Here is a 56,139-nt window from a genome sequence, read left to right on the forward strand (position 1 = left end):
GCCCCGGCCCCGGCCCCGGCCGCGCACGCGCGCCGGCGGCCGGCGGGGTGCCTCATCCCGGGCGACCCCGAACCGGGCCCACCACGCTGGGGCCCGCGCTCGGCAACCCCCGCGCTCGGCAAACCCCCCGCTCGGCAACCCGTGGCAATCCCGCGCTGGGGGACTCCGTGCTGGGCGATCCCGTGCTGGGCGATCCCGTGCTGGGGGACTCCGTGCTGGGGGATCCCGTGCTGGGGGGACCCGCGCCGGGCGACCACGCGCTCGGCAGCAACGTGCGACAAGCTGCAGCAAGACGCGACAATGGGACCTGTGGGCCCACATCCAGCCGTCGCCGATGTTCGCAGGGCGGTGCGTGAGGCGCTGGCCGACGTCCAGGAGGGCGCGCTGGTGCTGGCCGCGTGCAGCGGCGGTGCCGACTCCCTGGCCCTGGCCGCCGCGCTCGGTTTCGCCGCCCCGCGGATGGGCCTGCGCGCCGGCCTGCTCACCGTGGACCACCAGCTCCAGCCGGGATCCGCCGACCGGGCACGGACGGTGGCGTCCCTGGCGCCCGGGCTCGGCCTGGACCCCGCCGAGGTCCTCACCGTCACGGTCGGCGCCGCGGGCGGCCCGGAGGCGGCGGCCAGGGACGCCAGATACGCCGCACTGGCCGCGGCGGCCGACCGGCTGGCCGCGGCGGCGGTCCTGCTCGGCCACACCAGGGACGACCAGGCGGAGACGGTGCTCCTCGGGCTGGCCAGAGGCAGCGGACCCCGATCCCTTTCCGGCATGGCCGCCACGGCCGGCCGATACCGCCGCCCGTTCCTGACGATCCCCAGAGCCACCACCGTGGCCGCCTGCCAGGCCCTCGGCCTGGCGCCCTGGGACGACCCGCACAACGAGGACCCGCGCTACACGAGGGTCAGGGTGCGAAGAAGGGTCCTGCCCGTCCTGGAGGAGGAGCTCGGCCCAGGAGTGGCGGAGGCGCTCGCGAGGACCGCCGCCATGGCCCGGGAGGACGCCGACGCACTCGATCGATGGGCGGAATCGGCGTACCAGGATTGCGCTCTTAGCGATATCGGCGGGTCGGTGACGCTGGCAGTACCCGAGGTGGAAAAACTGCCCGACGCCGTCAGGCGGCGGGTGTTGCGGCGCGCGGCCATCGAGGCGGGGGCGCCGTCCGGTGCTCTGTCCGCGACCCACGTGCTGGCGGCGGACCGGCTGATCACGCGCTGGCGGGGGCAGAAGGCCGTGGACCTCCCCGGGGGTCTGTCCGTCATCCGCCGGTATGACACCCTGATACTCGCCATCAGTCCCATCCCGTAAGGAACCACAGGTGGACGCTGCCGACATGGGCCACGACCTGGAAAAGGTGCTCATCCCCGAGGAGGAGTTGCAGGCCAAGATCAAAGAGCTGGCCGGCCGGATAGACAGGGACTACGCGGGCAAGGACGTGCTGCTCGTGGGTGTGTTGAAGGGCGCCGTCATGGTGATGGCGGACCTGGCCAGGGCGTTGCACGTGCCCGTGCAGATGGACTGGATGGCGGTGTCGTCGTACGGTGCGGGCACCAAGTCGTCCGGCGTCGTACGCGTGCTGAAAGACCTCGACACCGACATCTTGCACCGCCACGTGCTGATCGTCGAGGACATCATCGACTCGGGGTTGACCCTGCACTGGCTGCTGGAAAACCTGAAGTCGCGCAATCCCGCCTCGCTGGAGGTCTGCACCGCGTTGCGCAAGCCGGACGCGGTGAAGGTGCCGATCGACGTGAAATACGTGGGCTTCGACATTCCGAGTGAGTTCGTCATCGGTTATGGCCTCGACTACGCGGAGCGATACCGGAACCTTCCGTTCATCGGCACTCTCGCCCCACACGTTTATATGTAGCAATCCCGGCCACGGCCGGGAACATCGCCCAACGTGACGTACGTTGATAAGGCAAGGCCGGTGTAGCGGGCGGGTGCATCCTGCGCGCGTCGCCGGTGTACCTTCAGACTCCGGGAGGGTGACCCCGTGTCCCCTTCGGGTAGTCAGAAGTCGCGGCGTCGGATGCCGCGGCCCCGGGCCAGCCCGGGGTTCCAGGCCATGGTCAGGAAGGGACGGGCCCGCAAGGGGTTCCGCATCGGATGGATCTCAAGCGATTTACACGTGGGCCACTGCTGTGGATCCTGGGCATCGTCGTGCTGCTCCTTCTCGTCACCCAGCTCTGGAGTGGTGGGGGCAATTACAAGCCGGCCGACACGTCCACGGTTCTCCAGCAGATTCGCGCCGGAAACGTCAGCAGCGCCAGGGTGATCGACAAGGACAATCGGATCGAGGTGACCCTGACCAACCCGGTCGTGGTCAAGCCGGGTGACCCCCCGGCCAAGCTCATCGAGTCCGACTGGGTCACCGGTTACGGCAGCAAGCTGACCGACGAGCTCCAGACTCAGGTCGAGGCGGGCAAGACCAAGAGCTTCACCACCGAGGTGCCGCAGGAAAACTTCCTGGTCAGCATCCTGGTGAGCTTCCTCCCCATCGTCTTCATCGTGCTGATCTTCCTGTTCATCATGAACCAGATGCAGGGCGGCGGCTCGAGGGTGATGAACTTCGGCAAGTCCAAGGCCAAGCTCATCACCAAGGACACCCCCAAGACCACGTTCGCCGATGTCGCGGGTGCCGACGAGGCCATCGAGGAGCTCCAGGAGATCAAGGAGTTCCTGCAGGCCCCGGCCAAGTTCCAGGCGATCGGCGCCAAGATCCCCAAGGGCGTGCTGCTCTACGGCCCGCCCGGCACCGGAAAGACCCTGCTGGCCCGCGCCGTCGCGGGCGAGGCCGGCGTGCCGTTCTACTCGATCTCCGGTTCCGACTTCGTCGAGATGTTCGTCGGTGTCGGCGCCTCTCGTGTGCGTGACCTGTTCGAGCAGGCGAAGGCCAACGCCCCCGCGATCATCTTCATCGACGAGATCGACGCCGTCGGCCGCCACCGCGGCGCCGGCCTGGGCGGCGGTCACGACGAGCGCGAGCAGACGCTCAACCAGCTGCTCGTCGAGATGGACGGATTCGACGTCAAGGGCGGCGTGATCCTCATCGCGGCGACCAACCGGCCGGACATCCTCGACCCGGCGCTGCTGCGCCCGGGCCGTTTCGACCGGCAGGTCACCGTGGACCGGCCGGACCTCGAGGGCCGCAAGGGCATCCTCAGGGTCCACGGCCGCGGCAAGCCGTTCTCCCCGGACGTCGACCTCGACGTCATCGCGCGCCGCACCCCCGGGTTCACCGGCGCCGACCTGGCCAACGTGATCAACGAGGCGGCCCTGCTCACCGCGCGGGCCGACCAGAAGCTGATCACGATGGAGATCCTCGAGGAAGCGATCGACCGTGTCATGGCAGGGCCCGAGCGTAAGACGCGGGTCATGTCCGACAAGGAGAAGAAGATGATCGCCTATCACGAGGGCGGTCACGCGCTGGTGGCGCACGCGCTACCCAACTCCGATCCGGTTCACAAAATCACGATCTTGTCCCGCGGTCGCGCGCTCGGCTACACGATGACGCTGCCCATGGAGGACAAGTTCCTGGCCACCAGGTCGGAGATGATGGACCAGCTCGCGATGCTGCTCGGCGGCCGCGCGGCGGAGGAGCTCGTCTTCCACGAGCCCACCACCGGCGCCTCCAACGACATCGAGAAGGCCACGGCCGTCGCCCGCCGCATGGTGGTCGAATACGGCATGAGCGAGCAGCTCGGCGCCCGTAAGTTCGGCACCGGCAACGCCGAGGTGTTCCTGGGCCGCGAGATGGGCCACGAGCGCGACTACTCCGAGAAGATCGCCTCCACGATCGACGAGGAGGTCCGCCGGATGATCGAGACGGCGCACGACCAGGCGTGGGACATTCTGGTCGAATACCGCGACGTGCTCGACAACCTGGTGCTGGAGCTCATGGAGAAGGAGACCCTCTCCCGTGACATGGTGCTCCAGATCTTCGCCCCGGTGGTCATAAGGGAGCACCGCCCGTCCTACGCGGGCTACGGCAAGCGGCTCCCCTCCGACCGCCCGCCGATCCTGACCCCGAAGGAGCAGTCCGCCAACGGCTCGCTCACGTCGGGCCACCAGGACGCCCTTCCCTCCGGGGACAGTGCGTGACGCATTACGACGTCGACCTGGGGCGAATCGAGAAGGCCGTCCGCGAGATCCTCTACGCCATCGGCGAGGATCCCGACCGCGACGGCCTCATCGAGACGCCCGCCCGGGTCGCGAGGGCCATGGCCGAGCAGTATTCAGGGCTCGGCCAGACGCCGGAAGACGTCCTGACCAAGGTCTTCGACGTCGATCACGATGAGATGATCCTGGTCAGGGACATCGAGGTCTATTCGTCCTGTGAGCACCACCTGGTCCCGTTCCACGGGGTGGCCCACGTGGGCTACATCCCCAACGAGCGCGGCCAGGTGACGGGCCTGTCCAAGCTGGCCCGCCTGGTCGACGTCTTCGCCCGCCGGCCGCAGGTGCAGGAGCGCATGACGTCCCAGATCGCCGACGCCCTGATGCGGGTGCTGGAGCCGCGCGGGGTGATCGTGGTGGTCGAGGCCGAGCATCTGTGCATGACGATGCGCGGCGTACGTAAACCGGGTGCCAAGACCGTCACCTCGGCCGTCCGCGGTAGTTTCCGTACGAGCGACAAGACGCGCTCCGAAGCGATGGCGTTGATCCTCGGCCGATGAGGTCCGAACCGGGTACCCACGATGTCTGCATGTGTGGGGGAGCGCCTAGGCTTGGCCCATGACTAGCGTGCCCATCAACGCGCCAGGAGGTGCGCAGCGGTGCCTCGTCATGGGTGTGGTCAATGTGACCCCCGATTCGTTCTCCGACGGCGGCCAGTGGTTCGACGTGGAGACCGCCGTACGACACGGCCTTGACCTGGTGCGGGAGGGTGCCGACATGGTCGACGTGGGCGGCGAGTCCACCCGTCCCGGAGCGACCAGGGTGTCGCTGGAGGAGGAGCTGGCCAGGGTCGTCCCGGTGATCAGGGCGCTCGCCGCCGAGGGCGTGACGGTCAGCGTCGACACGATGCGCGCCGAGGTCGCCAGGGCGGCCGTGGAGGCCGGGGCGCGACTGGTCAACGACGTGAGCGGCGGCCTCGCCGACCCCGAGATGCCGCGCGTGGTGGCCGCGACCGGCGTGACCTACGTGGTCATGCACTGGCGCGGCCACAGTCATGACATGTACAGCCGCGCGGTCTACGCCGACGTGGTGACCGAGGTGCGTGAGGAGCTGAGCAAGCGCGTGGACCTGGTCCTGGCCGAGGGGGTGTCGCACGAGCAGATCGTGCTCGACCCCGGCCTCGGCTTCGCCAAGCACGCCAAGCACAGTTGGGCGGTGCTGGCCGGGCTTCCGCGACTGACCGAGATGGGCTACCCGCTGCTCGTGGGGGCGTCGCGCAAGGGATTCCTGGGACGGCTGCTGGCAGGCCCCGACGGCACACCCCGGCCGTTCAGCCGCAGCGACGACGCGACCGTGGCGGTGACCGCGCTGGCCGCGCACGCCGGCGCGTGGTGCGTACGCGTCCACCAGGTGGGACCCAATGCCGATGCCGTCCGCGTGGCCGCCGCATGGAAGAGAGCCGGAGCCAATACATGAGCGTCGAAACTGCCGCCATCGAGACGGTCAACCAGGAGTTCTACTCCGCCATCGAGAGCGCCGACCTCGACAAGATGACCGAGGTCTGGGCGGAGGACACGGCCGACGACCAGGTGAGCTGCGTCCACCCGGGCTGGACCCTGCTGTCGGGCAGGTCGGAGGTGCTGCGGTCGTGGGCGCTGATCATGGCGAACACGACCTACATCCAGTTCGTGCTGACCGACGTCAACACGACCGTGCTGGGCGACGTGGCCGTGCTCACCTGTGTGGAGAACATCCTCACCGCGGGTGAGGAAGGTGAGTCCAGCTTCGCCGCGGGCAAGGTGGTGGCCAGCAACGTCTACATCCGCACCGGGCAGGGCTGGCGGCTGTGGATGCACCACGGTTCGCCGGTGCTGCAGGGGGATGATGACGACGACGAGGAGGACGGCGAGCTTGAGCACTGATCGCATCGCTCTCAAGGGCCTGCGCGCCCGGGGGAGACACGGTGTGCTCGCTGCCGAGCGGGAGCTCGGACAGGAGTTCGTGATCGACGCGACGCTGTTCCTCGACACCGCGCCCGCCGCGGCCGGTGACGATCTCACCAAGACGGTCCACTACGGGGAGCTGGCCGAGGCCCTGGCCGGGGTCGTGCGGGGTGAGCCCGTCGAGCTGATCGAGACGCTCGCGCAGCGGCTGGCCGACGTGTGCCTGGCCAGCGAGCTGGTCAGCAAGGTCGAGGTGAGTGTGCACAAGCCGGCGGCGCCGATCCCGCTGCCGTTCGACGACGTGGTCGTGACGATCGAGCGGAGCCGCGCATGAAGGTCGTCCTCGCTCTCGGCAGCAACCTGGGGGACAGGTTCCAGACGTTGCAGGGCGCCGTGGACACCTTGTTCGACGCCCCCGGGCTCAACTTCGTCAAGGCGTCGCCGGTCTACGAGACGGATCCGGTCGGCGGTCCCGGGGGGCAGGAGCCGTACCTCAACGCGGTCGTGGTGGCCGAGACCATCCTGGAGCCGCACGCGCTGCTGGAGCGGGCGCTGAGCGTCGAGAACGCCTTCGGGCGGGTCCGCGCCGAGCGCTGGGGGGCGCGTACGCTCGACGTCGACCTGATCGTCGTGGGCGAGACCGTCTGCGCGGACGCGGAGCTGACGCTGCCGCATCCGCGCGTTCACGAGCGCGCGTTCGTGCTCGTGCCCTGGTCGCAGGCCGATCCCGAGGCCGCGATCCCCGGCCGCGGCCGGGTGTCCGACCTGCTCGAAGGGCTCGACACGCGAGGTGTACGCCTGCGCGCGGACCTGACCCTGGAGATGCCGGATTGAAGCCTACGAACCCGATCCACCTGGTCGGCGTCGTCGTCGTCGCCGCACTCCTGACCTGGCTGGCGGTCGGGGAGCTCTACTCCACGCTGCCCGTCATGCCGTGGACCGCGATCCCCACGGTGCTGCTGCTGGCCATCGGCGAGGGCTACAGCGCCTGGGCCACCAGGGCCAGGCTCACCAGGAAGCCCGGCACCAAGCCCGTGGAGCCGCTGGCGGTGGCCCGGCTGGCGGCGCTGGCGAAGGCGTCGGCGTACGCGGGGGCGCTGTTCGCGGGGGTGTTCGCCGGGTTCGCGCTCTACACGGTGCAGATGCTCGACCGGCAGACGCCGCGCGGGGAGTTCTTCGTCGCGACGGGGTCCTTCGTCTCGTGTGTCGTGCTCATCTGCGCCGCCCTCTACCTCGAACACGCGTGCCGCATCCCGAAGGACCCCGACGAGGTCAAGCGCGACTAGTTGTCGTCGGTCAGGTCTTCCATGGCCGGCCGCGATCTGGCGTGCATCCTGTCGTGCCACATCTCGCGCTGCAGCAGGCGCAACGCGCGGCGGAGCACGTCGCTCGGCCGCTCGCCTTCCCGGAGGGCGGCCCGGATGATCCGCTCGTCTTCGGCGTTGGCCGGGAAGTCGAAGCTAGCCATGCCCCGAGCCTAGGGAACCGCCGACTTCCTTGTCCTGTCTTTGCGATACCGGCGTGCGGCGGCGGCCGAAGAGGTAGATGACGGGAAGCGTGCAGATCAGGGGGCCGATGACGGCGACGGGCCGCTCCAGCCACCAGATCACGTCCGGCGGGATCCGGGCGCCCAGGTTGCCGAACACCCACCACGACACTCCCAGTGAGATGGCCATCCCGGTCGTGTGGAACAGGAACAGCGGCAGCGCGTACCTGTTGATGAAGTCGTTGAGCCGGCGCCATCCCGGCTTCTCCAGTACGCGTTCCATCGCCGGCCGCAGCACCTCGACCAGCCCGATCTGGAACAGCAGCAGGGCGACGATCACGAACGTGGGCGGGGCCATGTTGGACCACTTGTCGCCGGGCACGCCCACCATGGAGCCCGGGTAGATGCCGGAGTAGACCAGGCCGAAGAGGGCGAACAGGCCGGTCCACAGCACGGCGACGTCGTAGCGCCTGGGCAGGACGACGATCCGCTCGTAGAAGAAGCCGGCCTGGTGGGCCAGGCCCCAGACGAGCAGCATGTTGAGCCAGCCGGCCCATTCGACGCCGTACCTGAAGCGTATGACGTCGACCACCAGGGCCGCGCCGCCGAGCCAGATCAGGGCCAGCACGTCGAAGCGGTGGTGCAGCCACAGCGCCACCGGCAGCAGCGCGATCAGCACCAGGTAGACGCCGAGGAACCACAGCGGGCTGAGCACCAGCAGCACCACCCGCCACATCCAGTCGATCTGGAACGTGAGCGTGACCACCGCCCCGATCGCGATCCACACGCCGGACAGGAAGAGGGCCGGTAACGCCAGCGCGCGGATGCGCCGCAGGACGAACGCGCCGATGCCGACGCCGCGCGCCCTGGCGCGGTTCCAGGACAGCAGGTGTACGTGGCCGCCGACGTAGAAGAACAGCGGCAGCACCTGCAGCAGCCAGGTGAGGATCCACAGCCCCGAGGTGAAGCCCAGCGGGCTGGTGGGTTCGGGGCCGTGCGGCCGCCACTCCAGGATCGTGAAGGCCCAGTGCCAGACCACGACGACGATCAGGCTCAGCGCGCGAAGCCAGTCCACATACTTGTCGCGTTCGGGGGGTTTCACTGGGCTCACTTGTCTGTCACTTGTCGATGTCACCCACGACGAAGAACATCGAGCCGAGAATGGCGACCATGTCGGCGACCAGGTGGCCGGGCAGCATCTCGCGCAGCACCTGGATGTTGCTGTAGGAGGCGGAGCGCAGCTTGAGCCGCCACGGGGTCTTGTCGCCCTTGGAGACGAGGTAGTAGCCGTTGATGCCGAGCGGATTCTCCGTCCACGCGTACGTGTGCCCCTCCGGCACCTTGAGCACCTTCGGCAGCCGCTGGTTGATCGGCCCAGGAGGCAGCGAGCGCAGCCGGTCGACGCAGGACTCGGCCAGGTCGAGCGAGACCTTGAGCTGTTCGACCAGGATCTCGAACCGGGCGTGACAGTCGCCGGCCTCCCGGGTGACGACCTTCACCGGCAGCTCGGGGTAGGCGAGGTAGGGCTCGTCGCGCCGCAGGTCGAAGTCGACGCCGGAGGCTCGGGCGATGGGTCCGCTGACGCCGTACTGCATGATCTGCTCGCGTGACAGCACACCGACGCCCTTGGTGCGGGCGATGAAGATGTCGTTGTGCAGGATCAGGTTCTCGATGTCGGGCACGCGGCGGCGGGTCTCCGCGACGGCCTCGGCCACCCGGTCCAGCCAGCCCAGCGGCAGGTCCTCCTTGAGCCCTCCGACCCGGTTGAACATGTAGTGCATGCGCCCGCCTGAGATCTCCTCCATGACGGCCTGGATGCGCTCGCGCTCGTTGAAGGAGTAGAACACCGGCGTGATCGCGCCCAGCTCCAGCGGATAGGAGCCGAGGAACATCAGGTGGTTGAGCACCCGGTTGAGCTCGGCCAGCAGTGTGCGGGCCCACACGGCCCTGACCGGCGGCTCCATGCCGAGCAGGCGCTCGGCGGCGAGCACCACGCCCAGCTCGTTGGCGAAGCCGGACAGCCAGTCATGCCTGTTGGCCAGCATGATGATCTGCCGGTAGTCGCGCACCTCGAACAGTTTCTCCGCGCCCCGGTGCATGTAGCCGATGATCGGCTCGGCGGTGGCGATGCGCTCGCCGTCGAGCGTCAGCCGCAGCCTGAGCACGCCGTGCGTGGACGGGTGCTGTGGGCCGATGTTGAGGATCATGTCCTCCGTGGCCAGCTCTTTCGCGCCCGCACCGATTCCGACCACACGTTCCGTCATACCGCCATGCTGCCACCACGTGGAGGGGTGATCCAGCGCAGCGGATGGTCAAGGAATGGTATGGAAACGCATTCCGAAGCCGGACACGGGGAGTAATAGCGTGAATGGGGGGAGAAAACACCATGAGGAGAGCTCTTTTCGATGTCGTGGCGCTGATCACCCGGGTGGCGCTCGGCGTGATTTTCGTGGCCCACGGCTGGCAGAAGTGGCAGAGCGGCATTGGCGCGACGACGCAGGGATTCAGGGACATGGGGGTCCCGATGCCCGCGCTCACGGCCGGATACACCACGGTCGTGGAGACCCTGGGCGGCATCCTGATGATCCTTGGCCTGCTGGTCCGGCCGGTGGCGCTGCTGTTCCTGATCGGCATGCTCGGCGCGATCGTCTTTGTGCACGCCGGGAACGGGGTGCTGACCGCTGACAACGGGTGGGAGCTGCCGGGCGCGCTCGGCGCGCTGAGCCTGCTGTTCCTGACGTTGGGCGGCGGACGGATCGGGCTCGACGGGCTGCTCGGGGCGATCTTCCGCAGGCGGGGCGAACGCCGCGCCGCCGAGGAGGAGCTCGCCGCGCACGCGCCCCGGACGCCGGTCGGCGGGCCGTCGAACGTCACGCCGGCCGCCGGGCCGACGGCCCAGTCCAAGGAGCCGTCCGAGCCGGGGCAACCGGCCCAGCCGGAACAGCCGGCCGAACCGCGGCAGCCGTCCGAACAGCCGCACCCGCCGACGTCCAGCAAACTCAACGACGAGGACATGCGGGACATCGACGCGCTGATCTCGGACGAGCCGCCGCAGCACCGCAAGCCGCCGAACCGCTGAGTCAGCTCAGGTCACGTAGCGCCTCGATCAGCCGGTCCACGTGCTCCTGCGTGGTTCCGATGCCGATCGAGGCCCGGATCGCGGAGACCGCCGGGTCGTCGCAACCGCCCTCGGCGCCGTCCAGCAGGTGCCGGACGAAGGGGTGGGCGCAGAACTTGCCGTCGCGTACGCCGATGCCGTACTCGCTGGACAGGATCTCGGCGACCTCGCGCGCCGAGTGGCCGTCCACGGTGAACGACACGATGCCGACCCGTGGGTGGTCGTTCCCCCACAGTGACAGCTCGCGTACGCCCTCGATCGAGGCCAGCCCGGACCGCAGCCGCGCGATCAGCCGCTCCTCCTCGCGCACCAGCGCGGTCCACCCGGTCGCGTTGAGCGCGTCGCAGGCGGCGGCCAGCGCGATGGCGCCCAGCACGTTGGGGGTGCCCGCCTCGTGCCGCGGCTCGGGGTCGTCGTGCCACTCCGCCGTGTCCCCCACCGAGCGCACCGCGCCCCCGCCCTTGAGGTACGGCTCCCCGTCGGCCAGCCAATCTCCCCGCCCGACCAGCACCCCGGCCCCGAACGGCGCGTACAGCTTGTGCCCGGAGAACGCCACGTAGTCCAGGCCGAGCGCGGTCAGGTTGAGCCGCCGATGCGGTACGAGCTGCGCCGCGTCCACCAGGATCCTGGCCCCGTGCCGATGCGCGATGTGGGCCAGCGCGGCGATGGGCCACAACTCGCCGGTGACGTTGGAGGCGGCGGTGACCACGAGCAGCTTCGGCCCGTCGATCCCGGCCAGCGCCTCGTCGGCGGCGCGGACGGCCGCGCCTGGGAAGGCGGGCGGCGCCAGCCGTACGGACCGCTCCCAGGGCAGCAGCGAGGCGTGGTGCTCGGTGTCGAAGACCACGGTCGTCGTGCCGGCCGGCAGGCAGCGGGACAGGAGGTTCGTGGCGTCGGTGGTGTTGCGGGTGAAGATCACGGCGTCGTCGGGGCGGGCGCCGACGAACGCGCGTACCGTGTGGCGGGCCTGCTCGTACCTGGCGGTGGTGAGCTGTGAGGCGTAGCCCGCGCCGCGGTGGACGCTGGAGTAGGCCGGGAGCGCGGCGGCGACGGCGGCGTTGACCGGCTCAAGACAGGGCGCGCTGGCCGCGTAGTCGAGGTTGGCGTACGGCACCAGCCTGCCGCCCTTGACCGGCACCTCGAGGTCGGCGCCGAGCACGGCCGGGATCGGGCGCTCCTGCGGCGTCTCGGCCGGCGTCCGGGCGTCGGCGGAGTTGAAGATCGTCAGTGTGGACACGGCACATCTCCCAGGGGTCATCGGACCCCTGGTGCAGCCACGGAGCCCGCGCTTGCCCGCCACACCCCGTGGCGAGCCAGGTCCTCACCCGGGGCACCCCGCCGCGGACGCGAGGGTTGCCGGCCAGCTAGCCGGGGCTTGTCGCTGGCACTCATGACCTACGCCGCGACTATACCAACGACAACCCGGTCATCCCACTGCCGCTTCGCAGATTTCTCATTTGCCGACATACAGCCATGAATCACAAGTACGCGAACTTATGTGGCATCCGGCTCGTTGCTCCGAGAAACCGTCACATGTCATGGAGGTAGGAAGATGCTGGACTGGGTGGCCGACCCGCAGATCTGGATCGGATTCTTCACCCTGGTAGCCCTGGAGATCGTCCTGGGGATCGACAACATCATCTTCATCTCCATCCTGGCCGGGAAGCTACCCCCTGAACAGCGCGATCGGGCACGCGTCCTGGGCCTGGCCGCGGCGCTGATCAGCCGCCTGCTTCTGCTGCTCGGCCTGTCGTGGGTGGTCCGTCTCACCGAGCCGCTGTTCGCGGTCCTCGGTCACGAAATATCCGGACGTGACCTGATCCTCCTGCTCGGTGGCCTCTTCCTGCTGGCCAAGAGCGTCACCGAGATCAGCCACAGCATGGACGCCCCGCACGGTAAGGACGGCGGGAAGGCCGCCGTGTCCTTCACCTCGGTGATCGTGCAGATCATGATCCTCGACTTGGTGTTCTCGCTCGACTCGGTGATCACCGCGGTCGGCATGGTCGACGAGCTCGGCGTCATGATCGCGGCGGTCGTGGTGGCGGTGCTGGTGATGCTGTTCGCCTCCGGGCCGATCAGCAGGTTCGTGGAGCGGCACCCGAGCATCAAGATGCTGGCGCTGGCGTTCCTGGTGCTGATCGGCATGGTGCTCGTCGCCGAGGGCCTCGACCAGCACATCCCCAAGGGCTACATCTACTTCGCGATGGCGTTCTCCGTCGTCGTCGAGCTGCTGAACATCCGGATGCGCGGCAGGCACGCCAAGATCTCGGTGGAGGAGGATTCCACTCTTAAGATGAAATAGTGCTCTTCGATCCTTGGAATCCGGATTTCGTCGCCCATCCGTACCGGGTCTACGACGAGCTGCGGCGCGAGGCGCCCGTCAGTTACTTCGAGCCGACGGGCCAATGGCTGATCTCGCGGCATGCCGACGTGAACGCCCTGCTCAGAGACCGCCGCCTGGGCCGGTCGTACCTGCACGTGGCCACGCACGAGGAGTTCGGCAGGCCGCCTGAGCCGGAGTTCCTTGAGCCGTTCTGGCGGGTGATCAGGGCGGGAATGCTCGACGTCGAGCCGCCGGTGCACACCAGGCTGCGCCGGCTGGTCTCCAAGGCGTTCACGCCGCGCATGGTCGAGTCGCTGCGCCCCCAGGTGCGGGCCATCGCCGCCGGCCTGGTGGACGCGTACGTGGACAAGGGCGGTGGCGACCTGATCGCCGAGGTCGCCGAGCCGCTTCCGGTGACGGTGATTGCGGCGATGCTCGGCATCCCCGAGCAGGACCGTCACCTGCTCCGCCCGTGGTCGGCCGACATCTGCGGCATGTACGAGCTCAACCCCACCCCCGACGCCCAGCACACCGCGGTACGCGCGGCGACGGAGTTCTCCGCCTACCTCAAGTCCCTGGCCCGCGACCGCCGCGCGAACCCCGGCGACGACCTGATCAGCGCGCTCACCAGGATCGACGAGCTCACGGAGGAGGAGCTGGCCGGCACCTGCGTCCTGCTGCTCAACGCCGGCCACGAGGCCACCGTGAACGTCACAGGCAACGGCTGGTGGGCCCTGTTCAGGAACCCCGGCGAGCTGGAGCGCCTGCGTGCCGACCGGTCGCTGCTGCCCACGGCGGTCGAGGAGCTGATGCGGTGGGACACGCCGCTGCAGATGTTCGAGCGCTGGGTGCTCGAGGACATCGAGGTGCACGGGGTGGAGATTCCGCGCGGGTCCGAGGTGGCGCTGCTGTTCGGCTCGGCCAACCGGGATCCCGCCGTGTTCGAGGACCCGGACCGGCTGGACGTGGGGCGGGCCGACAATCCGCACATCTCGTTCGGGGCCGGGATCCACTTCTGCCTGGGCGCGCCGCTGGCCCGCATCGAGCTCATCGAGTCGTTCGGCGCGCTCCTGGACCGGGCCGCCAAGCTGGAGCTCCGGCAGCAGCCCGCCTGGAAACCCGGCTACGTCATCCGCGGCCTGCGCTCCCTGGATCTGACGGCCACCGCCTGAAAGCGCCCGGCGGCGGGCGGGTCAGCGGCGTTGGCTGAGCCAGCCGAAGCCGCCGAGCCCCGCCGGGTCGATCAGCTCGCCCTCCTCCGAGGCCCTGGCAAGGGCGCGGAGGTAGCCGCGCGGATCGGTGCGGGCCAGGTCGATGGGCGGCCTGGCCCCGGTGACCCCCAGAGCCCTGAGCGCGTCACGCTGTGTGGACAAGGTTGTGGATATCGCCCCGGCCCGCCGCCCGGCCTCCGCGCACGCGTCGAGCGCGACGTGAGTGGTGATGTCGCAGGTCCCGTTGGGTACGGGCGCCACGACCGCCCCGTCGCGGTAACCGGTCAGCGTGCCACAGGGCGGCCGGTTATCCACAGGGTGTGCATAATCGATGGCGATCGCGCGGCCTCTGGTGAGGCGTACCAGGACCGAGGCCCAGGCCTCGTCGCGGGGGCGGCCGATCTCCGCGCGCGAGCCCACCCGGGACAGCGGCCACCACCGATCGAGCCACTCGCGGTCGGCGGGTGGCACCGGGCCGCCGAGGCGCTCCTCGCCCGTGTGCACGTTGACCATGACGAGGCGGGGGCCGTCGGCCGTCTGCTCCACCACGTCGATCGGCACGTTGTCGAGCCACTCGTTGGCGATGGCCAGCCCGGTGATGCCGGCGGGCAGGCTCGTGTCCCAGCGGATCCGCGCGGGCAACCCCTCGGGGCGGGGGGAGAGGTCGACGGCCGTGATGCGCAGCCGGTCACGCAGCGTGACGTCGGCTGCGGCGAGCACCTGGGTGACCAGCAGGCCCTCGCCCGCCCCGATGTCCACCAGGTCGAGCACGTCAGGCTCACCGAGCTCGTCGTCCACCTGCGCGAGCAGCGCCAGCACCGCGCCGGCGAACGCGGCCGACGCGCTGACGGAGGTGCGGAAGTGGCCTGAGGGGCGTTCGCGGAGGTAGAAGCCTTCCTCACCGTACAGTGCTCGCTCTGTCGCGGCGCGCCACGTGAGCCACATGACTGGACTATCTCATGACTCCTCGCCTGCACGCAGAGTTATCTCGTGACTACTAATTGTGTTCTCCTTACGCTATTGTTTACTGTGAGTAATCAAGAGACCGCGTTCCGGCAGCACCAAAGGCGGAATTCGGTCAGGCACCCGCGACCACGGTCGCGTGAAAGGAGTTCATCGTGCTGAAGAAGGTCATGGTCATGACCGGCGCTGTCGCAATGCTGTCGCTGGCCTCACCGGCCTACGCCGGTGGCGGCCTGGACGTCAACACTCTCTCGGCCAACGGCATCGCCAACGGCGCCGTCTCCGGTAACACCGTCAAGGTGCCGGTCAACGTCCCCGTCAACGCCTGCGGCGTCGCCGCCGCCGTCGCCGGCGCCGCCAAGGCCGGCTGCCACGGTGGCGCGTCCACGCACGGCCCCAGCCACCACCACGGCCACTAGAAGGGTGTGAGCCCGGACCGGTGTAAGCCGGCCCGGGCTCGACCCCCGGCTGGTCAGTCGGCGGATGCCAGCCGGCGCACCTCCAAGGGGTTCCATCTGATTGCGGGCGTCGGGCCGAAGGGCTCGGCGCCCGCCGCCATGCGATGAAGCCCCTCTCCTCATCTCTTCCGACAGGGGGTGCACGATTTGTATGCCCTTGTCGCTTTTGTCGTTAACTCAACGTGCGGCAAAACACCGGTCACAGGGCGGCACCGCCGATCCGGCCCACCATGAGTGCGCGCTTCGCTACCTGCGGTGGGTCGCCGGGCGGCCTGCCGTACGCACCCCTGAGAGGCCGTTACGCTGGTCGGCAGTGCCATCAGGTCGACAGGGGTGTGACGTCATGGACGCAGGTGATCGCCCGGCACGGCTGACTGTCGGCGTGCTCGGGGCGGGCAAGGTCGGCTCGGCCCTCGGCGCCGCGTTGTCGCAGGCGGGGCACCGGATCGTGGCGGCGAGCGGCGTGTCGGAAAACTCGCGGCGATGGGCCGCCGACCGGCTCGGCGTCCCGCTGGCGCGGCCCGACGAGGTGGTCTCGGCGGCCCAGCTGATCCTGCTCACCGTCCCGGACGACGCGCTGCCCGACCTCGTCAACGGCCTGGCCACCACCGGGGCCGACCTCAAGGGCAAACTGCTGGCGCACACGAGCGGGGCGTACGGGCTGTCCGTGCTGGAGCCGGCGGCCGAGGTCGGCGCGTTGCCGCTGGCGCTGCATCCGGTGATGACGTTCACCGGGCGCGACGACGACCTCAACAAGCTGACCGGCATCTCCTACGGCGTGACCGCGCCCGACGTGTTGCGGCCCATCGCCGAGGCCCTGGTGATCGAGATGGGCGGCGAGCCGGTCTGGATCGCCGACGCTGATCGCCCGCTCTACCACGCGGCGCTGGCCGGGGCGGCCAACCACATGGTCACGCTCATCGCCGAGTCGTCTGACCTGCTGCGGGGCATCGGCGTCGAGCATCCGGGGCGGATGCTGGGCCCGCTGCTCGGGGCCGCGCTCGACAACGTGCTGCGGCTGGGCATCGCCGGCCTCACGGGCCCGGTCGTGCGGGGGGACGCCGGGACCGTACGCAAGCACGTGGACGCGTTGATCCTGGCCGCACCCGAGGCGGCCGACGCCTACATCGCGCTGGCCAGGCTCACGGCGGACCGGGCGCTCGCCGCCGGACTGCTCAAACCGGAGGAGGCGGAGCGGCTGCTCGACGCGCTGGGGGGCAATATATGGACCTGACCGTCGCGTTCGGAGGGCATCCATGGATCTGATCGTCGCCAGGAACCGGGAAGACCTGGTCAAGGCACGTGCTGGTGGCGAGGTGGCCCTGGTGCCGACGATGGGGGCGCTGCACGAGGGCCATCGGTCGCTGATCAGGCAGGCTCGCGTCCGGGCCAACCACGTCGTGGTCAGCATCTTCGTCAACCCCCTGCAATTCACCCCTAACGAGGATTTTTCACGCTATCCCCGTACTTTTGATGCTGATCTGGACGTGTGCCGGGAGGAAGGCGTCGACGTCGTCTTCCACCCGGCCGTCGAGGACATGTACGCGCCCGACCGCCAGGTCAGCGTCAGCGCCGGCGAGATGGGCCGGATCGTCGAGGGCGCCTTCAGGCCGGGCCACTTCGACGGCGTGCTGACGGTGGTGCTCAAGCTGTTCAACCTGGTGCAGCCTGACCTGGCCTTCTTCGGCCAGAAGGACGCACAGCAGCTCGCCGTGATCCGCCGCATGGTCACCGACCTCAACCTGCCGATCGAGATCGTCGGTGTGCCGACCGTGCGCGAGCCGGACGGGCTGGCCCTGTCCAGCCGCAACCGCTTCCTGTCCGCGCAGGACAGGAAGGTGGCGCTGGCGCTCTCCCGTGCCCTGCGGGCCGGCGCGGCCGAGCTCACCCCGGCCGGGATCCACGCGACGGCGCGCGCCGTGCTCGACGCGGCCGGACCCGAGCTCGAGGTCGACTACCTGACGCTGGTCGAGCCGGCCACGTTCGCCGAGGTGACCGAGTCGTACGCCGGACCGGCCGTGCTCGCGGTGGCCGCCACGATCGGCGGCACCCGGCTGATCGACAACGTCATCCTGACCCTGACTCCTTCCTGAGCCTGAGCACCCACCCGGGGCATGCGCACGCGATGGCAGGCGTTATCGTCATATTGACGAAATCACCTCCAGCGAGGAGATCCCCAATGAGCACACCGGCGATTCCCCTGCGGCTGACCGCTCCCGCGCCCGGCTGGACCGTCGAGGCGGACGTGGTCGTCGTGGGCTCGGGCATCGCGGGGCTGACCGTGGCCCTGCGGTACGCCGAGCTGGACCCGGCGGCGAAGGTCCTGGTCGTGACCAAGGACGTGTTGTCGTCCGGCTCCACCCGATGGGCGCAGGGCGGCATCGCGGCCGTGCTCGATCCCCGTGACACGCCCGATGAGCACCTCAACGACACGTTGCTGGCCGGGGTGGGGCTGTGCGACACGCGGGCCGTACACACGATGGTGACCGAGGGGCCCGGCGCGCTGCGGCGGCTCATGGCCCGCGGCGCCCGCTTCGACCGGTCCCCGGAAGGGGAGCTCCAGCTCACCAGGGAAGGCGGGCACCGGCGCCGCAGGATCGTGCACGCGGGCGGCGACGCCACGGGTGCGGAGGTGCAGCGGGCGCTCGTCGAGGCGATCCACGCCGGGTCGATCGAGGTGATCGAGCACGCGCTGGTGCTCGACCTGCTCAAGGACGCGGCGGGCCGGGCGGGCGGCGTGACGCTGCACGTCATGGGCGAGGGCGCGCGTGACGGGGTGGGCGCGGTGCGCGCCAGGGCGGTCGTGCTGGCGACCGGCGGCCTGGGCCAGGTCTACGCCGCCACCACCAACCCGATCGTGTCCACGGGCGACGGGGTCGCGCTCGCGCTGCGCGCCGGGGCCGTGGTGCGCGACCTCGAGTTCGTCCAGTTCCATCCCACCGTGCTGTGGCTCGGCGAGGGTTCGACGGGGCAGCAACCGCTGATCTCGGAAGCGGTCAGGGGCGAGGGCGCGTTCCTGATCGACCACGCGGGCGAGCGGTTCATGCGGGGTGCGCACGAGCTGGCGGACCTGGCGCCGCGCGACGTCGTGGCCAAGGCGATCATGCGGAACATGCGCGCGTACGGCCACGACCACGTCTATCTCGACGGACGCCACTTCGGCAGGGACAAGTGGGAGCAGCGCTTCCCCACCATCTACGCCGTCTGCCGCGAGCACGGCGTCGACCCGGCGACCGAGCCCATCCCCGTGGCCCCCGCCGCCCACTACGCCAGCGGCGGCGTCCGTACGGACCTGCGCGGCCGCACCTCGATCGAGGGCCTGTACGCGTGCGGCGAGACCGCCTGCACCGGCGTTCACGGCGCCAACAGGCTGGCCTCCAACTCCCTGCTCGAAGGGCTGGTCTTCGCCGAGCGCATCGCCGAGGACATCCACCGGGCACACCCGGCGCCCGGCGAGCCGGTCGAGAGCAGGACCGCGCCGGGGCTGGCCGACCCGAGGACCAGGCCGAGGATCCAGGCCCACATGAGCACCGGGGCGAGTGTGCTGCGCAGCCGCGAGTCGCTGCTGGCCACGGCCAGGGCGCTGCGCGAGGCGCGCTGGACCCCAGTACACGTGCCGGCCTGCACCGAGTCATGGGAGGCCACGAACCTGCTCACCGTGGCCACCGTGCTCACCGGCGCGGCTGCGGCCAGGCTGGAGACGCGTGGCTCACATTGGCGCGAGGATTACGACACCCGCGATGACAACGAATGGCTGGGGCACCTGGACGTGACCCTGACGGAGGAGGGGGCTCGGATGACGTACACGCCTCATGAGGACGCGATGCCGCAGCGGCTGGCGCAGGAGCTGACCTCCGCCGGGCTCGACCCGGCGGAGGTGGACGCGCTGATCGATCGGGCGCTCGCCGAGGACGTGCGGGAGGCCGGCGACGTGACGAGCGCGGCCACGATCCCGGCCGGGCAGTTCTCGGTGGCCGACGTGGTGGCCCGCAAGGACGGCGTCGTGGCCGGGCTGGCCGTGGCGGAGGCGGTGTTCGTGCGGCTGGGCGCGGGGCGTACGGAGAGGAGGGCCAAGGACGGCGAGCGGGTCCGGGCGGGCGATGTGCTGATGACCGTCGAGGGGCCGGTCCGCGGGCTGCTGACGGCCGAGCGCACCGCGCTCAACCTGCTCACTCATCTGTCCGGGGTGGCCACGCTGACCGGCAGGTGGGTGGAGGCGATCAGCGGCACGACGGCGCGCGTGCGCGACACCCGCAAGACGCTGCCGGGGCTGCGGGCGCTGGAGAAGTACGCGGTCCGCTGCGGGGGCGGCGTCAACCACCGCATGTCGTTGTCGGACGCCGCCCTGATCAAGGACAACCACGTGGTGGCGGCCGGGGGCGTGGCGGAGGCGTTCAGGGCGGTCAGAGAGCGTTTTCACGGCCTGCCGATCGAGGTGGAGATCGACCGGCTGGACCAACTGGAGGCCGTGCTCGACGAGGGCGCGGAGGAGGTTCTGCTGGACAACTTCACGGTCGAGGACACCGCGCGCGCCGTACAAATCGCGAAATATCGGGCTAAAAACAGGGTTGCTCTTGAAGCGAGCGGGGGATTGACCTTGGAATCGGCTCGTGATGTGGCCGACACTGGCGTGGACTACCTTGCGGTGGGAGCGCTTACGCACTCAGCGCCGGCCCTTGACATCGCACTTGATTTGCGGGGGTAATTGATGCTGCTCACGATCGACGTCGGCAACACGCACACCGTGCTGGGGCTGTTCGAGGGCGAGGACGTCATCGAGCACTGGCGGCTGGCCACCGACGCCCGCCGCACCGCCGACGAGATCGCGGTCATCCTCCAGGGCCTGCTGGCGCAGTCGCCGCTGCTCAAGGGGACCGACATCGACGGCATCGCCATCTGCTCCACCGTGCCGAGCGTGCTCAACGAGATGCGCGAGATGTGCCGCCGCTACTACGGCGACGTGACCGCGGTGATCGTGGAGCCGGGCATCCGCACCGGCGTGCCCGTACGCATGGACAACCCCAAGGAGGTCGGCAGCGACCGCATCGTCAACGCGCTGGCGGCCATCGACCAGTACGGCGGCCCCTGCGTCATCGTCGATTTCGGCACCGCCACCTCGTTCGACGCGGTGTCCGCCAAGGGCGAGTACGTCGGCGCGGTCACCGCCCCCGGCATCGAGATCTCGGTCGACGCGCTGGCCGCCGCCGGGGCGCAGCTGCACAAGGTGGAGTTGGTCAGGCCGCGCTCGGTGATCGCCAAGAACACGGTGGAGGCCCTGCAGGCCGGCATCATCTACGGCTTCGCGGGCCAGGTCGACGGCATCGTCGAGCGCATGGCGGCGGAGTTGGCCGACGACCCGGACGAGGTGACCGTGGTGGCCACCGGCGGGCACGCCTCGCTGGTCGTGGGGGAGTCGCGCTCGATCGACGTGCACGAGCCCTGGCTCACCCTCATCGGCCTGCGGCTGGTCTACAACAGGAACACCGCGTGAAACGAAGACGAGCGGCCCCCCACTCGGGAGCCGCTCGTGCCGGGAGACGCGTCACGCGTTCTCGGAGGTGTCGATGTAGCGCCACTGGCCGCACTTCGTCGGGTAGCCGCCGTACGGGCCGACCTGGCACACCTTGACCCGCAGGCTGGAGATGTCGTGCTCGTTGAAGGCGATCCTCCGGTATCCGGGGTAGCCGCAGTGCTTCTTCGACTCGACCGGCGACCAGTCGTGGTCGAAGTCGGCCGCCTGGAAGATGACGTACGCGCACTTGCCGCCCCTGCTGTAGCCACGGTTGTCCAGGTCGTAGAGCCGGCCCCGGACGGTGACCTCGTTGGACTCGCCGTCGCGGTCCCAGTCGACGGAGACCAGGCCCTGGGCCCTGGCGAGGTGGTTCCTGGAGTAGACGGGGCCGAAGCCGTCGGAGGAGTCCTGGTAGGCGGGCGAGCCGGCGCGGACCGAGGAGTCGTGGAAGCCGGACGCGGTCGCGCCGGCGGCCGAAGGCAGCGACAGGGCCAGAGCGCTGGTGGCGGCGAGGGCGAGGACGCCCGTCGCGATCTTCTTCAACATCTTCTCTCCTTGAGCTCCCCAGGGCCGGCTCCCTGCCGGCTCCCCCCTGAGCTCGTGAGATATTGGTAACGGAGTGTGCTTGCGGGGGTCCTGCAGCAGACCGACGAGCCCTTGCAGGTCGCCATATCCCCTACTCTTTGATGATGTGAGCGACGAACTTCCCGAGCAGCTGCGCATCCGGAGGGAGAAGCTCGACCGCCTTCGCAGTGAAGGCGTCGACCCTTACCCGGTGAATTTCCCACGCACGGCGACCAACAGCGAGGTCAGGGAGAAATACCGGGACCTGGAGCCCGACACCGCGACCGGTGACACGGTCTCGGTCGCGGGCCGCGTCATGCTCAGCCGCGTGGGCGGCAAGCTCTGCTTCGCCACGCTCCGCGACGGGGGCGCCGACCTGCAGGTCATGATCTCGCTCGCCAAGGTGGGCGAGGACTCACTGGCCCGCTGGAAGCGCGACGTCGACCTGGGCGACCACGTGGGCATCACCGGGGAGGTCATCACCTCGCGCCGGGGCGAGCTGTCCATCCTCGCCGACAGCTGGCAGATCACCGCCAAGTGCCTGCGTCCGCTGCCGGAGAAGCATCTCGGCCTCACCGACCCCGAGGCCCGCGTACGCCAGCGCTACGTCGACCTGATCGTCAACGACGAGGCCAGGAAGATGGCCCGCGTCCGCAGCGCCACCGTGCGCGCGGTGCGCGACTTCTGGCACGAGGAGGGTTACCTCGAGGTCGAGACGCCCATGCTGCAGCCGATCCACGGCGGCGCGACGGCCCGGCCGTTCAAGACCCACATCAACGCCTACGACATGGAGCTCTACCTTCGCATCGCGATCGAGCTCTACCTCAAGCGACTGGTGGTCGGCGGCATCGAGAAGGTCTTCGAGATCAACCGCAACTTCCGCAACGAGGGCGCCGACTCCACGCACAACCCCGAGTTCACCATGATCGAGGCGTACGGCACCTACCTCGACTACAACGACATGGCGGACCTGACGCAGCGGATGTACCAGCGGGCCGTCGTGGCCGCCCTCGGCACGTCCGTGGTCGTGCACGACGGCGCCGAGATCGACCTCGGCATCCCCGAATACCCGCGCATCACCCTCTACGGCGCCGTCTCCGGGGCGGTCGGTGAGGAGATCACCACCTCCACCACGCTGGAGGAGCTGCGCAAGATCGCGGACCGGCGCGAGATCCACTGGGATCCGAAGTGGGGCTCGGGCAAGCTCGTGCAGGAGCTCTTCGAGGCCCTGGTGGAGCACACGCTCATCCAGCCGACGTTCGTCATGGACTACCCGCTGGAGACCTCGCCGCTGACCCGTCAGCACCGCGACGACCCGCTGCTGACGGAGAAGTGGGACCTGATCGGCTTCGGCACCGAGCTCGGCACCGCCTACTCCGAGCTGATCGACCCGATCGAGCAGCGCCGCCGCCTGGTCGAGCAGTCCCTGCTCGCCGCGGGCGGCGACGTGGAGGCCATGCAGCTGGACGAGGACTTCCTGCAGGCGCTGGAGTACGCCATGCCTCCCACGGGCGGCATGGGCGCCGGCATCGACCGGATGATCATGGCCTTCACCGGCAAGAACATCCGCGAGACCATCCTGTTCCCGCTGGTCAAGCCGACCCACTGAGCGGCGTCGGTGGCTACCGGCTTTTGAGCCGGACGGGCAGCGCCGCGAGCCCGCGCAACACCAGGTTCTCCTTGTACGGCGGCGCGGCGTCCGGCAGCTCCAGCTTGGGAGCCGCGGCGGCCAGGGCGGAGAGCGCGATCTCGCCCTCCATCCTGGCCAGCGTCGCCCCCAGGCAGAAGTGGATGCCGAGGCCGAAGGCGAGGTGTCTGCCGGGCTCCCTGGTCACGTCGAAACGGTCGGGCTCAGGGAAGACCGCCGGGTCGCGGTTGGCCGCGCCGATCAGCCCGAGCACGGCCTGCCCCTTCTGCACAGGCACGCCACCCAGCGTCAGGTCCGCCAGCGCCACCCTGGACGTGAGCTGGACCGGCGGATCGTACCTGAGCACCTCTTCCACCACCTGGCGTGGCCGCTCGGCGGCGTACGCCAGCAGGCCGTGCCTGGTGAGGTTGAGCACTCCGTTGGCGATGAGGTTGACGGTGGTCTCGTGGCCGGCCACGAGCAGCAGCACGCAGGTGGCCAGCAACTCGGGTTCGGTGAGCTCCTCGACCTGTGCCAGGGCGCTCAGGAGGTCGTCGCCCGGCCGCTCCCGCCTGATCGCGACGAGTCCGCGGAAGTAGTCGCGGAACTCGCTTCTTGCCCGCTCGGTGTCCGACATGAGGTCGTCTGTCAACATCGGGTCAAGGCCGCGGGCCAGGACCTCACTCCAGCCGCGGAACCGTTCGTCGTCCTCCGGCGGCACCCCGAGCATCTCACTGATCACCCTGACAGGCAGCGGATGGGCGAAGCCGGAGACGAGATCGGCCTCCTCCGGCAGTCCGGCGATCAGTTCGGCGGTGATCGCCTCGACGCGCGGGCGGAGCCGTTCGAGCATCCGCGGGGTGAACGCCCGGCTGACGAGGGCGCGCAGCCTGGTGTGGTCGGGCGGGTCCATCCGGAGGAACGACTCCACCGGCCGGTCTGGGGTCCTGTCGTCCTGAGAGCCCGTCGCGTGCCCGAAACGCGGGTCGCGCAGCATGGCCGCGCAGAGCTCGTACGTGGTCGCGACGAGCAACCCCGCCCGCGTACGGAAGATGGCGCCACACGCCCGCAACTCCCGATATCGGGCGTACGGTTCGCGCAGGAATTCCGGATCGAACGGATCGAAGCCCAGGAGGTCGGCCGCGCTCATCGACGACGGATCCGGCACGCCGGACGGCTCGGTGAGATCGCTCATCGCGCGCCAGAGAGTGGCGACATATGCCGAGTACGTCACATATAAGGGATCATGTCAATTGGAGTCGTCAAGAGAGGCGATTGTTGTGCTTGACGACCTTTCCATGAGGCGTTTACCTTCTCCGAGACGAGTGGCTTTTGCCCGTTGTGCGGTCCGAGTTCTGCTGTTGGGGGGAGGGCTCCCGATGGATGTGCTCACTGAAGGCGTTGAGTTGAGCCATGCGGATTTGGCGTTGCTGGCGGAGCTGGCCAAGGGAGTCACCGTCGATCGAGTCGGCAGACGTCTGGATATCAGCGGACGTACGGTGCGCCGGAGACTGCGCGGCATCTGCGACCGCATCGGCGTGGCCACCGTCATCGAGGCCGTGGCCTGGGCGGCCCGCCGCCAGCTGATCTAGCGGCGGGCACGCGGCCGGCTCGCGGCGGACGGCCCGGAGGGCTCGCGGCGGCCACGACAAGGGCTCGCGGGCGGGACGGCTCGGAGGGCGGGTGCCCGCTCAGTCCGCGATGCGCACCGCACCCGCGAACGGCCGGTTGCCGATCGACGCGATGCGTACGACGTCGCCCGTCTGCGGGGCGTGCACCATCATGCCGCCGCCCAGGTAGATGCCGACGTGGTGCAGGTCGCCGTAGAAGAACACCAGGTCACCCGGTCGCATCTCCGTCCGCGAGATGTGCCTGCCCGCGGTCCACTGGTCGCCGGTGTAGTGCGGCAGCGAGATGCCCACCCGCTGGAAGGCCGCCATGACCAGGCCGGAGCAGTCGTACGAGCTGGGTCCCTCGGCGCCCCACACATACGGCTTGAGCTGCTGGGAGAGCGCCCACCGCGCGGCCGCGGCGGCCTTGCCGTCACCGGGGATGGGCAGGTTGACGCGCACGGCACGGCTGCCGGACTGCCCGGCCTGCCCGAGCGCCCGCTTGAACAGGTTGCTCTCGACCTTCGCCACGAGCTTGGTGATCTTGTCGCGCTTGGACTCGAGGTCGGAGACGATCTTCTTGACCTCTTCGATGCGCGCCTTGGCGCCGGCCCTGGCGCGGGCGGCGGTGTCCATGGCCTTGGTGAGCTGGTTGACCTGCTCGCCCTGCTGCTGCTCCAGCGCGTATGTGGTCGCGGCGCGATCCAGGAACGTCTCGGGGTCCTTGGCCGACGCGAATGCCAGCGCCTTGTTCAGCCCGCCCGACATGTACGCGTTCTGGGCCAGCAGGGACGCTCTCGCGTGCTTGGCGGCCAGATCGGTCTCACTGGTCGCCAGCGTCTTCTGTGCGGCGTCCACGGCCTTCTGAGCGGTCTTGAGCTTCTCGCGCTGACCGTTGTACTGCTCACTCAGCGTCTCGATCTCGGTGTGCATGCCCTCGACCTGCTTGGCGAGCTCGTTGAGCGTGGGCTTCGGATCCGCGGCAGCCGAGCCGACGGGGACGGCGAACAGGAGCGCGGCGACTGTGAGACCAATCACACCAAGGCGCCGACCCCGTTCCGGAGGGCGGGCGTGCTTGCCCGCCGACTTCCCCCCACGGTTGCGCGTGCGCTTCACCAAGCAGCTCCTCTCGTCGACGCCTACCGGGTTAGCTGACGGGTTCGGGCCGGAGCAGCCCTACCGAATGACTCGGATTCACCCCAGTGGTGGCGTGTCGAGCGCGCCACCGGCGGTTCCCCGGCTTCCCTCGCGGGAATTGGGCGTGTCTCCCGCTAGATACGCGGGGAACATCGTCGCTGGACACTAATGCACTCCGGGTTCCTGCTCAACCAGAACTGCCGAGTCTGTAGAGGTTTCGCAACTGAAGGGTCACAAGGTGATCTCGGTGGTGCGCGTACAGAAGAGACTTTATGTCCTCATTGTCGGTGGTTTCCGCCAAACTAAGGATCATGCCGCCTCTGTGCTCGCCCGGCCACGAGATGTCACAGGATGGGCCCAGACATGGGAGTTAGGGCTGAGCCGTAATGACGTCTGTACTCTGGAGGGCCATGGAGCAGGTGGCGGAACTGACGACGCCGGAGACCGCGGTGATGGTCCGGCGTGCCCGAACGCCTGACGTTCGCACGGTCAGGCGGTTGGTCGACGCCTACTCGGGCGCGGGGTCCCGGCTCCTGAAGAAGGCCACGGTGACGCTGTACGAGGACGTACAGGAGTTCTGGGTGGCCGAGTTGGGTGGGCGGGTCGTCGGCTGTGGCGCGCTCCACGTGTTGTGGGAGGATCTCGCGGAGGTTCGCACGGTGGCCGTGGACCCGGGGTGCCGGGGCATGGGCGTCGGCCACCGGATCGTCTCGGCGCTCATCCAGCAGGCGACAGATTTGGGTCTGCGACGTGTATTCTGCCTAACTTTTGAGGTCGACTTCTTCGCGAGGCATGGTTTTCGCCCGATCCAGGGCACCCCGGTCTCACCCGAGGTGTACGCGGAACTGCTGGCCTCGTACGACGAGGGTGTGGCGGAGTTCCTCGACCTGGAACACGTCAAGCCGAACACCCTGGGCAACACCCGCATGCTGCTGCATCTGACATCGGGTGACGCGGACCTTGACTAGATGGAAAGGTGATTGTTGATACCTATGTCGATACGTTGGGCAGCACAGGCATGTGTCCTGACACGTGCCACATGCGCACTCGAAGCGAGGTGACACGGTGAGCACCGGACAGCCGCCGTATCCACAGGACGATTCCGGCGAGAACTCTGCGCCTGGCACGCCGGACTACGGGCAGCAGTACCCGGGCCGCCACCCCGGCGAGCCCGATCCCGACGCCACTGTGGTCGGCTACCGGGCGGACGACGCCTACGGACAACCCCCGTACGGGCAGCAGCAGGGCTACGGCCAGCAGCAGCAGTACGGACAGCAGCAACAGTACGGACAGCAACCCCAACACGGGCAGCAGGGCTACGGCCAGCAACCCCAGCAGGGCCAGCAGCCCCAATACGGCCAGCAGCCGCAGTCCGGCCAGTACGGCCAGCAGGGCTACGGCCAGCAACCCCAATACGGCCAGCAGCCGCAGTCCCAGCCGGACTACGGCCAGCAACAGCAGTACGGCCAGCAACCCCAGTACGGCCAGCAGGACTACGGTCAGCAGCCGCAGTCCCAGCCGGGCTACGGCCAGCAACAGCAGTACGGCCAGCAGCCCCAGTCCCAGTCCCAGCCCGACTACGGCCAGCAGGGCTATGGCCAGCAACCCCAGTACGGCCAGCAGCCGCAGTCCCAACCGGACTACGGCCAGCAACAGCAGTACGGCCAGCAGCCCCAGTCCCAACCGGACTACGGCCAGCAACAGCAGTACGGCCAGCAGCCCCAGTCCCAGCCCGACTACGGTCAGCAGGGCTACGGTCAGCAGGGCCAGTACGGTCAGCAGCAGTACGGCCAGCAGGGCTACGGTCAGCAGACCCAGCCCGGCTACGGCCAGCAGCAGCAGTACGGCCAGCCGCAGTACGGCGACCAGCAGCAGTACGGCCAGGCATACGGGCAGCCGCAGCAGGCAGGCTACGGCCAGGCGCCCTACGGCCAGCCCGGTTACGGGCCGGTCGGCGTGCAGCCGCCGGGTGCGCCGGCCCCGCTGGCGGAGTGGTGGCAGCGCCTGGTGGCGAGGATCGTCGACGGAGTCCTGTTCGGCATCGTGATGTTCCTGGTGACGCTCATCTTCAGCCTCATCTTCGTCGCGACCTACAACTCGTCCACCGGCGTCGAATCGGGGCTGTTCAGCTCGACCGTCGTCAACATCCTGACCGCGCTCGTCCTGACCGTGGTCTACGTCGGTTACGACTTCTTCATGCACAAGATGAAGGGTCAGACGATCGGCAAGATGATCATGGGGATCAAGGTCGTGCAGGTCGGCGGCCACGTGCCTCCGGGCGGCATCCCCACCGACGCGTCGGCCAAGCGGGCGCTCGTGACGTGGGGCGGCTACGTCCTCTACTTCCTGCCCGTGGTCGGGGGCCTGCTCGCCAGCGTCGCCTGCGGTCTGAACGGCGCCTCGCAGCTGTGGGACAAGCCGTTGCAGCAGACGTTCGCGGACAAGTTCGCGGGCACTGTGGTGGTGAAGATCAAGTAGCCCTCGCGACGGGTGAAACCAGGGGCCGGCTTCCCGCCGGTCCCTGTGTTTTGTCCGCGTGGGCGTACCAGAATGGAGATCTCAGCCGTCGATGACGCGAGGTGGGGCTCATGGCCGGGACCGCGCCGTTGGCGGGCGCGCTGCCCGCGGAATGGTGGGAACGGCTGGCCGCCCGGCTGATTGAAGCACTCGTCTTCGGGATCTTCTATTACATTCTGTTCATCGCACTGTGGGCCATCTTTCGAACTGTTGGGGTTCTGGAGGTCTTCGAGGGCCGACTGCCCGGCGTTTGCGCGTGGCTGGTGGCCGGGCTGGGTTATGCGGTGTACGACTGGCAGGCTCATTCCCGTCACGGACGGACGTTCGGCAAGGCGATCATGAGGATTCGCCTGGCTCCGGCGGACCTGCCGAGCGGTGCCGCGCTGAAACGGACCCTGGTCTATCCGGCCCCGGTCATGCTGATGGGGATTCCGGTCGTCAATCTGGTGGCCGGAATGCTGCTGTTCGGCGTCGGCTTGCTCATCCTGATCGACAAGCCGCTGGAGCGGGGGCCGCACGACAGGCTGGCGGGAACACGTGTGGTGAAAGATCTTCGCTGAGCCTTCCGCACCTGGGCGGATGCCTTTTCGCAAAATTTTCGCTTGATCCGGTAAGGAGCCTGGAGAGACTGGCATTAGGCTATGGGACGTCCGGGTCGCCGGATGTTGGCGCCCCTGCCACATGCAGGGCATCTGTGTGCCGCTATGGTCGCGTGCGGGTGGTTGTCGCCTTGCGTGTCATGTGGGGCGCCGCGCCCTCGTGGTCGCGATCCAGGGCGCATAATGCGCCCCCGAAACCCCGCTAGCCGTGGAGGCGAGGACGAATGGAAGCCCTTACAGACGTATTGTCAGCGCTCATCCCCCCGGTCGTGGTCGGCGGCGCCTTCATCTTTGGCGTTGTGAAGTTGGTCCGGTCCGAGGCCGTCGGAGGCCGCCGAAACCGTGAGGATCAGGCCGAGGGGCAGAACTGATCGGCCAGTCAGCCGAATCCCCGTAGCGCTGAATTGTCTCCACGCCTTTCCGGGTATATGTTTGGGCAGGCGAATGAAACAATGCTCCGCGAAAGGATTGCGTAGATGGCCAAGCAGATCCAGGAGATTCTCATCGATGACCTCGATGGGGGCGAGGCCAATGAGACGGTCGCCTTCGCTATTGACGGCTCCTCCTACGAGATTGACCTCAGCGACCTTAACGCGAAGAAGCTGAGGGACGCGCTCACGCCTTTCGTGCAGCATGCGCGCAGGGCGGGCGCCGTGGCCACGCGTCGTCGTGGCCGGGGCGGCACTCGCGCGATGAGCCGGGAGAAGAGCTCGGAGATCCGGCAGTGGGCCAAGGCTCACGGTCTGCCGGTGAGCGAGCGCGGCCGCATCGCCTCCACCGTCGTGGAGAAGTACGAAGCGGCTCACTAAGGGAGCCATCTCTCGACCATGCGCTTATGCCGTTCGCCTAGGACCCCGGCGGCCGCCATAAGCGCATGATCGTCTCTGGACGTTCTTGAATGCCTGGACGTCCCAGAAGATGATCTCCCGACCTGTCCATATGCGGGCGTTTTGGCCGTGTGGTTCCGATCCTGGCACCGATTCACCGGCGGGCGCCCGTATATGTGGTCGTGCCGCACGTCCGTGCGGGCGAATGGCAGGCATACTCCCTTGAACGTACGCTCCGGGCCTTGCGCCGGAACGGCGTTTCATGAGACGGGCTCACGGGACGCGCCGGCGCAAATCTCGTGCCGTTAAGCCCCGCCGGCGATCTCCGGCTCGCCGGGCGTGTGGCGCGGAATGCCGTGTGTCTACGGATCTGCGCACATTGCCGGGTATACGGGAGTGCGGAGAATGCCGAGTACCGCGGGCGCCGTCGGCACGCGGAATCCTCGGTCCTCCGGGCGGGTGGAATGCCGGGTCACCGGTGAGGGCCGGCAATCTCGTACGCCGGAGGGCGCGGCGATCGTACGAAAACCCGCGTGGCGCGCGGGAGAGCCGGGAATGCGGTGACCCCGCAAGTGCGGCGCGGTCGCGAATGATGTCCCACCGCTAGTACGGCGAGCGACCCGAATGCCGTCCCGCACCGGTTCGCGGAGTGCCGCGAATGTGCGGCGCACCAGTGTTGTGGAGTGTCTCGAATGCCGCGTTGCGAGGGCGATGAGTCTCATGATGCGAGATGAGATCGGTAATCCGGCTGACCGGATGCCGGCGCGAATACCGTGCGGGATGAGCGGTCCACGCGGTGCCGTGCTGACGGCGTAGCCCGTCGGCTTGGCCAATCATTGAGTCGCCACATAGGATGATTGCGTAACAGATACGGACGCGGCATCTGTGATGCGTGGGCGAAGGCGCGACCCACCGCCGGCTCCGCCCAAGCGTCCGATGGCCGATCCGTGTGATCTGCGTACGCCGCCGGTGGCAATTTACGCCGCTTCGGTGAAGCGTCCCAAACATCGTTCGCTTGCGGCGTATCGGGAACACGTCACCCCCGAACAGTAGTTGGATGGAGGGTGAACGCCCTGCTCTCGGGGAACGTCTCTGCTATAGAGCGTGTCAGCGGCAGTGGGCACGGTTCGCCGAGCCAGGGCTAGCATGCGGGATGACGGGACCGGATTTACCGGCCTGACTGACCGCTCTGTGAGGAGCGACGAGATGTTCGAGAGGTTCACCGACCGAGCGAGGCGTGTTGTCGTCTTGGCCCAAGAAGAGGCCAGGATGCTCAACCACAACTACATCGGCACTGAGCACATTCTTCTTGGTTTGATCCATGAAGGTGAGGGCGTAGCCGCCAAGGCTCTGGAGAGCCTCGGCATCAGCCTTGAGGGTGTGCGCCAGCAGGTCGAGGAGATCATCGGCCAGGGCCAGTCGGCTCCGTCGGGGCACATTCCGTTCACCCCGCGGGCCAAGAAGGTCCTCGAGCTGTCGCTCCGTGAGGCTTTGCAGCTGGGCCACAACTACATCGGCACCGAGCACATCCTGCTCGGGCTCATCCGCGAGGGTGAAGGTGTGGCCGCCCAGGTGCTGGTCAAGCTTGGAGCTGATCTCAACCGTGTCAGGCAGCAGGTCATCCAGTTGCTCCACGGTTACCAGGGCAAGGAGCCGGCCGCGGCGGGCGGCCCGCAGGAGTCGGCCCCGTCGACCTCCCTGGTGCTCGACCAGTTCGGCCGCAACCTGACCCAGGCTGCCCGCGAGGGCAAGCTGGATCCGGTCATCGGCCGCGAGAAGGAGATCGAGCGGGTCATGCAGGTCCTCTCCAGGAGGACCAAGAACAACCCCGTTCTCATCGGCGAGCCCGGCGTCGGCAAGACCGCAGTCGTCGAGGGCCTGTCGCAGAAGATCGTCAGGGGCGAGGTGCCCGAGACGCTGAAGGACAAGCAGCTCTACACGCTTGACCTCGGCGCCCTGGTCGCCGGCTCCCGTTACCGCGGCGACTTCGAAGAGCGCCTGAAGAAGGTGCTCAAGGAGATCCGCACGCGCGGCGACATCATCCTGTTCATCGACGAGCTGCACACGCTCGTGGGTGCGGGCGCCGCGGAGGGCGCGATCGACGCCGCCAGCATCCTCAAGCCGATGCTGGCCCGCGGCGAGCTGCAGACGATCGGCGCGACCACACTCGACGAGTACCGCAAGTACCTGGAGAAGGACGCGGCGCTGGAGCGCCGGTTCCAGCCGATCCAGGTGGCCGAGCCGTCGCTCAGCCACACGATCGAGATCCTCAAGGGCCTGCGCGACCGCTACGAGGCGCACCACCGCGTGTCCATCACCGACGACGCGCTGGTGGCCGCCGCGCAGCTGGCCGACCGCTACATCAGCGACCGCTACCTGCCCGACAAGGCGATCGACCTCATCGACGAGGCCGGTTCCCGGATGCGCATCCGCAGGATGACCGCTCCGCCGGACCTGCGCGAATACGACGAGAAGATCGCCAACGTCCGTCGCGACAAGGAGTCCGCGATCGACGCGCAGGACTTCGAGAAGGCCGCTGCGCTCCGCGATCAGGAGAAGCAGCTCCAGCTCAAGCGCGAGCGGCGGGAGAAGGAGTGGAAGGCCGGCGACATGGACGTCGTGGCCGAGGTCACTTCGGACCTCATCGCCGAGGTCCTGGCGACCGCCACCGGCATCCCGGTCTTCAAGCTGACCGAGGAGGAGTCGCAGCGCCTGCTCCGCATGGAGGACGAGCTCCACAAGCGGATCATCGGCCAGGACGACGCCATCAAGGGCCTGTCGCGGTCCATCCGGCGCACCCGCGCCGGTCTGAAGGACCCGCGGCGTCCCGGCGGCTCGTTCATCTTCGCGGGTCCCTCCGGTGTCGGTAAGACCGAGCTGTCCAAGGCGCTGGCGGAGTTCCTCTTCGGTGACGAGGACTCTCTGATCAGCCTGGACATGTCGGAGTTCATGGAGAAGCACACGGTCTCCAGGCTGTTCGGCTCGCCTCCCGGCTACGTCGGCTACGAGGAGGGCGGCCAGCTCACCGAGAAGGTGCGGCGCAAGCCGTTCTCCGTGGTCCTGTTCGACGAGATCGAGAAGGCCCACCCCGACATCTTCAACTCGCTGCTGCAGATTCTGGAAGACGGTCGCCTGACCGACGCCCAGGGCCGCGTGGTGGACTTCAAGAACACGGTCATCATCATGACCACCAACCTCGGCACCAAGGACATCTCCAAGGGCATCGGGGTCGGGTTCGCCAAGTCCAACGACGCCGACTCCAACTACGACCGGATGAAGTCCAAGGTGCAGGAAGAGCTCAAGCAGCACTTCAGGCCCGAGTTCCTCAACCGCGTCGACGACATCGTGGTCTTCCACCAGCTCACGCCGGCGGAGATCATCCTGATCGTCGACCTGATGCTCAACCAGGTCGACGCCAGGCTGAAGGACCGCGACATGGGGCTCGACGTCTCGCCCGAGGCCAAGCAGCTGCTGGCCGACCGCGGTTACGACCCGGTCATGGGCGCCCGTCCGCTGCGGCGCACGATCCAGCGCGAGCTGGAGGACTCCCTGTCGGAGAAGATCCTTTACGGCGAGCTCCGGCCGGGGCAGGTCGTCAAGGTGACGGTCGAGGGCGAGGGCGACAACGCCACGTTCGCCTTCCGGGGCGAGTCGGCGTCGCCGATCCCGGACTCGGCGGCGGCCATAGCGGCTCCGATCCAGCACTGAGGGCTCAGCCCAGGTTCGCCGGAAAGCCCCTGTGTGATTCGTCACACAGGGGCTTTCCCTTTTGCCCGGGTTCGTCGGTTCTGGCGCCAGGGGCGGTGTGCGGGAGGGATCGGCCTCCCAAGAGATGGGGCTGGGTCAGGGTGTGCCGGCGTGCTCGGGGGCGCTGAGCTGGCCTCAGTCGGCTCGGGGTGTCGGGGTAAGTCGTTGGGTCCACCGTGCGTGCGGTAGTCGCTGCCCGGGGCGATGGGAGGCGTACACCGGCATTCTGGGGCGGCCGAACGCTGTCGTCGCTCGATTGCCGGGTGGAGCGGGGGTATGTTCACCACCGCAGGTAGTACTACACTGCGTAGAGCTTCGCCAAGTGAGTCGCAAGAGCGTGTTCCAGTCTGGGGGCTGCTCCCTGGGGAGTAGCGAGGAATCAACTCAGGGCGGACGCGTGCGCCACCCGAGAGCGGTCATGCTCGGCCAGGTGCCCACGTCCGAGGCGGGCGACGGGAACACACAAGAGAGCCCTGGAGGAACCGATGCGCCTGCGTCACGATGACGGAACGCTCGTTCACCTCGCCTACAACGCGGGTGTCCACCCGGCGGAGGACCTGGAGAACCTGATCGCCCATCTGACCCGCTACGCGGTCCCGGTGCGCAAGCGGCTGGGCGTGGAGCGGATGGGCGTCGGCCTGTGGCTCTCCCCGAGCGTCGCCGACCATCTCACGGCCGACCGCATCGAGCTCGTACGCCTGCGCCGCTCCCTGGAGGAGCGCGGCCTCGAGGTCGTCAGCCTCAACGGCACGGGCGGGCGCAACCAGGAGGTGCCAGGACCCGACTGGGCCAAGCCCGAGCGCTACCGCTACACCATGGCGCTGGCCAAGATCCTGGCGTTCCTGCTGCCGGAGGACGTGCGGTTCGGGAGCATCTCCACGATCCCGATCGGCTGGCGCCGCGACTGGCCCGCCGACCTGAACGCGATCGCCACCCGCCGCCTGGAGCGGCTGGCGCGCGAGCTGCGCGGCATCTACAGCGTGACAGGCAAGACGATCAGGGTCGGGTTCGAGCCGTGGCCCGGGTGTGTGCTGGAGACGACCGAGCAGGCGCTGGAGCGGGTGGGCGGCATCGACTCCGAGCACCTCGGCGTTTGCCTGGACGCCTGCCACCTGGCCTGCGGGGCCGAGGAGCCCGGCGCGGCGCTGCGGGGGCTCGCCGCGGCCGGGGCGCCCGTGGTCAAGCTGGGGCACGTGCACAACCACACCGATGAGACGCCGAGCACGGGCGGGGTGCTGACCGACACGCTCACGGCGATGTTGTCGGGGGCGGTGAGCGGCAGCGCGCACATCGAGGTCGAGACGCACAACCTGTTCGTGCCCGGCCGGGCGAAGGGGCCGGGGGCGCTGGTCTCGCTGCTCGCCGAGGAGCTCGCCTGGGCCCGTACGAACCTCACGGGCCTGGGCCTCCAGCTCGCCGCCTAGAGCGTGCCTTCACGGGCCTGGGCCCCAGTTCGCTCCCAGGTCGTGCCTTGACGGGCCTGGGCCCCCAGTTCGCCCAGGGCGCCTGTGTCTCCAGCTGGCCGCCTAGAGCGCGCCTCGCGGGCCCTGGGCCCCCGGTTCGCCGCCTGGAGCGTGCCTTACGGGGCCTCCGGCTGCCGCCTAGAGCGTGCCGAACCAGCCTGGGGTGTCGAGGCGCCACAGGTTGGCCGGGGTGACCTTGCGCAGGTCCGACTCCAGCGCCTGCAAGCGGTCCTCGCCGAGCTCACCGGCCCAGCGGGCGCGCAGGTCGTCGAAGATGCGGGCCGAGCGGCTCAGCGCGTCCAGTCCGTACGGGGTGAGCCGGGCGATCTTGCGTCGTGTGTCGTGCGGATCCGGAGTGCGTTCGACGTAGCCGATGCGTTCCAGGGTGTCGATGGTCTTGCCCGCGGCCTGCTTCGAGACGCCGAGCGCGCGGCCCAGCTCCACCGCCGTGCTGCCGTCCGGGCCGATCGCCTGCATGACGAACCCGTGCATCGGGCGTATCTCCGGGTGGCCCTGGCGGGCGAGCTCGGCGTGGAGCTCGTCGATCAGCACCCTGAACGCGAGCAGCAGGCGTAGCGGCAGTTCGAAGCCTTGGCTTGACATGATAGACAACCTGGTTAACTATATGGACAACGTAGTTGCCTATCTTAGGGGGTTCAAGGCGTGACTGTCATTCGAAGCGCGGAGGCGCGGCGTTCGGAGACTCCTGGCGGGGTCATGACGACGTTCGCCTCACCGACGCAGGGTGGGGCCTCGCGGTCCCTGTGGCGGGTCGACGCGCGGCCCGGAGCCGAGGGGCCGGTGCACGACTTCGACGGCGAGCAGGTGTGGAGCTGGGTCGCCGGGGCGGCCGTCGTCGAGTTGGGGGACGAGCGGTTCGAGGTCGCCGCCGGGGATACCGTCGTCATGCCCGCGCGTACGGTGCGGCGCGTGCTGGCCGACCCCGCCGCCGGATACAGCGCCGTGGTCACCGCTCCAGCGGGCGCCCGAGCACTGGCCCCCGACGGAGCCGACTACGGCATCCCACCCTGGATCGCCTGACGAAACGCGCCCAGGCCGGCCCCACCCTCGGGCCGCACCGCCGAAACGAGCGTGACGGCTGTCCGCACCCTCGGGCGGCGCTGCCGAGATGGGCGTGATGGGTGCCCGCACTCTCGGGCGGAGCTGCGGAGGTGGCTGTGGTCGGCGGCTGGGGTGGGTTAGTTGTGGGGGAGGCGGTAGGTGTTGTCGGCGAGGGGCTCGGCCAGGCCGTCGGCGACGAGGCCGTCCAGGGCGCGCTCGCGTTGTGGCGCGTCGTCCCACACGGCGTCCAGGGCCGCCTTGGGGACGGGGCCGTGGGCTGAGCGCAGTACCTCCAGCAGGCGGCCGCGGCACTGGCGGTCGGTCCCCGCGTACGTCTGGCCCCTGCGTGCGGGACCGGCGTGCGGCGGTTTGCCGGCCAGCCGCCATGCGCACAGGTCGGTGATCGGGCAGTCGGCGCAGCGCGGGGCGCGGGCGGTGCACACGAGCGCCCCCAGCTCCATCACCGCCACGCCCCAGCGGGCCGCGCCCAACTCGGGCAGGAGCGCCTCCGCCAGCCGCCGCTCGGCCGCGGAGGTGGCCGTGGGCGGGTATTCCTCCGCGCGTACGGCCCTGGCGAAGACCCGGCGGACGTTCGTGTCCAGCACGGCGTGCCGGCCGCCGTACGCGAAGCTGGCGACCGCGGCGGCGGTGTACTCGCCGATGCCGGGCAGGGAGAGCAGGGTCGCGTGGTCGGACGGCACCTCGCCGCCGTGCTCCTCGGTGATGGCCCTGGCGCAGGCGTGCAGGCGCAGCGCCCTGCGGGGGTAGCCGAGCCGGCCCCAGTGGCGTACGGCCTCGCCCGGCTGCTCAGCCGCCAGCGCCTTGGGGTCCGGCCACCGGGTCATCCAGTCGTGCCAGACGGGCAGGACGCGGACGACGGGGGTCTGCTGCAGCATGATCTCGCTGACCAGCACGCCCCACGGGGTCGCGTCCCCGGCACGCCACGGGAGGTCTCGGGCGTTGTCGTCGTACCACGCCAGAACGGGGGTGTGTAGGAGGTTCGGCTCAACCACGCGGTCAAGGGTATGCCTAGATGGCGGGCGTCGGCGTGTCGTCACTCGTCGCGGAGATCCAATTACCATGCTGAGCGTATGGATCCGGATACGATGCGTGGCGACGGCGGTGACGTCTACTGGCGGCGGCGGATGAGCGTCCTGGTAGCGGTGCTCGTCGTGGTGGCCGTTGTGGCTTGGGCGTGTTCCAGCGGGGGCAGCGGGCCGGAGCGCACGTCCAGCGCGCAGACGTCATCGAGCGCCACGCCCACCCCCGATCCGCTGCTGGGGCTGCGTACGCTCGCCATGGGCACGGCCAGTCCTTCGCCGACCCCGAGCGTGACCCCGAAGGCGTCCCCGAGCGCCCGGCCCAAGCGGCCGGGGCAGCCGTGCGCGGAGGAGGACCTCGTGCTCAGCCTCCGGGGCGGCAAGGAGGAGATCTACTCGGGCGGCTCCCGGCCCGCCTTCCTGATCACCCTGGTGAACACGGGACCCGTGATGTGCACGGCCGACGTGGGGCCGCGGGCGATGGAGATCCGCATCACCTCGGGGGCCGACCGCATCTGGTCCACCTCCGACTGCGTCAGCGGCTCGGGCTCGGAGGTCGAGCAGCTGCAGCGGGGGGTGCCTTACGTCCGGTCGCTGGAGTGGGACCGGCGCCGGTCCAGCTCCGACTGCCGCACCAGGCCGGAGACGGCGCTGCCCGGCACGTACGTGACCACCGTGCGCATGGGCAGGCTGCGCAGCACCAAGGGCGTCTTCCACCTGCGGTAGAAGCGATAGCATCGCAGCGGCGTACAAGCACAAGACGTGACGAGGGGGTTGATGAATATGGCTGCCGGTAGCCGTCATCAGCATGCCCTTGTCCGGTCCGCGCGAGGCTGAAGCGCGGCCCGGGTCGTACGAACGACCAGGAGTCTGTCTTGTCTGTTTTCTACTCGGTGACCGGCACCGATCTGACCACCGACCGCCTCATCCTGCGGTCGTGGACCGCCGGCGAAGTCAGCGCCGTCCTGGACGGCGCCCGGCCGTCACACTGGGCCGGCGACTTCCCCGCGGAAGGTGATCACGTCATCGCCGGCCTGTTCGCCGAGCACCCCGCCTGGCTGGGCGAGTACGGCCACCGTCAGATCGTCGAGCGCGACAGCGGCCTGGTGGTCGGCTCGATCGGCCTGTTCTGGCCGCCCGCCGACGGCGTACTCGAAGTCGGTTACGGCGTCGTGGCCTCCAGGCGCGGGCGTGGCTACGCGTCCGAGGCCACGTGTGCCCTGACCGAGTTCGCCTTCACCGCGCCGGACGTCCACACGGTCCAGGCCGACGTGGAGTCGTCGAACATGCCCTCGATCCGCGTCCTGGAAAAGGCCGGCTACCGGCGATCGCACACCGACACCGAGCGGAACACCGCCCGGTACGTCGCGGTCCAGCGGTAACCACTCTAGGGGCCGGCGGCGGTGCGCCGCCGGCCCTCGGGATCGGCGGTAGTACCACCCCTCGGGATCGGCGGTGGTGCGCCGCCGCCGGTCCCCCGGTCTCACACGTAGCGTTCGAGGATGGAGGACTCGGCGAGCCGGGAGAGGCCCTCGCGGACGCTGCGCGCCCGCGACTCGCCGACGCCCCCGACGGCCTGCAGGTCGTCGATGCTGGCGGCCAGCAGCTTCTGCAGCCCGCCGAAGTGGTTGACCAGGCGGTCGACCACGGTGGCGGGCAGGCGGGGGACCTTGGCCAGGAGGCGGAAGCCCCGGGGGCTGACGGGGCTGTCCAGCTTGTCGGTGCCGTTGTGGCCGAGGACGTGGGCCACGATCGCGAGGTCGAGCAGCTCGTTGCCGGACAGCTTGTCCAGATCCTGCATCGCCTCGGTCAGGCGCTTCTGCCGGCGGCCCGCCTGGGTCGGCAGGTAGTCGCGGATGACGAGCTCGCGTTCGGAGTCGACGCCGGCCACCAGCTCGTCCAGTTGCAGGGACAGCAGCCGGCCGTCGGTGCCCAGCTCCACCACGTAGCCCTTGATCTCGTCGGAGATGCGGCGGACCATCTCCAGGCGCTGCGCCACCGCGGCCACGTCGCGCACGGTGACGAGGTCTTCGATCTCCAGGGCCGAGAGGGTGCCGGAGACCTCGTCCAGGCGGTGCTTGTAACGCTCAAGGGTGGCCAGGGCCTGGTTGGCCTTGGACATGATGGCCGCGGACTCCTCCAGGACGTAGCGGATGCCGTCGAGATAGAGGGCGATGATGCGCATCGACTTGCTGATGGCGATGATGGGCAGGCTCGTCTGCCTGGCGACGCGCTGGGCCGTGCGGTGGCGGGTGCCTGACTCGTCGGTGGGGATGGACGGGTCGGGCACGAGGTGGACGGCGGCGCGGACGATCTTCTGGTCGTCGCTGACCACGATGGCGCCGTCCATCTTGGCCAGCTCGCGCAGCCTGGTGGCGGAGAAGTCGACGTCGAGCTCGAAACCGCCGCTGCAGACCTCCTCGACGACCTTGTTGTAGCCGAGCACGATCAGCCCGCCGGTCTGCCCGCGCAGGATCCGCTCGAGGCCGTCGCGCAGAGGTGTGCCCGGGGCCACAGCGGCCAGGGCTTCGCGACGGCGGTCGTCCAGACTCCTATCCACCTGACCCCCGTGTCGATCGGTCACCGCTCAGCTTAGCCGTGCTATGTGACGTGCGTGAGAGCGTCCCAGACGTTCTCCGCCTGAACCACCTCGAATCCGGGTGCGAACGCCACCGGCCCCACAGGCACCAGTGAACGCTGTCCGTTACGTCGGCGGCCGCCTTCTTCCAGGGATCCGGAGGGGACGAGCGCCCGTTTGAAACCCAGCCTGGCCGCTTCGGTCAGCCGCCTGCGTACGTCCTTGACCGGGCGCAGCTCTCCCGCCAGCCCCACCTCTCCGAGGGCCACCAGACCGGCGGGCAGCGGCTTGTCCCCGGCGGCGCTGGCCACCGCGAGCATGACCGCCAGGTCCACCGCCGGGTCGGCCAGCTTGATGCCGCCGACGGTCGCGGTGAACACGTCGCAGCCGCCCAGTCGGGCGTTGAGCCGCCGCTCCAGCACCGCGAGGATCATCTGCACGCGATAGGTGTCGAGACCGGACGACGTGCGCCTGGGCTGCTGCGCGTCCGTGCGCGCCACCAGGGCCTGGACCTCGGCGGGGAGCGGGCGGGTGCCCTCGACCGTGACCGTGACGCAGGTGCCCGGCACCGGCTCGCTGCGCCGGGAGACGAACAGGCCGCTCGGGTCGGTGATGCCCTCGATGCCCCGCTCGTGCAGATCGAAACAGCCGATCTCGTCGGTGGGGCCGAACCGGTTTTTGATCGCGCGCACCATGCGCAGCCTGGAGTGCCGGTCTCCCTCGAAGTTGAGCACGACGTCGACCAGGTGCTCCAGCGTGCGCGGGCCGGCGATCGAGCCGTCCTTGGTGACGTGGCCGACGAGCACGGTCGCCAGATCGCGCTCCTTGGCCAGCCGCACCAGGTTGGCGGCCACCTCGCGCACCTGCGTCACCCCGCCGGGCACGCCCGTGGTCTGGGCCGAGCCGACCGTCTGCACCGAGTCGACGACCAGCAGCCTGGGCTGGACCTTGTCCACGTGGGTGATCAGGGCGGACAACTCGCTCTCCGCGGCGAGGTAGAGATCGTCCTGGATCGCGCCGATGCGGTCGGCGCGCAGGCGCACCTGGGCGGCCGACTCCTCGCCCGTCACATAGAGGACGGTGTCGCGCTCGGCGATGCGGGCCGCGGCCTCGAGCAGGAGCGTGGACTTGCCGATGCCGGGCTCGCCGGCCAGCAGCACGACCGCGCCCGGCACCAGGCCGCCGCCGAGCACCCGGTCGAGCTCGCTCACGCCGGTCGTGCGCGCGATCGCCACCTCGGCCTTGACCTGGCCGATCGGCAGCGCGGGCGCGGTGGTGGCGCCGCCCTGGACGACGCTGACCCCGGCCCGCGCGCCCTCCTCGTCGACCGTGCCCCACGCCTGGCACTCGCCGCACCTGCCCACCCATTTGGTGGTGCGCCAACCGCACTCGGCGCAGCGGTATCCGGGTTTCTGGGCAGTCTTGGCCATGCGGAGCAGGCTATAGGGGGGAACCGACAATCTGGGAAGCTACGCCAGGCCGAGCTCCGAGACGAGCATGCGCTTGGGCTTGGCCCCGATGATCTGCTTCACCGGCTCGCCGTTCTCGAACAGCAGCATCGTGGGCACGGCCATGACGCCGTACCTGGTCATGATCTCGGGGTTCTCGTCGGTGTTGAGCTTGCCGACGGTCAGCCCGTGCTCGGCCTCGATCTGCTCCAGTACGGGGCCCACCATCCGGCACGGCCCGCACCACTCGGCCCAGAACTCGACCAGCACCGGCTTGTCGCTCTTGAGCACCTGCTCCTCGTAGTTGTCCGTGGTCAAAGTGATCATTTTCATCCCCTTACAAAGCAGCCCGGGCAGGACTGCGCGAGCTGGGCGGCCACCTCGGCGCGGCGGGCGAGCAGGATGCGGATCTCCTCGTCGATCTCGGTCAGCTTCCGCTCGTAGACCTCGACGGACTCGGCGCACGAGCCGCCCGTGCTGTGCCCCCTGCGCAGGCAGTCGACGAACGGCCGGGTGTCCGCCAGGGTGAAGCCGACGCTCAGCAGGGCCCGGATCTCGGACACCAGCCTGACGTCTTCCTCGGTGTACTCCCGATAGCCGTTGGGCCCGCGCCGGGAGCTGAGCAGCCCGTTCTGCTCGTAGTAACGGATCGAACGGGTGCTCACCCCCGTGCGTTCCGCCAGCTCTCCGATGCGCATACGACCACGGTAAACGTTGACACCGACGTCAATGTCAAGCCTCAGTATCGGCGCCAGCGCAGCACGTTCGGGTAGGGGAGCTCCAGGCCGGGCGTCTCGGCGATGGCCTGCTCGGCCACCTCGGGCGCGAACTCGATGCGCAGCACCGCCTCCAGGTCCGCCCGCCGCTCGAACGCCATCCTGAGGTTCAGCGGCCGCCGCTGCCAGCCCTGACGGTCCCAGAACGCCTCGACCTCCCGCGCGGAGTAGGCCGGCACGGTGTTGGAGAACCAGCGACCGAACGACCCCCGCGTGGCGTCCAGGTCGACGACGAAGGCCGCGCCGCCTCGGCGTACCACTCTGGAGAGCTCGCGCAGCCCCGGCTCGCAGCCGGGGCCGAAGAAGTACGCCCACCGCGCGATCGCCACGTCCACCGACGCGTCGGGCAGCGGCAGGTCCTGGGCCGCCGCGGCGTGCACCGTTACGCCGGCCAGCCCGGCGCAGCGGCGGCGGGCGAGCGCGGCCAGGTCGCCGTGCGGCTCGACGCCGATCACCCGCGCCGCCTCGGAGGCGAGGAGCGGCAGGTGGAAGCCGGTGCCGCAGCCGATGTCGAGCACGGTGGCGCCGTCCCAAGCGCGCACCTCGCGCATCGCCGCGCCGACCGCGCCCTCGGGATCGACGGCGCGGTTCTCCAGCTCGTAGATCTGGGGGGTGTGCCAGATGTTCGGGCTCGGGATCGCACCCTTCGCTATGCGTGTCGCCATACGGGGCATGCCCCAACGGTAAGCGCCCCGCCACCTGTGACGAGCCGCTGAGACGTGGCTCACCACAGGGGCTCGCGCGCCAGATCGGCTTCTCCGGCTTAGGCTGGCAGCGTGGCTGATGTCATCCGCGTGCCCAATGCGAAGATCGCATTGTCCACTGCTTCGGTATATCCGGAACGCACTCCCGACGCGTTCGAACTGGCCGCGCGCCTGGGCTACGACGGCGTGGAGATCATGGTCGGCGCCGACCCGGTGAGCCAGGACATCGACGTGATCGAGCGGCTCTCAGAGCATTACCAGGTGCCCGTCCTCGCCATTCACGCGCCCTGCCTGCTGGTCACGCAGCGGGTCTGGGGGCGCGACCCCTGGGCCAAGCTGGTCAAGGCGCAGAAGGCGGCCGAACGCCTGGGCGCCTCGACGGTCGTGGTCCACCCGCCGTTTCGGTGGCAGCGCGACTACGCGCGCGACTTCGAGACGGGCCTGGGCAGGATGCGCGATGAGACGAGTGTCAAGTTCGCGGTCGAGAACATGTTCCCGCTGCGGGCCAGGGGCAACGACGTGGTGCCCTACTCGCCCAGCTGGGACCCGGTCGACCACGACTTCCCTCACACCACCCTCGACCTGTCCCACACGGCCGTGTCGGGCTCGGACGCCATGGAGATGGCCGACAAGCTCGGTGACAGGCTCGCCCACCTGCACCTGGCCGACGGGCTCGGCGTGACCAACAAGGACGAGCACCTGGTGCCAGGCCGGGGCAACCAGCCGTGCGCCCAGATGCTGGAGCGCCTGGCCGGTGGCGGCTACACCGGGCTGGTGGTCCTGGAGATCAACACCCGCAAGGCGGCCAGCCGCACCGAGCGCATCGACGATCTCGCCGAGGGCCTCGCCTTCGCCCGGCTGCACCTGGCGGCGTCCACATGAGCGGAGGTCCCATCGAGGATCTGGGACGGGTGTTCGACCGGGTGGCCGACACCTACGACGCGGGCCGGCCGGCCTATCCCGACGAGGTGTTCAGGGCGCTGAGCGAGGTGTCCGGCATCGACCTCGACGGCGCAACCGCGATCGACGTCGGGGCGGGCACGGGGATACTGACGCGGGCGCTCAGGGCGCGCGGCTCGCAGGTCATCGCGGTGGACGCGGGGGCGGAGATGCTGGCCCGTCTGGTGGCGAGGGCGGCGGAGGAGGAGGGCGTGCCCGGCCTCGCGGCGGTGCTCGCGGACGGCAACGCGCTGCCGCTGGCCGACGGGGTGGCCGATCTGGTGACGTACGCGCAGTCGTGGCACTGGCTGGACCCCGTGGCCTCGATCGCCGAGGCCCGGCGGGTGCTGCGGCCGGAGGGCTCGATCGTGGGCTGCTGGAACTTCAACCACGCCGCCGCGGCGGACTGGCTGGCCGCCTACGAGGCCCGGCTGGCCGAGGAGGTCCCCGCCTACTGCGGGCCGGCCGTCGAGCAGTGGTCGGTGCCGCCCATCGCCGCGGCCTTCGAGGTGGTCGAGGAGCGCTGGATCCCATGGACCAGGCTGATCGGCATCGAGGACCTCCTCCTCGACCTGCGCTCCCACTCCTACATGGCGGCGCTCTCCCTGGAGGCGGCCGACGACCTGGTCGACCGCCAGCGAGCGGAGCTGCGCGCGGAGTTCCCCGAGGGCCTGCTTTCTGTCCCCATGAGGGTCTATCTGGCGGTGGGCAGGTGACGCGAGGGAGTGCCGTCGCCTGGAGGAGCGGCGGGAGCGCAGCGACCAGAGCGGGGGAAGGCGGCGGCGTGAGGCGACCGAGCCCGCCTCACGGAGTGAGGCCATGAGCGCGCGTCGTGCCGGACGCCGGCCCGGGGCGGCCGACACACGGGGGGAGATCCTCGCGGCGGCGCGGCGGGTGTTCGCGGAGAAGGGGTTCGACAGGGCGACCGTGCGCGGCATCGCCAGGGAGGCCGAGGTCGATCCCGCCCTGGTCCACCACTACTTCTCGACCAAGGAGGGGATGTTCGCAGCGGCCATGCGGTTGCCGATCAACCCCGAAGAGGTTCTAACCTTGCTGTTGGAGGGCGGCCCGCGCGAGGAGATCGGCGAGCGGATGGTGCGCCTGCTGTTGCGTGCCACCGCCTCGCCGGAGACCCGCGAGCCGATGGTGGCGCTGCTCCGCTCGGCCATGACCAACGAGCAGGCCGCCGCGATGTTCCGCGGGTTCATCACCAACGCGCTGCTCAACCAGGTGGCCGACGCGCTCGGGGTGCCGCATCTGCGCATCGAGGCGGCGTTCGCGCAGATGTTCGGCGTGGTCATGGGTCGTTACGTGCTCAAGCTGGAGCCGCTGGCCAGTGCGACCCACGACGAACTGGTGGAGCTGCTGGCGCCGACCGTCCAGAGGTACTTCACCGGCTAGAGCATTGTTCTGTGCACGTCGGTGACCTTAGGGTATGTCGCGTACCCCGGAAATGTTACCCATGGGTAGGATTCGGGGAGAAGGCCTGCGAAGCGGTGACCGTACGCTGACAGCCAACGTCGTCTGTGGGAGGACCCCGTGCTCTGGGTAGCCATCATCGGGCTCGTCATGACCGTCCTGGCGGTGGCCGTAGCCGGCCGCAGGGCGCTGTTCCTGTACAAGCTCGCCACCGTGGGCCCGCCCGCGCCCGAGCGGATCGCGTACGCGAAGACGCACGCCGCCGGCGAGCTCAAGGCGCAACTCGTCGAGGTGTTCGGGCAGAAGAAGCTGCTCAAGTGGACGCCTTCAGGCACTGCGCACTTCTTCGTCATGTGGGCGTTCTTCATCCTGCTGACCGTCTACGTCGAGGCGTACGGCGCGATCATCCAGGGCGCGATCACCGGCACGCCCGACTTCCACATCCCGCTCATCGGGACCTGGGGCGTGCTCGGCTTTCTGCAGGACTTCATCGCGGTCGCCTGCGTGCTCGGCCTCGTCGCCTTCGCGGTCATCCGGGTCAGGAACTCGCCCAAGACGCTAGGCCGCGACTCGCGCTTCTCCGGCTCGCACCTCGGCGGCGCGTGGCTCGTCCTGTTCATGATCTTCAACATCATCTGGACGCTGTTCCTGGCCCGCGGCGCCGCCGCCGCCAACGGCAACTTCCCCTACTCCTCCGGCGCGTTCGTCTCGCTCGCGCTCGGTGACGCGCTGCCAGGGAGCGCGCTGCTCGAGGAGATTGCGTTGCTCCTGCACATCGGCTTCATGCTGGTGTTCCTGATCATCGTGCTGAACTCCAAGCACCTGCACATCTTCACCGCGCCGCTCAACGTGCTCTTCTCCCGCCGCCCCGACGGCATGGGCGCCGCACCGGAGATGCGGGTGGACGGCAAGGCGGTCGACTTCGAGGACGAGGACCTCGACCCGGAGCGGCTCGGGCGCGGCAAGATCGGCGACACCACGTGGAAGGGCTTCCTGGACTTCTACTCCTGTACGGAGTGCGGCCGCTGCCAGTCGCAGTGCCCGGCGTGGAACACCGACAAGCCGCTCTCGCCGAAGATGCTCATCCTCGACCAGCGCGACCACGCGTTCAAGACGGCTCCTTACCTGATGGCGGCCGCGGGGGGTGTCGAGCACACGGACACCGACGTGCTGGCGCTGCTGGAGAAGCCGCTCGTCGGCGAGGAGGGCGTGATCCACCCCGACGTGCTGTGGTCCTGCACCAACTGCGGCGCCTGCGTCGAGCAGTGCCCGGTGGACATCGAGCACATCGACCACATCCTCGACATGCGCCGCTACCAGGTGATGGTGGAGTCGTCGTTCCCGTCCGAGGCGGGCGTGATGGTGAAGAACCTGGAGAACAAGGGCAACCCCTGGGGCATGTCCGAGATGAAGCGGGCCGACTGGATCGAGGATCTCGACTTCGAGGTCGAGCTGGTCGAGGACAAGATGCCCGAGGACGCGGAATACCTGTTCTGGGTGGGTTGCGCGGGCGCGCTGGAGGACCGGGCCAAGAAGACCACCAAGGCCGTCGCGGAGCTGCTGCACATCGCGGGCGTGAAGTTCGCGGTGCTCGGCCCGATGGAGGCGTGCACCGGCGACCCGGCCCGCCGGCTGGGCATGGAATACCTGTTCAACATGCTCGCCCAGCAGAACATCGAGACGCTCAACGAGGCCGGCGTCAAGAAGATCGTCGCCACCTGCCCCCACTGCTTCAACACGCTGGCCAACGAATATCCGCAGCTCGGCGGCACGTACGAGGTCGTGCATCACACCCAGTTGCTGTCCAAGCTGGTCGAGGAGGGTCTGCTCACCCCGGTCACGCCGATCGAGGAGAAGATCACCTACCACGACCCGTGCTTCCTCGGCCGCCACAACAAGGTCTACTCCCAGCCCCGCGACATCATGTCGAAGGTCCCCGGCGTGCGGACCCAGGAGATGCACCGCCACAAGGACCGCGGCTTCTGCTGCGGCGCGGGCGGCGCGCGCATGTGGATGGAGGAGCGCATCGGCAAGCGCATCAACACCGAGCGCGTGGACGAGGCGCTGACCACCGATCCCGACACCGTGTCGACCGCGTGCCCGTTCTGCATGGTGATGCTCGGCGACGCGATCAACGAGAAGAAGAACACCGGCGAAGCCAAGGAGTCGCTTGAGGTCGTGGACGTGGCCCAGCTCTTGATCAAATCTGTCAAAGGGGTTTCCTGACCGCTGAAAGTCGGACTCCTCGACACGCCGTGTGGAGGAGTTTCGCATGTCAACGGGTGTGATCGCGAGAAATCTGGCATCCACATAACGGGAAAATCACGGTAACCTCAACGTCGCATGGCTCTATTCGACGGGGAGGGGGCTCGCGATGGGCGTCGTCGTCACCGACGCCGAGGTCACCCTGGCGGATGTGCTCTCCCTTCGACTGGCCATCGACGAACCACTGGAAGACGGCACCGAGCTCGTGCTCAGGCATCGCACCACGGGAATCGAACGCGACGTGCTGCTCGGCACGCCGGGGGCGCGTGCGCGTGAGGCGACGCTGGCGGTCTCGCTGGCGCCGCTCGACCTCAGCGCCGGGAGGTGGGACGCGTACCTGCGGCGGGCCGGCAAGCGCAGCAGGTTGCGCAGCGTCGACCCGGGTTTCTCGCTCGACCACCTCGACGCGTACACGCTGTGCAAACGCACCCTCGCCTACCGCTCCTACCGCACCCGCAACGGCTATCTGGCGCTGAAGATCTCCGACGCCGAGCCGGTGGCCGAGGTGCGGGCGATCTGGTTCAGGGAGGGCCGCTTCGAGGTGATGGGCCTGCTGGCCTACACCGGCCTGGAGGACGACGACTCCCGCCACGAGGCCGTGCTGACCCTGGACCGCAGGCAGACGCAGGCGCGGGTGTCGGCCACGGCCACCGTGCAGGGCGTGCGCTTCCACGCGGCCGTGTCGCTCGTCGACGTGGTCGCCGCCGACCCCGACGCCTCGGGCACCTGGGAGCCCGCGCTGACGGTCCAGGACGTGCCCGCGCCGCTCAGACTGGGCTCCAGGCTCGACGACGTCGACGGCAAGCGCAGGCGGCTGCACTACCCGTCGGTCGAGGTGGACGGCGTGCCGATCAGGCCCGGCTACACCGCAGACGACGAGTTGCGGATCGAGGTGGGCGGATGAAGGTCAGCCTGGTCCTCGCCTCCGCGTACGGCATGCGCGGCGACGCGCGCGCCACGCTCAACCTCGCCTCGGCGCTGGCGGACCGGCACGACGTCGAGGTGATCAGCGTCAGGCGGCAGAAGGACAAGCCGTTCTTCCCCGTCGCGCCCGGCGTGACCATGCGCAGCGTGGTCGACGTCAGGCCCGGGGTCAGGCACCTGCTCCCGCACGGCCAGGTGCGCACCGAGGTGGCGCTGTGGCGGATGCTGCGCGGACTCAAGTCCGACGTCCTGATCACGACCAGGCCGGGTCTCGGCGTGCACGCCGCCAGGCACGCGCCGCGCGAGATGCTGAAGATCGCCAGGGAGTGGGGGCGGCCCACGGTCCCCGGACCCGTCAAACGCTTCTATCCGCGCCTGAACGCCGTCGTCACGGCCACGGAGTCGGCCCAGGAGGAATGGGGCAGGCTGCTGGACGGCGGGCCCGCCGTGCACTCCGTGCTGGACGCGTTGCCCGATGGCCCATGGCCGCGCTCGCGGATGGACAACCGGATCGTGGCCGCCGGGGGCAGGTGGGTGCCCGCGAAGGCGTATGACCGGCTGATCAGGGCGTTCGCGATCGTGGCGGACAAGCGGCCGGACTGGCGGCTGCGGCTCTACGGCGGCGGCCCAGAGGAGCGGCGGATGCGCGCGCTGGTGCGCGAGCTCGACCTGCACAACCACGTCTACTTCATGGGCACCACGCAGGACCTGGCGGGCGAGTTCGCCAAGGCGTCGATCGTGGCCAGCACCTCACGGACCGAGGACCTGGGCATGACGGTGCTGGAGGCCATGGGCTGCGGGGTGCCCGTGGTGGCCTTCGAGGGGGCCAGGGGGCCGGCGGAGTTCGTGGCCACGGGCTACAACGGCGTGCTGGTGCCGGAGGCCGAGGAGGAGCCGCGGCTCTTCGCGTCGGCGCTGCTGGCGCTGATCGACGACGAGCGCAGGCGGCGCTCGCTGGCGGCGGGCGCGCTGGACACGGCCCTGCGGCACGAGGCCGGCGAGGTGGCCGACCAGTGGGAGAAGCTGATCGCCGGCCTTCGCTGAGCCGAGCGGCCGCTCGCTGGACGCGGTCCTGCATACGGGTTACGGGTACCTTAGAAGCATGCATGGGTACAGCGGAGACAAGCAGGCATATCTGACGCGCCTCAGGCGAATCGAGGGTCAGATCAGGGGCCTGCAGCGCATGGTCGATGACGACGCCTACTGCATCGACGTGCTCACCCAGGTCTCCGCGGCCACGCGGGCCCTCCAGGCGGTGGCGCTGGGGCTGCTGGAGGAGCACATCTCGCACTGCGTGGCGGACGCCATCAACGTCGGCGGTCCCGAGGCGGAGGCGAAGGTGAAGGAGGCGTCCGCGGCGATCGCCCGGCTCGTCCGCTCCTAGCCTCCCATAAGTGCGATTAACTAGTTATGTCGAAACCCCGGGAAACCTGAAACAGGGTTCCCGGGGCTAGTAATCGTCATAGTCCTTCAGCGGCTCGCCGAAGTCCGCAATCCGAGCGCGTCGTCGAGTTCGTCCAAGGTCAGCCGCCGTTCGCTGACTGCCACGGCGGTGAGCACCTCGGCGTAGAGCGCAATCTCGTCCAACGCGACACGGTCGTGGACCCGAGAGTCCAGGTCGTCGTGCCCCACCGCGTCGTCCTTTCCTTCCGCAGCCCACACCCTCTACGAGGTTACGGTGCGGGCCCCTTCCGGCGACATGGCCCATCGGGGTCATTCCTTTCCGCGCCCCGGGGACCCCGGTGGGATCATTTCCCGATTCCGAGATCACAATTCGGCGAATTTCTTGTGGCGGGAGTGCTGGAACGATATAGGTGTGAAATAACAGTATTAGTGGTTTGCTAGTGCTTGTCATCGCGTTCGTGGATGATCTTTTGCACCAGTGCCGCCTGTCCGGCGAGTCCGCGCTCCGGCATCTTGGCCCCGGTCAGCCCGCCCCACGCCAGCCCCGTGGCGTACGCCGCCCCGAGCACCGCCGCCGTACTCGCCCGGTCCGGCGGGGCCACCTCCAGCGCCGACGCGGGCTTGGTCCACACCCGCACGGGGAACCCCTCCGGCTGGGTCGACTCGCCGGCCGAGGTGCCGGTCAGGCCGGCCCGGTCCAGCTCCTCGTACGCCGTCCTGAGCCGGTGGTCCAGCAGGGCCGGCAGCAGTCCCTTGGAGTCGGCCACGTCGGCGAGGAACGAGGCGGCCGCCCGGCGCGGCTCTGGCGTGCACGCCAGGGCGTCCACCAGGTCGTAGACGGCGTGGGAGAAGTGCGCAGCCGGATCGGTCTCGACGAGCAGGGCACGGGCGAGGCGGTCCGGGCAGCGCTCCAGCCAGAGGCGGCGTACGGACTCGTCCTCCTTGGCGGCGTCCGCGTCCAGGACGGGCCGGCGCAGCATGGGCTCGACCATCGTGAGCAGCGCGAGCGCGCGCGGCCTGAAGCGGGTGTCGGAGAGCAGGATCTGGGCCGTGTCCGCCATCACGGCGGCGAGCCTGAGCGCGGCGCGGGGGCGTCCGGCCCGCAGCCGCTCGGCCACGAGCGTGACGAGGTCGAGCAGGGGCGGCGCGGGCAGCCAGCGCACCCACTCGTCGCCGGGCAGCGAGCGGCGCAGGTATTCGCCGAAGATGGTGAGCAGCCGTTCGTTGCCGTCGAAGGCGGGCGCGTACGCGCACCACAGTATCGTGCCCCACACGGCGGCCACCGTGCTGGGCACGTCGGAGGCGAGGATCTCGCCGAACGCCGTCAGCGGGTAGTCCGACTCGGACTTGCGCCCGCAACTCCGCACCAGAACCCGTACCTGCTCGGTCAGCCGCGCCGACACGTCGGGACCGATGAACGCCTGCGTCGAGCCGGGCTCGGCGTGGAAGTCGGGGCCACCGGCGACCACCTCGTCGGGCAGCGCAGCCGCCGGATGCCCGCTCCGGCGGGCCGGCGTCCCGCGCGGCGGTGGCGCGAGGTGCCAGCGGCCGTCGGCGGGGTCGTGCAGATGCCAGCGCGCGTGCGCCCCGAACAGCCACCGGTCGCCATCGGCGGTCACGAGTATTCTCGCCGCCAGGACATGGGCGCGGTCGGGCACGTCGAGCCCCTGCCAGCGTGGGTCCGCGACCATCGCGCGGACCTCCGCCTCGGTGGCCGTGAACGCGTCCCAGGGTCGCACGGCCGTCATCGTACTGGGACCTACCGGATCAACCATCGGCATTTCACGGCAGAATGTCCGCTATGAGGGCGAAGGTAGCAGGGATGGTGGCAGTCGTCAGCGTGCTCTCCAGTTGCGGTACGACTACGGCGGCGCAGCCGACCCCGACCGGACCCGGTGTGCTCACGCTGGAGAACGCCTCCCCTCCGGCGCCCGGCGGGGAGGTGGGCGGGGCCTCCACGGAGTTCGCCGCCGCCGATGATCTGTCCGCGTGGACCAAGCTGAGCGAGACCGAGAAGGACATCGACAGGATCGCCAAGCTCGACGTGAACAAGACCGCGAAGGGCTCGATGTATCTGGAGCCCAAGGTCTCGGCCTGGTTCGACGGCTTCCGCGGTCCCTTCGTGTACCAGGACCTCGCAGGGGACATCGTCATGCACGCCAGGGTCAAGGTCGAGGGCAAGGCCGGCGGGCAGCCCAAGCGGAAGTTCTCGCTCGGCGGCCTGATGGCCCGCCAGCCGGGCTCGTACGCCAAGCCCAACTGGGTGTCGGTCACCACCGGCACCGGTGAGAAGAGCGGCCAGGTCGAGGCGAAGTACACCCAGGACGGCAGCTCCAAGCCCAAGGAGGTGGCCGTCAAGAGCGGCTGGGTGGAGCTCGCCCTGTCCAGGGTCGGCCGCGTCTTCGTCGCGCTCTACAAGGAGGACGGCGGCAAGTGGAAGGTCGCCCAGCGCTGGCCTTCGACCCTTCCCGACGTGCTCCAGTGGGGTGTCACCGCCTACACCGACTGGGACAGCTACAGCACACTCCAGAAGGACCCGGCCAAGGGCAACGCCAAGCAGGTGAGCGGTGTGCCCGACCTCAAGCTGACCGTCGACTTCGTCAGGTTCCTGCGGCCCGAGCTGCCGGAGTACGCCGACCCGCTGAACGAGGCGTCGGTCTCGGACGAGGTCCTGATCAAAGCGATGACGCCTGCCGGTGCCTGAGCGCCTTGGCGACGTAGTTGTCCGGGGTGCGGGCGAAGGAGGCCCGGTCGTCGTCGGTGAGCTCGCGTACGATCTTGCCGGGCACCCCGGCGACCAGCACGCCGGACGGGATCTTCTTGCCGGGCCCGACCAGCGCTCCGGCCGCCACCAGCGTGCCCGCTCCCACGCGGGCGCCACCCAGCACGATCGCGCCGATGCCGATCAGCGTGCCGGTCTCGATGTGGGCGCCGTGCACCATCGCCTTGTGTCCCAGGCTGACCCGGTCCTCCAGGATCGCCGGCTCGCCGGGGTCGGAGTGGAGGCAGCTCAGGTCCTGGACGTTGCACTCCTCGCCGATCTCGATCCGTTCGTCGTCGGCGCGCAGGACGGAGCCGTACCAGATGCTGGATGCTCGGCCGATCTTCACGCGTCCGACTACGACGGCACCGGGTGCGATGTACGCCTCAGGGCTTATGTCCGGGACTGCCCCGTTGTTCAATGCTGCTATGTACACCCCAGACATCGTAATTCCGTGCCGGGGTATGGCGTTCGGGTTGCGGACGTGGGCAGATGGCAGGAAAGTCGTTTCCTGACGTCTCGTCGCCAGACCCTCACAACCCGCAGCTTTCCCCCGGCTCACGCAAACCACCTTTAGGTAACCCCCATGACAAACCAGCACGAGAGCATTCCCGACCTGATGCAAGAGGACACCTTCGAGGTCGTGATGCGCGGCTTCAACCGCCGTCAGGTTCACGACTACATGATCCGCACCAGAAACCAGATCCGGGATCTGGAAGAGCGGCTGGCACGGGCGCTCGACCAGGCCGAGCAGGGCCGCATCGAGCTGGCGGAGGCCAGGCGGCGCATGGTCGAGGCGCCGCAGAGCTACGAGGATCTCAGTCCCAGGCTCGCCCAGATACTCAAGCTCGGCGAGGAGGAGGCCGCGGCCAAGAGGGAGGACGCCGAGGCCGAGGCCGCCAGCGTGCGCGACGCGGCGAAGTCGGAGGCCGATCGGCTCGTGACGACCTCCCGCGAGACCGCCGACAAGATTCTCACCTCCGCGCAGGCGGAGGCCGAGCGGCGCGTGGGCGAGGCCACGCAGGCGGCCGAGCGGATGCTCGCGCAGGCGGGCGCGGACGCCGAGGAGCAGCTCAACTCCGCCCGCACCGAGTCGGAGGAATCCCTGCGCGACTCGCGGGCCGAGGCGGAGCGGGTGCTGGCCGCGGCCCAGGCGGAGTCGGAGCAACTGCTGCAGTCCGCCAACGCGCAGGCCGAGCAGGTGCTGTCCGGGGCGCGGAACGAGGCCGACACGATGCTGACGTCGGCCCGTCAGCGCACCGCCACGATCGACGAGCAGGCGGGGCGGCGGGTCGAATACCTGTCCAACACGCACACGGAGGTCGTACGCCGGCTGACCGAGATCAACTCGGTGCTCGGTGACCTGATGCGCAACGAGGCAGGGGCCGGTCCGCTGGTCCCGGAGGAAGCTCAGCCGCCCGCCCAGGAGGACCTGCGGGTCGTCGTGGAGAGCGAGGAGGAGCAGCAGCCGCGCGAGGAGGCCGTCTCCGACGACACCGACGTGCACATCGTCCGGCTGTCCGAGGTCAACAAGTAGGGTTCGGCCACGACCGCCGCAGCCCCCGTGGGCGGCGGAGCGGAAGCCCCCGCCCCCGATAGGGTCGGAGGCTTCCGCGTTCGTGGCCCCACCTGTTGGTGGCCCGGTACCGGGGCCGCCGAGACGCTGGACCCGGCACCGGGCTGCTCATGTGCGCCTGCCGCGGAACGCTCCACGGCGGGCGTCAAGGTGGTGCGGGGCCGGCTCGCCACCGGTGTCGCTCACCGGCCCTTCTTTCCTGGTCCCGGAGCTGGTCGCGCAGGCCGTCCGGGTCGTCCGCGTCGATGGTCATCGCACATCCGGCATCGCGCTGCGCCGCGCTGAGCGGATGGTGTCTCGTGGCCCACCAGCGGCCGGCATCGCTCCGCCAGATGGTCCACTGGGGGTACTCCCGGGCAATCTCGGCAAGATGCCGATCAAAGGACATCTCTGTCCGCCTTTCCCGGGCCCCCAGGCGAGGTTTCCATCTCCTTCGACGATGCGGCACTTCTCTAGAGAATTCAATGATCGTGATGGACAGGTCAACCTATCGCTTGACACATCGGGTTGAACTAGGCGTCGAAGTCGTACTGGAGTACGTATGCCGCCGAGTCCAGCACCATCTCGTTGATCTCGACGGGCAGCCCGCCCGACGTGTACGCCGTACGGGCGATGACGATGACGGGTGTGCCGCCCGGCAGGTCGAGCAGGGCGCTCTCGCGCGGTCCAGGCATGCGGGCGCGCACCTCCTCGGTGAAGTGGGCGGGAGGCACGCCCAGGTCTCCCAGCCTGGCGTAGACCCCGCCAGGCCCGGTGTCGGTGAGGGTGATCGCGCTGCCTTCCACCAGTCGCGCGGGAAAGTAGGAGGTGGCCAGTTGCACGGGTCTGGTGTCGACCGAGTAGCGGCGCCGGCGTACCCATACCTCGCCGCTCTCGAGTACGCTCGCCACCTCCTCGGCGGCGCGCTCCAGCGCCACCTCCACGTGGTCGACGGTGAACGGCCGGCCACGCGTGTCCGCGTCCCAGATGGCCCGGCCCTGACCCCACTGCTCTCGTGACAGGCGGCGTGAGCCGTGTCTGCGTATCGGTTTGAACAGCCGCACGTAAACCCCCGAGCCTCGTTTGGGCACCGCCAGCCCTTCGTTGATGAGTACGGCAAGCGCCTGCCTGGCGGTGGCTCGTGCGATTGCGTATTCGGCCATCAGTGCGTTCTCGCCCGGTAGTCGGTCCCCGTCGCGCAGTTCGCCGGACAGAATCCGGGCGCGGAGGCCGTCGGCGATGCGTCGATAGATAGGGGGCTCATGGGGTACCGGGGATTCAGACAACTTTGATCACCCTCTGTCACCAACCAGGTTGTGGCGTCTCCAGAGAACTTGCCCCGTCTTGTCCACGATCGCACAGATACAGAGGATGGTCGCGAGCTTCTTTTGAGCGGATCGTGCCCGTGTGGTGAATTCCGGGACGTTTAAGCGGACCGTTACCGTGGAACGGTCCCGGCCGGTATTCGGTCGGCCCACCAGCGGCGAGTAATCAAAGCGAAGATCACGGCGCCTGCGGTGTTCAGGAGGACGTCGTCCACGGAGGAGAAACGGCCTAGGCGCAAGGCGTACTGGAGGAGTTCGACCAGGACCGAAAATGCGGCGGCGAGGGCCGCAACGCGGGCCGTCGAGGACATGGCGCGGCTGCGTACCGGCAGGAGCGCGCCGAGCGCCGCGAACACCAGCAGATTGCCGCCCACCTGGACCGACACCGCCTCCCACGGCGCGTTCACCAGGTCCGCGAGGTCGGTGAACGGGACGAGGCCGACTCCTGTCCGGCCGCTCGACGGGGTCAGGATCATCCAGATCCAGGGCGCGGTGCCGACCACGATGCCGACGTCGGCGATCGAGACGCGCAGCGGCGCGGGATGCCCGGCGCGGGCGCGGTGGCGGGAGAGGAGCAAGATTGCTAGCAAGGCCAGAGGAAGTGCAAACGTACCAGCAATAACGACGTTTCCCCACAATTCCCACGTCCGCGCCACTCGACCATCATGGCGATCGATCAAGGGGTACCGGAAGATGTCCATCTGGACAGGTCCGCCACCAT

Annotated in this window: 57 protein-coding genes and 2 riboswitches; of the genes, 37 read left to right on the forward strand and 20 right to left on the reverse strand. The window is 69.1% G+C overall.

Annotated features, from left to right (window positions below):
* Positions 1-300: 300 nt before the first annotated feature.
* From tilS to ITP53_RS12365, 9 genes are all read left to right on the forward strand, one after another.
* Positions 301-1,302 carry a tRNA lysidine(34) synthetase TilS gene (tilS, locus tag ITP53_RS12325; RefSeq protein WP_195895491.1) on the forward strand — a complete coding sequence of 334 codons (1,002 nt, stop codon included), beginning with the start codon at positions 301-303 and terminating at the stop codon, positions 1,300-1,302.
* 10 nt (positions 1,303-1,312) lie between these two features.
* On the forward strand, positions 1,313-1,864 hold the full coding sequence (gene hpt / locus ITP53_RS12330; protein ID WP_328814380.1) for a hypoxanthine phosphoribosyltransferase: 552 nt from the start codon (positions 1,313-1,315) through the stop codon (positions 1,862-1,864).
* Between the two features lie 239 nt (positions 1,865-2,103).
* A complete protein-coding gene (ftsH, locus tag ITP53_RS12335; RefSeq protein ID WP_195895492.1) occupies positions 2,104-4,098 on the forward strand; it encodes an ATP-dependent zinc metalloprotease FtsH in 1,995 nt (664 codons plus the stop codon).
* The gene (gene folE, locus ITP53_RS12340; RefSeq protein ID WP_195895493.1) at positions 4,095-4,673 is read left to right on the forward strand and encodes a GTP cyclohydrolase I FolE; all 579 of its coding nucleotides are present in this window, start codon (positions 4,095-4,097) and stop codon (positions 4,671-4,673) included. The genes ftsH and folE overlap by 4 nt, the downstream gene beginning before the upstream one ends.
* Positions 4,674-4,731: 58 nt before the next feature.
* Entirely contained in the window at positions 4,732-5,589 is an 858-nt protein-coding gene (gene folP / locus ITP53_RS12345) for a dihydropteroate synthase (RefSeq protein ID WP_456238096.1), read from the forward strand.
* Positions 5,586-6,035 carry a nuclear transport factor 2 family protein gene (locus tag ITP53_RS12350; protein ID WP_195895494.1) on the forward strand — a complete coding sequence of 150 codons (450 nt, stop codon included), beginning with the start codon at positions 5,586-5,588 and terminating at the stop codon, positions 6,033-6,035. Before folP ends, ITP53_RS12350 begins: the two co-directional genes overlap by 4 nt.
* Entirely contained in the window at positions 5,998-6,390 is a 393-nt protein-coding gene (folB, locus tag ITP53_RS12355) for a dihydroneopterin aldolase (RefSeq protein ID WP_207755883.1), read from the forward strand. Before ITP53_RS12350 ends, folB begins: the two co-directional genes overlap by 38 nt.
* Positions 6,387-6,890 carry a 2-amino-4-hydroxy-6-hydroxymethyldihydropteridine diphosphokinase gene (gene folK / locus ITP53_RS12360; RefSeq protein ID WP_195895496.1) on the forward strand — a complete coding sequence of 168 codons (504 nt, stop codon included), beginning with the start codon at positions 6,387-6,389 and terminating at the stop codon, positions 6,888-6,890. The genes folB and folK overlap by 4 nt, the downstream gene beginning before the upstream one ends.
* Positions 6,887-7,342, forward strand: a complete 456-nt coding sequence (locus ITP53_RS12365; protein WP_195895497.1) for a DUF3180 domain-containing protein — start codon at positions 6,887-6,889, stop codon at positions 7,340-7,342. Before folK ends, ITP53_RS12365 begins: the two co-directional genes overlap by 4 nt.
* Here the strand turns inward: ITP53_RS12365 and ITP53_RS12370 are convergent.
* From ITP53_RS12370 to ITP53_RS12380, 3 genes are read right to left on the reverse strand one after another with little or no spacing between them, the layout of a single operon-like run.
* Positions 7,339-7,524 carry a hypothetical protein gene (locus ITP53_RS12370; protein WP_195895498.1) on the reverse strand — a complete coding sequence of 62 codons (186 nt, stop codon included), beginning with the start codon at positions 7,522-7,524 and terminating at the stop codon, positions 7,339-7,341. The genes ITP53_RS12365 and ITP53_RS12370 overlap by 4 nt on opposite strands.
* Positions 7,517-8,644 carry an acyltransferase family protein gene (locus tag ITP53_RS12375; RefSeq protein WP_207755884.1) on the reverse strand — a complete coding sequence of 376 codons (1,128 nt, stop codon included), beginning with the start codon at positions 8,642-8,644 and terminating at the stop codon, positions 7,517-7,519. Before ITP53_RS12375 ends, ITP53_RS12370 begins: the two co-directional genes overlap by 8 nt.
* Before the next feature lie 16 nt (positions 8,645-8,660).
* On the reverse strand, positions 8,661-9,806 hold the full coding sequence (locus ITP53_RS12380) for an NADH-quinone oxidoreductase subunit D (RefSeq protein ID WP_195895500.1): 1,146 nt from the start codon (positions 9,804-9,806) through the stop codon (positions 8,661-8,663).
* Between the two features lie 122 nt (positions 9,807-9,928).
* On the opposite strand from ITP53_RS12380, the gene ITP53_RS12385 reads away from it, so the two are divergent.
* On the forward strand, positions 9,929-10,621 hold the full coding sequence (locus ITP53_RS12385) for a DoxX family protein (RefSeq protein ID WP_195895501.1): 693 nt from the start codon (positions 9,929-9,931) through the stop codon (positions 10,619-10,621).
* 1 nt (position 10,622) lies between these two features.
* Here the strand turns inward: ITP53_RS12385 and ITP53_RS12390 are convergent, their stop codons facing one another.
* The gene (locus ITP53_RS12390) at positions 10,623-11,897 is read right to left on the reverse strand and encodes an aminotransferase class V-fold PLP-dependent enzyme (protein WP_328814381.1); all 1,275 of its coding nucleotides are present in this window, start codon (positions 11,895-11,897) and stop codon (positions 10,623-10,625) included.
* Between the two features lie 43 nt (positions 11,898-11,940).
* A riboswitch (SAM riboswitch) is annotated at positions 11,941-12,056 on the reverse strand.
* Between the two features lie 156 nt (positions 12,057-12,212).
* On the opposite strand from ITP53_RS12390, the gene ITP53_RS12395 reads away from it, so the two are divergent.
* Both ITP53_RS12395 and ITP53_RS12400 read left to right on the forward strand, forming a co-directional pair.
* Positions 12,213-12,962 carry a TerC family protein gene (locus ITP53_RS12395; protein ID WP_195895503.1) on the forward strand — a complete coding sequence of 250 codons (750 nt, stop codon included), beginning with the start codon at positions 12,213-12,215 and terminating at the stop codon, positions 12,960-12,962.
* Positions 12,962-14,155 carry a cytochrome P450 gene (locus ITP53_RS12400; RefSeq protein WP_195895504.1) on the forward strand — a complete coding sequence of 398 codons (1,194 nt, stop codon included), beginning with the start codon at positions 12,962-12,964 and terminating at the stop codon, positions 14,153-14,155. The genes ITP53_RS12395 and ITP53_RS12400 overlap by 1 nt, the downstream gene beginning before the upstream one ends.
* Before the next feature lie 21 nt (positions 14,156-14,176).
* On the opposite strand, the gene ITP53_RS12405 is transcribed toward ITP53_RS12400, so the two are convergent.
* Positions 14,177-15,139, reverse strand: a complete 963-nt coding sequence (locus ITP53_RS12405; RefSeq protein ID WP_195895505.1) for an SAM-dependent methyltransferase — start codon at positions 15,137-15,139, stop codon at positions 14,177-14,179.
* Positions 15,140-15,312: 173 nt separating this feature from the next.
* On the opposite strand from ITP53_RS12405, the gene ITP53_RS12410 reads away from it, so the two are divergent.
* The 5 genes from ITP53_RS12410 to ITP53_RS12430 all read left to right on the forward strand — a co-directional run bounded on the left by ITP53_RS12410 (position 15,313) and on the right by ITP53_RS12430 (position 21,106).
* Positions 15,313-15,576: a chaplin family protein gene (locus tag ITP53_RS12410; RefSeq protein ID WP_328814382.1), complete on the forward strand. Its 264-nt coding sequence runs from the start codon at positions 15,313-15,315 to the stop codon at positions 15,574-15,576.
* 382 nt (positions 15,577-15,958) lie between these two features.
* Positions 15,959-16,849, forward strand: coding sequence for a Rossmann-like and DUF2520 domain-containing protein (locus tag ITP53_RS12415; protein ID WP_195895506.1), 891 nt, complete (start codon positions 15,959-15,961; stop codon positions 16,847-16,849).
* A 22-nt stretch (positions 16,850-16,871) separates the two neighbouring features.
* Complete coding sequence (gene panC, locus ITP53_RS12420) at positions 16,872-17,708, forward strand: pantoate--beta-alanine ligase (RefSeq protein WP_195895507.1); 837 nt, start codon at positions 16,872-16,874, stop codon at positions 17,706-17,708.
* An 86-nt stretch (positions 17,709-17,794) separates the two neighbouring features.
* Positions 17,795-20,320 (forward strand): L-aspartate oxidase, encoded by a 2,526-nt coding sequence (locus tag ITP53_RS12425; RefSeq protein WP_195895508.1) that lies wholly within the window; start codon positions 17,795-17,797, stop codon positions 20,318-20,320.
* A 3-nt stretch (positions 20,321-20,323) separates the two neighbouring features.
* Complete coding sequence (locus tag ITP53_RS12430) at positions 20,324-21,106, forward strand: type III pantothenate kinase (protein WP_195895509.1); 783 nt, start codon at positions 20,324-20,326, stop codon at positions 21,104-21,106.
* 51 nt (positions 21,107-21,157) lie between these two features.
* Here the strand turns inward: ITP53_RS12430 and ITP53_RS12435 are convergent, their stop codons facing one another.
* Positions 21,158-21,673 (reverse strand): hypothetical protein, encoded by a 516-nt coding sequence (locus ITP53_RS12435; RefSeq protein WP_195895510.1) that lies wholly within the window; start codon positions 21,671-21,673, stop codon positions 21,158-21,160.
* Between the two features lie 145 nt (positions 21,674-21,818).
* Here ITP53_RS12435 and lysX point away from each other — a divergent pair, with 145 nt between their 5' ends.
* Positions 21,819-23,300, forward strand: a complete 1,482-nt coding sequence (lysX, locus tag ITP53_RS12440) for a bifunctional lysylphosphatidylglycerol synthetase/lysine--tRNA ligase LysX (protein WP_195895511.1) — start codon at positions 21,819-21,821, stop codon at positions 23,298-23,300.
* A gap of 13 nt (positions 23,301-23,313) precedes the next feature.
* Here the strand turns inward: lysX and ITP53_RS12445 are convergent, their stop codons facing one another.
* Positions 23,314-24,513: a cytochrome P450 gene (locus ITP53_RS12445; protein WP_236050751.1), complete on the reverse strand. Its 1,200-nt coding sequence runs from the start codon at positions 24,511-24,513 to the stop codon at positions 23,314-23,316.
* A gap of 184 nt (positions 24,514-24,697) precedes the next feature.
* Between ITP53_RS12445 and ITP53_RS12450 the strand changes: the two genes are divergently transcribed.
* Complete coding sequence (locus tag ITP53_RS12450) at positions 24,698-24,910, forward strand: LuxR C-terminal-related transcriptional regulator (protein WP_195895512.1); 213 nt, start codon at positions 24,698-24,700, stop codon at positions 24,908-24,910.
* Positions 24,911-25,009: 99 nt separating this feature from the next.
* Here the strand turns inward: ITP53_RS12450 and ITP53_RS12455 are convergent, their stop codons facing one another.
* Positions 25,010-25,966, reverse strand: a complete 957-nt coding sequence (locus ITP53_RS12455) for a C40 family peptidase (protein WP_328814383.1) — start codon at positions 25,964-25,966, stop codon at positions 25,010-25,012.
* Positions 25,967-26,049: 83 nt separating this feature from the next.
* Positions 26,050-26,200: riboswitch (cyclic di-AMP (ydaO/yuaA leader) on the reverse strand.
* Positions 26,201-26,475: 275 nt separating this feature from the next.
* Here ITP53_RS12455 and ITP53_RS12460 point away from each other — a divergent pair.
* From ITP53_RS12460 to ITP53_RS12485, 6 genes are all read left to right on the forward strand, one after another.
* Positions 26,476-27,033 carry an amino-acid N-acetyltransferase gene (locus ITP53_RS12460; protein WP_195895514.1) on the forward strand — a complete coding sequence of 186 codons (558 nt, stop codon included), beginning with the start codon at positions 26,476-26,478 and terminating at the stop codon, positions 27,031-27,033.
* Positions 27,034-27,130: 97 nt separating this feature from the next.
* The gene (locus ITP53_RS60230; RefSeq protein WP_195895515.1) at positions 27,131-28,543 is read left to right on the forward strand and encodes an RDD family protein; all 1,413 of its coding nucleotides are present in this window, start codon (positions 27,131-27,133) and stop codon (positions 28,541-28,543) included.
* A 110-nt stretch (positions 28,544-28,653) separates the two neighbouring features.
* Positions 28,654-29,142: an RDD family protein gene (locus tag ITP53_RS12470; RefSeq protein ID WP_195895516.1), complete on the forward strand. Its 489-nt coding sequence runs from the start codon at positions 28,654-28,656 to the stop codon at positions 29,140-29,142.
* Positions 29,143-29,657: 515 nt separating this feature from the next.
* Positions 29,658-29,990, forward strand: a complete 333-nt coding sequence (locus ITP53_RS12475) for a histone-like nucleoid-structuring protein Lsr2 (protein ID WP_195895517.1) — start codon at positions 29,658-29,660, stop codon at positions 29,988-29,990.
* Positions 29,991-31,214: 1,224 nt separating this feature from the next.
* A complete protein-coding gene (locus ITP53_RS12480; RefSeq protein WP_195895518.1) occupies positions 31,215-33,716 on the forward strand; it encodes an ATP-dependent Clp protease ATP-binding subunit in 2,502 nt (833 codons plus the stop codon).
* 524 nt (positions 33,717-34,240) lie between these two features.
* Complete coding sequence (locus tag ITP53_RS12485) at positions 34,241-35,179, forward strand: TIM barrel protein (protein WP_195895519.1); 939 nt, start codon at positions 34,241-34,243, stop codon at positions 35,177-35,179.
* Positions 35,180-35,356: 177 nt separating this feature from the next.
* Here ITP53_RS12485 and ITP53_RS12490 read toward each other — a convergent pair whose 3' ends face one another.
* A complete protein-coding gene (locus ITP53_RS12490; RefSeq protein ID WP_195895520.1) occupies positions 35,357-35,821 on the reverse strand; it encodes a MarR family winged helix-turn-helix transcriptional regulator in 465 nt (154 codons plus the stop codon).
* Positions 35,822-35,881: 60 nt separating this feature from the next.
* On the opposite strand from ITP53_RS12490, the gene ITP53_RS12495 reads away from it, so the two are divergent.
* Positions 35,882-36,259 carry a cupin domain-containing protein gene (locus tag ITP53_RS12495; RefSeq protein WP_195895521.1) on the forward strand — a complete coding sequence of 126 codons (378 nt, stop codon included), beginning with the start codon at positions 35,882-35,884 and terminating at the stop codon, positions 36,257-36,259.
* Between the two features lie 158 nt (positions 36,260-36,417).
* On the opposite strand, the gene ITP53_RS12500 is transcribed toward ITP53_RS12495, so the two are convergent.
* Entirely contained in the window at positions 36,418-37,293 is an 876-nt protein-coding gene (locus ITP53_RS12500) for an A/G-specific adenine glycosylase (protein WP_195895522.1), read from the reverse strand.
* 78 nt (positions 37,294-37,371) lie between these two features.
* On the opposite strand from ITP53_RS12500, the gene ITP53_RS12505 reads away from it, so the two are divergent.
* Both ITP53_RS12505 and ITP53_RS12510 read left to right on the forward strand, forming a co-directional pair.
* Entirely contained in the window at positions 37,372-38,046 is a 675-nt protein-coding gene (locus ITP53_RS12505) for a hypothetical protein (protein WP_195895523.1), read from the forward strand.
* A gap of 149 nt (positions 38,047-38,195) precedes the next feature.
* Entirely contained in the window at positions 38,196-38,702 is a 507-nt protein-coding gene (locus tag ITP53_RS12510; RefSeq protein WP_195895524.1) for a GNAT family N-acetyltransferase, read from the forward strand.
* A 101-nt stretch (positions 38,703-38,803) separates the two neighbouring features.
* On the opposite strand, the gene disA is transcribed toward ITP53_RS12510, so the two are convergent.
* The 5 genes from disA to ITP53_RS12535 are packed head-to-tail and all read right to left on the reverse strand — an operon-like array spanning position 38,804 to position 42,787.
* Positions 38,804-39,880: a DNA integrity scanning diadenylate cyclase DisA gene (disA, locus tag ITP53_RS12515; RefSeq protein WP_195895525.1), complete on the reverse strand. Its 1,077-nt coding sequence runs from the start codon at positions 39,878-39,880 to the stop codon at positions 38,804-38,806.
* 41 nt (positions 39,881-39,921) lie between these two features.
* Positions 39,922-41,328, reverse strand: coding sequence for a DNA repair protein RadA (gene radA, locus ITP53_RS12520; RefSeq protein WP_195895526.1), 1,407 nt, complete (start codon positions 41,326-41,328; stop codon positions 39,922-39,924).
* Positions 41,329-41,367: 39 nt separating this feature from the next.
* Positions 41,368-41,673, reverse strand: coding sequence for a thioredoxin (gene trxA, locus ITP53_RS12525; RefSeq protein ID WP_207755888.1), 306 nt, complete (start codon positions 41,671-41,673; stop codon positions 41,368-41,370).
* A 2-nt stretch (positions 41,674-41,675) separates the two neighbouring features.
* Entirely contained in the window at positions 41,676-42,044 is a 369-nt protein-coding gene (locus ITP53_RS12530; protein ID WP_195895528.1) for a MerR family transcriptional regulator, read from the reverse strand.
* Between the two features lie 41 nt (positions 42,045-42,085).
* Positions 42,086-42,787 (reverse strand): class I SAM-dependent methyltransferase, encoded by a 702-nt coding sequence (locus ITP53_RS12535; RefSeq protein ID WP_195895557.1) that lies wholly within the window; start codon positions 42,785-42,787, stop codon positions 42,086-42,088.
* A gap of 111 nt (positions 42,788-42,898) precedes the next feature.
* Here ITP53_RS12535 and ITP53_RS12540 point away from each other — a divergent pair, with 111 nt between their 5' ends.
* From ITP53_RS12540 to ITP53_RS12570, 7 genes are all read left to right on the forward strand, one after another.
* Complete coding sequence (locus ITP53_RS12540; protein WP_195895529.1) at positions 42,899-43,708, forward strand: sugar phosphate isomerase/epimerase family protein; 810 nt, start codon at positions 42,899-42,901, stop codon at positions 43,706-43,708.
* On the forward strand, positions 43,705-44,481 hold the full coding sequence (locus tag ITP53_RS12545; RefSeq protein ID WP_207755889.1) for a class I SAM-dependent methyltransferase: 777 nt from the start codon (positions 43,705-43,707) through the stop codon (positions 44,479-44,481). Before ITP53_RS12540 ends, ITP53_RS12545 begins: the two co-directional genes overlap by 4 nt.
* Before the next feature lie 103 nt (positions 44,482-44,584).
* Positions 44,585-45,166, forward strand: a complete 582-nt coding sequence (locus ITP53_RS12550) for a TetR/AcrR family transcriptional regulator (protein ID WP_195895530.1) — start codon at positions 44,585-44,587, stop codon at positions 45,164-45,166.
* Positions 45,167-45,304: 138 nt separating this feature from the next.
* Complete coding sequence (locus tag ITP53_RS12555) at positions 45,305-47,410, forward strand: (Fe-S)-binding protein (RefSeq protein ID WP_195895531.1); 2,106 nt, start codon at positions 45,305-45,307, stop codon at positions 47,408-47,410.
* A 148-nt stretch (positions 47,411-47,558) separates the two neighbouring features.
* Positions 47,559-48,353 (forward strand): hypothetical protein, encoded by a 795-nt coding sequence (locus ITP53_RS12560; RefSeq protein WP_195895532.1) that lies wholly within the window; start codon positions 47,559-47,561, stop codon positions 48,351-48,353.
* Entirely contained in the window at positions 48,350-49,417 is a 1,068-nt protein-coding gene (locus ITP53_RS12565; RefSeq protein ID WP_195895533.1) for a glycosyltransferase, read from the forward strand. The genes ITP53_RS12560 and ITP53_RS12565 overlap by 4 nt, the downstream gene beginning before the upstream one ends.
* A 58-nt stretch (positions 49,418-49,475) precedes the next feature.
* Entirely contained in the window at positions 49,476-49,757 is a 282-nt protein-coding gene (locus tag ITP53_RS12570) for a metal-sensitive transcriptional regulator (protein WP_195895534.1), read from the forward strand.
* Positions 49,758-49,843: 86 nt separating this feature from the next.
* Here ITP53_RS12570 and ITP53_RS12575 read toward each other — a convergent pair whose 3' ends face one another.
* Together ITP53_RS12575 and ITP53_RS12580 are read right to left on the reverse strand one after the other, a co-directional pair.
* Positions 49,844-50,005, reverse strand: a complete 162-nt coding sequence (locus tag ITP53_RS12575; protein WP_020540796.1) for a hypothetical protein — start codon at positions 50,003-50,005, stop codon at positions 49,844-49,846.
* A gap of 209 nt (positions 50,006-50,214) precedes the next feature.
* On the reverse strand, positions 50,215-51,525 hold the full coding sequence (locus ITP53_RS12580; protein WP_195895535.1) for a hypothetical protein: 1,311 nt from the start codon (positions 51,523-51,525) through the stop codon (positions 50,215-50,217).
* A 74-nt stretch (positions 51,526-51,599) separates the two neighbouring features.
* Here ITP53_RS12580 and ITP53_RS12585 point away from each other — a divergent pair, with 74 nt between their 5' ends.
* Positions 51,600-52,481, forward strand: coding sequence for a DUF1349 domain-containing protein (locus ITP53_RS12585; protein WP_195895536.1), 882 nt, complete (start codon positions 51,600-51,602; stop codon positions 52,479-52,481).
* Here the strand turns inward: ITP53_RS12585 and ITP53_RS12590 are convergent.
* Positions 52,453-52,983: a gamma carbonic anhydrase family protein gene (locus ITP53_RS12590; RefSeq protein ID WP_195895537.1), complete on the reverse strand. Its 531-nt coding sequence runs from the start codon at positions 52,981-52,983 to the stop codon at positions 52,453-52,455. The genes ITP53_RS12585 and ITP53_RS12590 overlap by 29 nt on opposite strands.
* 141 nt (positions 52,984-53,124) lie before the next feature.
* Between ITP53_RS12590 and ITP53_RS12595 the strand changes: the two genes are divergently transcribed.
* On the forward strand, positions 53,125-54,075 hold the full coding sequence (locus tag ITP53_RS12595; RefSeq protein WP_195895538.1) for a hypothetical protein: 951 nt from the start codon (positions 53,125-53,127) through the stop codon (positions 54,073-54,075).
* A 551-nt stretch (positions 54,076-54,626) separates the two neighbouring features.
* Here the strand turns inward: ITP53_RS12595 and ITP53_RS12600 are convergent.
* Positions 54,627-55,379 (reverse strand): GntR family transcriptional regulator, encoded by a 753-nt coding sequence (locus tag ITP53_RS12600; protein ID WP_195895539.1) that lies wholly within the window; start codon positions 55,377-55,379, stop codon positions 54,627-54,629.
* Positions 55,380-55,531: 152 nt separating this feature from the next.
* A complete protein-coding gene (locus ITP53_RS12605; RefSeq protein ID WP_195895540.1) occupies positions 55,532-56,119 on the reverse strand; it encodes a VanZ family protein in 588 nt (195 codons plus the stop codon).
* Positions 56,120-56,139 lie beyond the last annotated feature (20 nt).

Source organism: Nonomuraea cypriaca (assembly GCF_015645445.1).
Taxonomy (GTDB): Bacteria; Actinomycetota; Actinomycetes; order Streptosporangiales; family Streptosporangiaceae; genus Nonomuraea; species Nonomuraea cypriaca.

Coding starts and splice junctions, on each gene's coding strand:
- ITP53_RS12370 (WP_195895498.1), bottom strand. CDS start 7,524: ATGGCTAGCTTCGACTTCCCGGCCAACGCCGAAGACGAGCGGATCATC.
- folP (WP_456238096.1), top strand. CDS start 4,732: ATGACTAGCGTGCCCATCAACGCGCCAGGAGGTGCGCAGCGGTGCCTC.
- ITP53_RS12545 (WP_207755889.1), top strand. CDS start 43,705: ATGAGCGGAGGTCCCATCGAGGATCTGGGACGGGTGTTCGACCGGGTG.
- ITP53_RS12435 (WP_195895510.1), bottom strand. CDS start 21,673: ATGTTGAAGAAGATCGCGACGGGCGTCCTCGCCCTCGCCGCCACCAGC.
- ITP53_RS12585 (WP_195895536.1), top strand. CDS start 51,600: ATGGTGGCAGTCGTCAGCGTGCTCTCCAGTTGCGGTACGACTACGGCG.
- ITP53_RS12460 (WP_195895514.1), top strand. CDS start 26,476: ATGGAGCAGGTGGCGGAACTGACGACGCCGGAGACCGCGGTGATGGTC.
- ITP53_RS12480 (WP_195895518.1), top strand. CDS start 31,215: ATGTTCGAGAGGTTCACCGACCGAGCGAGGCGTGTTGTCGTCTTGGCC.
- ITP53_RS12505 (WP_195895523.1), top strand. CDS start 37,372: ATGGATCCGGATACGATGCGTGGCGACGGCGGTGACGTCTACTGGCGG.
- ITP53_RS12445 (WP_236050751.1), bottom strand. CDS start 24,513: ATGAGCGATCTCACCGAGCCGTCCGGCGTGCCGGATCCGTCGTCGATG.
- ITP53_RS12385 (WP_195895501.1), top strand. CDS start 9,929: ATGAGGAGAGCTCTTTTCGATGTCGTGGCGCTGATCACCCGGGTGGCG.
- folB (WP_207755883.1), top strand. CDS start 5,998: ATGACGACGACGAGGAGGACGGCGAGCTTGAGCACTGATCGCATCGCT.
- ITP53_RS12570 (WP_195895534.1), top strand. CDS start 49,476: ATGCATGGGTACAGCGGAGACAAGCAGGCATATCTGACGCGCCTCAGG.
- ftsH (WP_195895492.1), top strand. CDS start 2,104: ATGGATCTCAAGCGATTTACACGTGGGCCACTGCTGTGGATCCTGGGC.
- radA (WP_195895526.1), bottom strand. CDS start 41,328: ATGGCCAAGACTGCCCAGAAACCCGGATACCGCTGCGCCGAGTGCGGT.
- ITP53_RS12560 (WP_195895532.1), top strand. CDS start 47,559: ATGGGCGTCGTCGTCACCGACGCCGAGGTCACCCTGGCGGATGTGCTC.
- folK (WP_195895496.1), top strand. CDS start 6,387: ATGAAGGTCGTCCTCGCTCTCGGCAGCAACCTGGGGGACAGGTTCCAG.
- ITP53_RS12590 (WP_195895537.1), bottom strand. CDS start 52,983: ATGTCTGGGGTGTACATAGCAGCATTGAACAACGGGGCAGTCCCGGAC.
- ITP53_RS12415 (WP_195895506.1), top strand. CDS start 15,959: ATGGACGCAGGTGATCGCCCGGCACGGCTGACTGTCGGCGTGCTCGGG.
- ITP53_RS12485 (WP_195895519.1), top strand. CDS start 34,241: ATGCGCCTGCGTCACGATGACGGAACGCTCGTTCACCTCGCCTACAAC.
- ITP53_RS12565 (WP_195895533.1), top strand. CDS start 48,350: ATGAAGGTCAGCCTGGTCCTCGCCTCCGCGTACGGCATGCGCGGCGAC.
- ITP53_RS12470 (WP_195895516.1), top strand. CDS start 28,654: ATGGCCGGGACCGCGCCGTTGGCGGGCGCGCTGCCCGCGGAATGGTGG.
- ITP53_RS12395 (WP_195895503.1), top strand. CDS start 12,213: ATGCTGGACTGGGTGGCCGACCCGCAGATCTGGATCGGATTCTTCACC.
- ITP53_RS12605 (WP_195895540.1), bottom strand. CDS start 56,119: ATGGACATCTTCCGGTACCCCTTGATCGATCGCCATGATGGTCGAGTG.
- ITP53_RS12425 (WP_195895508.1), top strand. CDS start 17,795: ATGAGCACACCGGCGATTCCCCTGCGGCTGACCGCTCCCGCGCCCGGC.
- tilS (WP_195895491.1), top strand. CDS start 301: ATGGGACCTGTGGGCCCACATCCAGCCGTCGCCGATGTTCGCAGGGCG.
- ITP53_RS12490 (WP_195895520.1), bottom strand. CDS start 35,821: ATGTCAAGCCAAGGCTTCGAACTGCCGCTACGCCTGCTGCTCGCGTTC.
- ITP53_RS12535 (WP_195895557.1), bottom strand. CDS start 42,787: ATGGCGACACGCATAGCGAAGGGTGCGATCCCGAGCCCGAACATCTGG.
- ITP53_RS12595 (WP_195895538.1), top strand. CDS start 53,125: ATGACAAACCAGCACGAGAGCATTCCCGACCTGATGCAAGAGGACACC.
- ITP53_RS12530 (WP_195895528.1), bottom strand. CDS start 42,044: ATGCGCATCGGAGAGCTGGCGGAACGCACGGGGGTGAGCACCCGTTCG.
- trxA (WP_207755888.1), bottom strand. CDS start 41,673: ATGATCACTTTGACCACGGACAACTACGAGGAGCAGGTGCTCAAGAGC.
- ITP53_RS12380 (WP_195895500.1), bottom strand. CDS start 9,806: ATGACGGAACGTGTGGTCGGAATCGGTGCGGGCGCGAAAGAGCTGGCC.
- ITP53_RS12350 (WP_195895494.1), top strand. CDS start 5,586: ATGAGCGTCGAAACTGCCGCCATCGAGACGGTCAACCAGGAGTTCTAC.
- ITP53_RS12475 (WP_195895517.1), top strand. CDS start 29,658: ATGGCCAAGCAGATCCAGGAGATTCTCATCGATGACCTCGATGGGGGC.
- ITP53_RS12550 (WP_195895530.1), top strand. CDS start 44,585: ATGAGCGCGCGTCGTGCCGGACGCCGGCCCGGGGCGGCCGACACACGG.
- ITP53_RS12580 (WP_195895535.1), bottom strand. CDS start 51,525: ATGACGGCCGTGCGACCCTGGGACGCGTTCACGGCCACCGAGGCGGAG.
- ITP53_RS12430 (WP_195895509.1), top strand. CDS start 20,324: ATGCTGCTCACGATCGACGTCGGCAACACGCACACCGTGCTGGGGCTG.
- ITP53_RS12405 (WP_195895505.1), bottom strand. CDS start 15,139: ATGTGGCTCACGTGGCGCGCCGCGACAGAGCGAGCACTGTACGGTGAG.
- panC (WP_195895507.1), top strand. CDS start 16,872: ATGGATCTGATCGTCGCCAGGAACCGGGAAGACCTGGTCAAGGCACGT.
- ITP53_RS12450 (WP_195895512.1), top strand. CDS start 24,698: ATGGATGTGCTCACTGAAGGCGTTGAGTTGAGCCATGCGGATTTGGCG.